Annotated in this window: 55 protein-coding genes, 1 tRNA gene and 1 riboswitch (1 of these 57 cut by a window edge); of the genes, 29 read left to right on the plus strand and 27 right to left on the minus strand. The window is 73.6% G+C overall.

Features of this window, described 5'->3' with window-relative positions:
• Positions 1-239 precede the first annotated feature (239 nt).
• A complete protein-coding gene (locus ACYVGT_RS21865) occupies positions 240-1295 on the plus strand; it encodes a 3-deoxy-7-phosphoheptulonate synthase (protein WP_460861556.1) in 1056 nt (351 codons plus the stop codon).
• A gap of 99 nt (positions 1296-1394) precedes the next feature.
• On the opposite strand, the gene ACYVGT_RS21870 is transcribed toward ACYVGT_RS21865, so the two are convergent.
• Together ACYVGT_RS21870 and ACYVGT_RS21875 are read right to left on the minus strand one after the other, a co-directional pair.
• The gene (locus ACYVGT_RS21870) at positions 1395-2816 is read right to left on the minus strand and encodes a sodium:solute symporter family protein (protein ID WP_460861558.1); all 1422 of its coding nucleotides are present in this window, start codon (positions 2814-2816) and stop codon (positions 1395-1397) included.
• Between the two features lie 157 nt (positions 2817-2973).
• Positions 2974-3807: a MurR/RpiR family transcriptional regulator gene (locus tag ACYVGT_RS21875; protein WP_460861559.1), complete on the minus strand. Its 834-nt coding sequence runs from the start codon at positions 3805-3807 to the stop codon at positions 2974-2976.
• Between the two features lie 151 nt (positions 3808-3958).
• Here ACYVGT_RS21875 and ACYVGT_RS21880 point away from each other — a divergent pair, with 151 nt between their 5' ends.
• The 5 genes from ACYVGT_RS21880 to ACYVGT_RS21900 all read left to right on the plus strand — a co-directional run bounded on the left by ACYVGT_RS21880 (position 3959) and on the right by ACYVGT_RS21900 (position 10129).
• On the plus strand, positions 3959-5209 hold the full coding sequence (locus ACYVGT_RS21880; protein ID WP_460861562.1) for a metal-dependent hydrolase family protein: 1251 nt from the start codon (positions 3959-3961) through the stop codon (positions 5207-5209).
• Positions 5210-5336: 127 nt separating this feature from the next.
• Positions 5337-5435, plus strand: a riboswitch (glycine riboswitch).
• Between the two features lie 144 nt (positions 5436-5579).
• The gene (gene gcvT, locus ACYVGT_RS21885) at positions 5580-6704 is read left to right on the plus strand and encodes a glycine cleavage system aminomethyltransferase GcvT (RefSeq protein ID WP_460861566.1); all 1125 of its coding nucleotides are present in this window, start codon (positions 5580-5582) and stop codon (positions 6702-6704) included.
• Between the two features lie 203 nt (positions 6705-6907).
• Complete coding sequence (gene gcvH / locus ACYVGT_RS21890) at positions 6908-7288, plus strand: glycine cleavage system protein GcvH (RefSeq protein ID WP_460861568.1); 381 nt, start codon at positions 6908-6910, stop codon at positions 7286-7288.
• A 2-nt stretch (positions 7289-7290) separates the two neighbouring features.
• Positions 7291-8562, plus strand: coding sequence for a serine hydroxymethyltransferase (gene glyA, locus ACYVGT_RS21895; RefSeq protein WP_460861571.1), 1272 nt, complete (start codon positions 7291-7293; stop codon positions 8560-8562).
• 163 nt (positions 8563-8725) lie between these two features.
• A complete protein-coding gene (locus ACYVGT_RS21900) occupies positions 8726-10129 on the plus strand; it encodes an L-serine ammonia-lyase (RefSeq protein ID WP_460861573.1) in 1404 nt (467 codons plus the stop codon).
• A 7-nt stretch (positions 10130-10136) separates the two neighbouring features.
• On the opposite strand, the gene ACYVGT_RS21905 is transcribed toward ACYVGT_RS21900, so the two are convergent.
• On the minus strand, positions 10137-10490 hold the full coding sequence (locus ACYVGT_RS21905) for a type II toxin-antitoxin system death-on-curing family toxin (protein WP_460861576.1): 354 nt from the start codon (positions 10488-10490) through the stop codon (positions 10137-10139).
• A 91-nt stretch (positions 10491-10581) separates the two neighbouring features.
• Entirely contained in the window at positions 10582-10983 is a 402-nt protein-coding gene (locus ACYVGT_RS21910; RefSeq protein WP_460861578.1) for a VOC family protein, read from the minus strand.
• Positions 10984-11480: 497 nt separating this feature from the next.
• Between ACYVGT_RS21910 and ACYVGT_RS21915 the strand changes: the two genes are divergently transcribed.
• Positions 11481-13628: a HelD family protein gene (locus tag ACYVGT_RS21915; RefSeq protein ID WP_460861581.1), complete on the plus strand. Its 2148-nt coding sequence runs from the start codon at positions 11481-11483 to the stop codon at positions 13626-13628.
• A gap of 21 nt (positions 13629-13649) precedes the next feature.
• On the opposite strand, the gene ACYVGT_RS21920 is transcribed toward ACYVGT_RS21915, so the two are convergent.
• The 8 genes from ACYVGT_RS21920 to purU all read right to left on the minus strand — a co-directional run bounded on the left by ACYVGT_RS21920 (position 13650) and on the right by purU (position 18133).
• Entirely contained in the window at positions 13650-14252 is a 603-nt protein-coding gene (locus ACYVGT_RS21920) for an alkaline shock response membrane anchor protein AmaP (RefSeq protein WP_460861583.1), read from the minus strand.
• 16 nt (positions 14253-14268) lie between these two features.
• The gene (locus tag ACYVGT_RS21925) at positions 14269-14874 is read right to left on the minus strand and encodes a DUF6286 domain-containing protein (RefSeq protein ID WP_460861585.1); all 606 of its coding nucleotides are present in this window, start codon (positions 14872-14874) and stop codon (positions 14269-14271) included.
• A 42-nt stretch (positions 14875-14916) separates the two neighbouring features.
• Entirely contained in the window at positions 14917-15387 is a 471-nt protein-coding gene (locus tag ACYVGT_RS21930) for an Asp23/Gls24 family envelope stress response protein (protein ID WP_460861588.1), read from the minus strand.
• Positions 15387-15572: a hypothetical protein gene (locus ACYVGT_RS21935; RefSeq protein ID WP_460861701.1), complete on the minus strand. Its 186-nt coding sequence runs from the start codon at positions 15570-15572 to the stop codon at positions 15387-15389. Before ACYVGT_RS21935 ends, ACYVGT_RS21930 begins: the two co-directional genes overlap by 1 nt.
• A 26-nt stretch (positions 15573-15598) precedes the next feature.
• The gene (locus ACYVGT_RS21940; protein WP_460861591.1) at positions 15599-15907 is read right to left on the minus strand and encodes an Asp23/Gls24 family envelope stress response protein; all 309 of its coding nucleotides are present in this window, start codon (positions 15905-15907) and stop codon (positions 15599-15601) included.
• A gap of 4 nt (positions 15908-15911) precedes the next feature.
• Positions 15912-16421 (minus strand): Asp23/Gls24 family envelope stress response protein, encoded by a 510-nt coding sequence (locus ACYVGT_RS21945; protein ID WP_460861596.1) that lies wholly within the window; start codon positions 16419-16421, stop codon positions 15912-15914.
• A gap of 168 nt (positions 16422-16589) precedes the next feature.
• Complete coding sequence (locus ACYVGT_RS21950) at positions 16590-16787, minus strand: CsbD family protein (RefSeq protein WP_460861600.1); 198 nt, start codon at positions 16785-16787, stop codon at positions 16590-16592.
• Between the two features lie 437 nt (positions 16788-17224).
• Positions 17225-18133, minus strand: coding sequence for a formyltetrahydrofolate deformylase (gene purU, locus ACYVGT_RS21955; RefSeq protein WP_460861602.1), 909 nt, complete (start codon positions 18131-18133; stop codon positions 17225-17227).
• A 221-nt stretch (positions 18134-18354) separates the two neighbouring features.
• On the opposite strand from purU, the gene ACYVGT_RS21960 reads away from it, so the two are divergent.
• Complete coding sequence (locus ACYVGT_RS21960) at positions 18355-19632, plus strand: alanine racemase (protein ID WP_460861606.1); 1278 nt, start codon at positions 18355-18357, stop codon at positions 19630-19632.
• Positions 19633-19959: 327 nt separating this feature from the next.
• On the opposite strand, the gene ACYVGT_RS21965 is transcribed toward ACYVGT_RS21960, so the two are convergent.
• Both ACYVGT_RS21965 and ACYVGT_RS21970 read right to left on the minus strand, forming a co-directional pair.
• Positions 19960-20361 (minus strand): DUF3618 domain-containing protein, encoded by a 402-nt coding sequence (locus tag ACYVGT_RS21965; protein ID WP_460861608.1) that lies wholly within the window; start codon positions 20359-20361, stop codon positions 19960-19962.
• Positions 20362-20377: 16 nt separating this feature from the next.
• Positions 20378-21484, minus strand: a complete 1107-nt coding sequence (locus ACYVGT_RS21970; RefSeq protein ID WP_460861612.1) for a CDP-alcohol phosphatidyltransferase family protein — start codon at positions 21482-21484, stop codon at positions 20378-20380.
• Between the two features lie 448 nt (positions 21485-21932).
• On the opposite strand from ACYVGT_RS21970, the gene bcp reads away from it, so the two are divergent.
• Both bcp and ACYVGT_RS21980 read left to right on the plus strand, forming a co-directional pair.
• Positions 21933-22418: a thioredoxin-dependent thiol peroxidase gene (gene bcp / locus ACYVGT_RS21975; RefSeq protein ID WP_460861616.1), complete on the plus strand. Its 486-nt coding sequence runs from the start codon at positions 21933-21935 to the stop codon at positions 22416-22418.
• 949 nt (positions 22419-23367) lie between these two features.
• Positions 23368-23442: transfer RNA gene (locus tag ACYVGT_RS21980), tRNA-Leu, on the plus strand.
• Between the two features lie 89 nt (positions 23443-23531).
• Here ACYVGT_RS21980 and ACYVGT_RS21985 read toward each other — a convergent pair.
• From ACYVGT_RS21985 to ACYVGT_RS22010, 6 genes are all read right to left on the minus strand, one after another.
• On the minus strand, positions 23532-25067 hold the full coding sequence (locus ACYVGT_RS21985; protein ID WP_460861619.1) for a serine/threonine-protein kinase: 1536 nt from the start codon (positions 25065-25067) through the stop codon (positions 23532-23534).
• Positions 25068-25483: 416 nt separating this feature from the next.
• Entirely contained in the window at positions 25484-26836 is a 1353-nt protein-coding gene (locus ACYVGT_RS21990; RefSeq protein WP_460861620.1) for a M16 family metallopeptidase, read from the minus strand.
• Between the two features lie 40 nt (positions 26837-26876).
• Positions 26877-28175, minus strand: coding sequence for a M16 family metallopeptidase (locus ACYVGT_RS21995; RefSeq protein WP_460861622.1), 1299 nt, complete (start codon positions 28173-28175; stop codon positions 26877-26879).
• Between the two features lie 167 nt (positions 28176-28342).
• The gene (locus tag ACYVGT_RS22000) at positions 28343-28957 is read right to left on the minus strand and encodes a class I SAM-dependent methyltransferase (protein WP_460861689.1); all 615 of its coding nucleotides are present in this window, start codon (positions 28955-28957) and stop codon (positions 28343-28345) included.
• Positions 28958-29157: 200 nt separating this feature from the next.
• Positions 29158-30312 (minus strand): pyridoxal phosphate-dependent aminotransferase, encoded by a 1155-nt coding sequence (locus ACYVGT_RS22005; protein ID WP_460861692.1) that lies wholly within the window; start codon positions 30310-30312, stop codon positions 29158-29160.
• An 8-nt stretch (positions 30313-30320) separates the two neighbouring features.
• Entirely contained in the window at positions 30321-30737 is a 417-nt protein-coding gene (locus tag ACYVGT_RS22010; protein WP_460861626.1) for a BlaI/MecI/CopY family transcriptional regulator, read from the minus strand.
• A gap of 316 nt (positions 30738-31053) precedes the next feature.
• Here ACYVGT_RS22010 and ACYVGT_RS22015 point away from each other — a divergent pair, with 316 nt between their 5' ends.
• The 7 genes from ACYVGT_RS22015 to ACYVGT_RS22045 all read left to right on the plus strand — a co-directional run bounded on the left by ACYVGT_RS22015 (position 31054) and on the right by ACYVGT_RS22045 (position 38531).
• Positions 31054-31530, plus strand: a complete 477-nt coding sequence (locus tag ACYVGT_RS22015) for a pyridoxamine 5'-phosphate oxidase family protein (protein WP_460861628.1) — start codon at positions 31054-31056, stop codon at positions 31528-31530.
• A gap of 387 nt (positions 31531-31917) precedes the next feature.
• Positions 31918-35583, plus strand: coding sequence for a multifunctional oxoglutarate decarboxylase/oxoglutarate dehydrogenase thiamine pyrophosphate-binding subunit/dihydrolipoyllysine-residue succinyltransferase subunit (locus tag ACYVGT_RS22020; RefSeq protein WP_460861631.1), 3666 nt, complete (start codon positions 31918-31920; stop codon positions 35581-35583).
• 6 nt (positions 35584-35589) lie between these two features.
• A complete protein-coding gene (locus ACYVGT_RS22025) occupies positions 35590-35796 on the plus strand; it encodes a DUF6104 family protein (protein ID WP_460861634.1) in 207 nt (68 codons plus the stop codon).
• A gap of 240 nt (positions 35797-36036) precedes the next feature.
• Positions 36037-36963, plus strand: a complete 927-nt coding sequence (locus ACYVGT_RS22030; RefSeq protein WP_460861639.1) for a DUF4097 family beta strand repeat-containing protein — start codon at positions 36037-36039, stop codon at positions 36961-36963.
• Complete coding sequence (locus ACYVGT_RS22035; protein ID WP_460861642.1) at positions 36960-38027, plus strand: PadR family transcriptional regulator; 1068 nt, start codon at positions 36960-36962, stop codon at positions 38025-38027. The genes ACYVGT_RS22030 and ACYVGT_RS22035 overlap by 4 nt, the downstream gene beginning before the upstream one ends.
• An 85-nt stretch (positions 38028-38112) precedes the next feature.
• The gene (locus ACYVGT_RS22040; protein WP_460861644.1) at positions 38113-38316 is read left to right on the plus strand and encodes a hypothetical protein; all 204 of its coding nucleotides are present in this window, start codon (positions 38113-38115) and stop codon (positions 38314-38316) included.
• Positions 38317-38381: 65 nt separating this feature from the next.
• Positions 38382-38531: a type II toxin-antitoxin system HicA family toxin gene (locus ACYVGT_RS22045; protein ID WP_460861646.1), complete on the plus strand. Its 150-nt coding sequence runs from the start codon at positions 38382-38384 to the stop codon at positions 38529-38531.
• 63 nt (positions 38532-38594) lie between these two features.
• On the opposite strand, the gene ACYVGT_RS22050 is transcribed toward ACYVGT_RS22045, so the two are convergent.
• Positions 38595-39563 (minus strand): zinc-binding dehydrogenase, encoded by a 969-nt coding sequence (locus ACYVGT_RS22050; RefSeq protein ID WP_460861648.1) that lies wholly within the window; start codon positions 39561-39563, stop codon positions 38595-38597.
• A gap of 110 nt (positions 39564-39673) precedes the next feature.
• Positions 39674-40165, minus strand: a complete 492-nt coding sequence (locus ACYVGT_RS22055; protein ID WP_460861650.1) for an ATP-binding protein — start codon at positions 40163-40165, stop codon at positions 39674-39676.
• Between the two features lie 234 nt (positions 40166-40399).
• Here ACYVGT_RS22055 and ACYVGT_RS22060 point away from each other — a divergent pair, with 234 nt between their 5' ends.
• Positions 40400-41287 (plus strand): helix-turn-helix domain-containing protein, encoded by an 888-nt coding sequence (locus ACYVGT_RS22060; protein ID WP_460861654.1) that lies wholly within the window; start codon positions 40400-40402, stop codon positions 41285-41287.
• A gap of 39 nt (positions 41288-41326) precedes the next feature.
• Positions 41327-41554, plus strand: coding sequence for a DUF397 domain-containing protein (locus ACYVGT_RS22065; protein ID WP_460861656.1), 228 nt, complete (start codon positions 41327-41329; stop codon positions 41552-41554).
• 231 nt (positions 41555-41785) lie between these two features.
• On the opposite strand, the gene ACYVGT_RS22070 is transcribed toward ACYVGT_RS22065, so the two are convergent.
• Positions 41786-42976 (minus strand): NAD(P)-dependent malic enzyme, encoded by a 1191-nt coding sequence (locus ACYVGT_RS22070; protein ID WP_460861658.1) that lies wholly within the window; start codon positions 42974-42976, stop codon positions 41786-41788.
• A gap of 479 nt (positions 42977-43455) precedes the next feature.
• On the opposite strand from ACYVGT_RS22070, the gene ACYVGT_RS22075 reads away from it, so the two are divergent.
• From ACYVGT_RS22075 to ACYVGT_RS22100, 6 genes are all read left to right on the plus strand, one after another.
• A complete protein-coding gene (locus ACYVGT_RS22075; protein ID WP_460861661.1) occupies positions 43456-44415 on the plus strand; it encodes an ABC transporter substrate-binding protein in 960 nt (319 codons plus the stop codon).
• 441 nt (positions 44416-44856) lie between these two features.
• On the plus strand, positions 44857-45822 hold the full coding sequence (locus ACYVGT_RS22080) for an amino acid ABC transporter permease (RefSeq protein WP_460861664.1): 966 nt from the start codon (positions 44857-44859) through the stop codon (positions 45820-45822).
• Positions 45823-45893: 71 nt separating this feature from the next.
• Positions 45894-46646: an amino acid ABC transporter ATP-binding protein gene (locus ACYVGT_RS22085; RefSeq protein ID WP_460861695.1), complete on the plus strand. Its 753-nt coding sequence runs from the start codon at positions 45894-45896 to the stop codon at positions 46644-46646.
• A 204-nt stretch (positions 46647-46850) separates the two neighbouring features.
• Positions 46851-47339, plus strand: coding sequence for a GNAT family N-acetyltransferase (locus ACYVGT_RS22090; protein WP_460861667.1), 489 nt, complete (start codon positions 46851-46853; stop codon positions 47337-47339).
• A 271-nt stretch (positions 47340-47610) separates the two neighbouring features.
• The gene (locus ACYVGT_RS22095; protein ID WP_460861668.1) at positions 47611-48036 is read left to right on the plus strand and encodes an ATP-binding protein; all 426 of its coding nucleotides are present in this window, start codon (positions 47611-47613) and stop codon (positions 48034-48036) included.
• A gap of 41 nt (positions 48037-48077) precedes the next feature.
• On the plus strand, positions 48078-48836 hold the full coding sequence (locus ACYVGT_RS22100; protein WP_460861697.1) for an RNA polymerase sigma factor SigF: 759 nt from the start codon (positions 48078-48080) through the stop codon (positions 48834-48836).
• 159 nt (positions 48837-48995) lie between these two features.
• Here ACYVGT_RS22100 and ACYVGT_RS22105 read toward each other — a convergent pair whose 3' ends face one another.
• Positions 48996-49469 carry a hypothetical protein gene (locus ACYVGT_RS22105; RefSeq protein WP_460861670.1) on the minus strand — a complete coding sequence of 158 codons (474 nt, stop codon included), beginning with the start codon at positions 49467-49469 and terminating at the stop codon, positions 48996-48998.
• Positions 49470-49607: 138 nt separating this feature from the next.
• Here ACYVGT_RS22105 and ACYVGT_RS22110 point away from each other — a divergent pair, with 138 nt between their 5' ends.
• Complete coding sequence (locus tag ACYVGT_RS22110; RefSeq protein ID WP_460861675.1) at positions 49608-50543, plus strand: diacylglycerol/lipid kinase family protein; 936 nt, start codon at positions 49608-49610, stop codon at positions 50541-50543.
• A gap of 376 nt (positions 50544-50919) precedes the next feature.
• A complete protein-coding gene (locus ACYVGT_RS22115) occupies positions 50920-51171 on the plus strand; it encodes a WhiB family transcriptional regulator (protein ID WP_460861678.1) in 252 nt (83 codons plus the stop codon).
• Positions 51172-51549: 378 nt separating this feature from the next.
• Here ACYVGT_RS22115 and ACYVGT_RS22120 read toward each other — a convergent pair whose 3' ends face one another.
• Entirely contained in the window at positions 51550-53109 is a 1560-nt protein-coding gene (locus ACYVGT_RS22120) for a sensor histidine kinase (RefSeq protein ID WP_460861681.1), read from the minus strand.
• 106 nt (positions 53110-53215) lie between these two features.
• Here ACYVGT_RS22120 and ACYVGT_RS22125 point away from each other — a divergent pair, with 106 nt between their 5' ends.
• On the plus strand, positions 53216-53959 hold the full coding sequence (locus ACYVGT_RS22125; RefSeq protein WP_460861684.1) for a GntR family transcriptional regulator: 744 nt from the start codon (positions 53216-53218) through the stop codon (positions 53957-53959).
• Between the two features lie 193 nt (positions 53960-54152).
• Positions 54153-55811 (plus strand): acetolactate synthase, encoded by a 1659-nt coding sequence (locus ACYVGT_RS22130; RefSeq protein WP_460861685.1) that lies wholly within the window; start codon positions 54153-54155, stop codon positions 55809-55811.
• Between the two features lie 115 nt (positions 55812-55926).
• Here ACYVGT_RS22130 and ACYVGT_RS22135 read toward each other — a convergent pair whose 3' ends face one another.
• Entirely contained in the window at positions 55927-56328 is a 402-nt protein-coding gene (locus ACYVGT_RS22135; protein ID WP_460861687.1) for a thioesterase family protein, read from the minus strand.
• A gap of 66 nt (positions 56329-56394) precedes the next feature.
• Positions 56395-56824, minus strand: partial view of an HD-GYP domain-containing protein gene (locus tag ACYVGT_RS22140; protein WP_460861699.1) — the final stretch only. The gene runs 857 nt beyond the window's last position; only the last 430 of its 1287 coding nucleotides appear in the window; its start codon lies beyond the right edge, outside the window; its stop codon occupies positions 56395-56397.

The following is a 56824-nucleotide window of genomic DNA, read 5'->3' on the forward strand; positions in this document are numbered from 1 at the left end:
TTCCGGGACCTGCGCCCCTGCCCCCGCCGGCGGCGCCGGGAGCCCGGGCCCCCGGGGGGCCCCGGGCGCGCCCGCCGCCCCGGCCCGGCCCGCGGTTCGCGCCGCCGCGAGCGCCCGGCCCGGCGGGCACGCTCCGCGGCCGCCCGATGACCCTCGCCACAATCGGCGTCCGGACCGGCCGCAGGGCACTAGTGTGCAGGTGGCGGTAGAGGTATACGCGGAGAGGACGCGGCGCAGGAATGACGAGCACCAACGACACCAGGATCGTCAGCTACAAGCCCCTGGTCGCTCCCCGGGACATCCTCACCGAGCTGCCGCTCGGTCCGGCGGCCGCCGGCGTGGTCGACTCGGCGCGCACCGAGGTCACCGACGTGCTGGAGGGCCGCGACGACCGGCTGCTCGTCATCGTCGGCCCGTGCTCGGTGCACGACACCGAGGCCGCCCTCGACTACGCGCGCCGGCTCAAGGAGCTCGCGCCGTCGCTCAACGCCGACCTCTGCATCGTGATGCGGGTCTACTTCGAGAAGCCGCGCACCACGCTGGGCTGGAAGGGCCTGATCAACGACCCGGGCCTGGACGAGAGCTACGACGTGCACCGCGGCCTGCGCACCGCGCGCCGCCTGCTGATCGACATCGCCGAACTGGGGATGCCCGCCGGTACCGAGTTCCTCGACCCCATCACGCCGCAGTACATCGCCGACGCCGTCGCCTGGGGGGCGATCGGCGCCCGCACCACCGAGAGCCAGGTGCACCGCCAGCTCAGCTCCGGCCTGAGCATGCCGGTCGGGTTCAAGAACGGGACCGACGGCGACGTCCAGGTGGCGGTCGACGCGTGCGGCGCGGCCGCGGCGTCGCACACCTTCTTCGGCGTCGACCCGGCCGGCGCGGGCTCGGTGGTGGTGACCTCCGGCAACCCCGACTGCCACGTGATCCTGCGCGGCGGCCGGACCGGCCCCAACCACGGCCCCGAGCAGGTCGGGGCGGCGCTGGACACCATCGCCTCCTCCGGACTGCCGCGCCGGCTGATGATCGACGCCAGCCACGCCAACTCCGGCAAGGACCACCGCCGCCAGCCCGGCGTCGCCGCCGAGATCGGCGCCCAGGTCGCAGCGGGCGAGCAGGGCATCTCCGGTGTGATGCTGGAGAGCTTCCTCGAGGAGGGCGCGCAGAAGCTGACCGACCCCGCGGCGCTCGACTACGGCCGGTCCATCACCGACAAGTGCATGGGCTGGGACTCCACCGTCGAGGTGCTGCACGGCCTCGCCGAGTCGGTGCGCGCCCGCCGCAAGGCCTGACACCCGAAGGCGCAGGCGGCGCACGCAGCGTGCGGGGCGGGGCGGCGGGCCGCGGTCCTGGACCGCTGCCGCCCCGTCCCGGAGCGGCAGCGGAGCGGATCAGCCCTCTGCGCCGTGCCCAGCTGCCCGTTCAAGGTCCTGCGGCGCAGGCGCGCGCGTGGCCAGGCTCGCGGCGACCAGGGCCACCACCGCCGCTGGGAGGGCCACGATAACGCCGTTGACGTCGCCCGGGGCGCCCGCCGCCTCCCAGCCGACCGTGGCTGCGGCGCCGACCACCAGCGCGGCGACCGCGCCGGCCGTGGTCGCCCGCTTCCAGAACAGCACCGCGAACACGGCCGGCGTGAGCGCGGCGCCGTAGATGGTGTAGGAGTACATCTGCAAGTCCAGGACGGTGGGGAAGAACAGTCCCAGCACCACCGCGACGACGGCGACACCGAGGACGGCGGCCCGCTGAAGAACGAGGGCCTGCCGGTCGGCCATCGGCGCGCGGCGGAACCGCGCCAGCAGGTCGTAGACGATGTTGGACGCCGAGGACAGCATGAACGAGGAACCGGTCGTGATGACGAACGCCACCGCGCCGGCCAGCAGCAGGCCGCCGATGAGGACCGGGACATACCCCTCCGAGGCCAGCCGCAGCACTGACTCGTCTCCGTTGATACCGGGCATGAGGACCGATGCGGCCGTCGCCAGCAGCACCACCGGGATGAACACGAAGAAGCTGGAGACCAGCATGCCGGCGGTGGATCTGCGGGCGCTGCGCTCATCTTTGGCCGCGGCGAGGCGCTGGTAGAGGTTCTGGTCGGCCAGCAGGAGCAGGAACAGCGGCAGGAAGTAGCCGAGCAGCTGGAGTCCGCTGAGCCCGCCGGTCAGCGTCGCCGACTGCTCCGGCAGCCCGTCCCAGTACGCGCCGGGGCCGTCCACCGCCGCGAAAACCAGCGGCACTGACACGAACAGCGCGAACAGGATGACGATCGCCGAAGCGAAGTCGGTGTAGGCGACCGAGAACAATCCGCCGGTCACCGTCAGCACGGTCACCACGGCCGCGATGAGCAGTGCTCCCTGGGTCGGGGAGAGCGGGGTGATCAGCGCGACGACGTACCCGCCGCCGACGAACTGCGACGCAACCAGGCCGACGTAGGCCAGTGTGGTGACCACTGCGGCGACCGTGCGCACCGAGGCGCCGAACCGGGCCTCAAGCAGCTCCGGGATGGTGTGCTTGGCGGCCCGGCGGATGCGGCGCGCGGCCAGCAGCAGCACGAGGATGCCGAGCGGTGTCCCGGCGAAGAACACCAGCCCGGCGGCCGGCCCGTAGGTGTAGGCGAAGTTCGCTCCACCGATGATCGTTCCCGATCCCACCCAGGTGACCAGGAGCGTGGCGATCATGACCGGGGTGGACAGCCTCCGCCCGGCGAAGAGGAAGTCGTCGCCGCCCGCGAGCTTGGACGAGCGGGCGCAGTAGAGGCCGATACCCACCATCACCAGGAGGTATACGGCGAGGATGATCAGATGTGTGGTCTGCATGTGCACCTTCGTGAGGGGCCGAACGGGGAATGCCGGGCCGATGGAGGTGATGCAAGCAGTCCGATCCAGTGAAACGCAACACTTATTGCATAAAATGTGGCGTCGATCACCGGGAAGTGCCACGGCCGGCCGGAAGCGGAGCCGGCCCCGGTCCGAATCAGAAGAGCTCTGCGCGCCGCCAGAGGCGCTCGGCCTCCCGGACGCTGGCCAGCGCGCGCTCCCCGCCCACCCGGGCGAGCTCGGCGAGCAGCGCGTGGACCACCGCCATGGCCGGGGTCAGCGACGGGAACATGCCCGCGCCCTCGCTCGGCACCACCACAACGTGCGCGGCCGTACCGGCCAGCGGCGAGTCCCTTCGGTCGGCGAGGAGGGCGAGGGGCACGGCCCGCTCCGCCGCGATGGCGGCCGCGGAGCGCAGCGCGACCGGCAGCATCCACAGGTCGCAGATGAAGAGCAGGTCCCGCGGGCCCATCCGGGACAGCAGATTGACCAGGGCAGTCCCGCCGACAGGGCACGTTTCCACGTCGTAGCCCATGATCCCGGCTGCATGGGAGAGCTGGAGTCCGGGCGCGGCGAAGGTGCCCGATCCCAGAACCAGTGTCCGGCGGGCCCCGTGGATGGCCGCCGCCATGGCGCGCACCTGGTCCGGGTCGACGGTCTGGTCCAGGACGCGCAGGCCCGCGCGGTCGGAGCGGATGGCTTCGCGCACCGGATCCCCGTCGGCGCCCGCGTGCTCGGCCAGTACCTCGCCGGCACTCAAGGACGCCAGGTAGCGCGCGCGGAGCTCGACGCGGAGCGAAGGCCATCCGCTGAAGCCCAGCTGCTGCGCCGCGCGGACCACCGTGGCGACGTTCACCTCCGCACGGCCGGCGAGCTCGGCCGTGCTGGCATACGACGCGAACCTCGGCTCGTCGCGGAGTACCCGGATCACCCGCTCGGCTGCCCTGCCCAGCCGCCCTCCCGCGAGCGCGGTCTCGATCCAGTCCGCCATGGCCCCTCCGTCATCGCCCCCTGCGCCGCCCGCATCCGCGCCGCCGCACTAGCGATACCACCACCCGGAGGGTCGCACCGACTCTCTGCAACATATATTGCACATCAGTGCCGTCTTCGGCGGCGCCCCATCCCTCGACCGGAGGTGTCCCATGACCACACGCACCCTCTACACCGATGCAGCACTCGTCGATCCGGAGACGGGGACCCGCAGCCCGGGATCGTGGCTGATCGTGGAGGGCGACCGCATCGCCGGCCGCGGCAGCGGCGCGGCACCGCTGCCCGAGCCGGGCGCGCCGGCTCCGGACACCGTCGACCTTGCCGGCGCCACCCTCATGCCGGGGCTCATCGACGCCCACGTGCATCCGACCGCGTTCAGCGCCGACCTCGGCGCCGCGATGGACCATGCGCCCTCCTACGTGGCGAGCTATGCGGCAAGCTCCCTCACGGCGATGCTGCGCCGCGGTTTCACCACGGTGCGCGATGTCGCGGGCGGCGACTGGGGGCTGGCACAGGCCGTGGAGGAAGGGCTGATCGACGGCCCGCGGCTGATGTTCGGGGGCAAGGCGCTCTCGCAGACGGGCGGACACGGCGACTTCCGCACCCGCGGCCGCCAGGGCGCCGACGCGCACGCGTGCTGCCCGGGCGCGGGTCTCGTCTGCGACGGGGCGGACGAGTTCCGCCGGGCGGCGCGCGAGCAGCTGCGGACCGGCGCCCACCACCTCAAGATCATGCTCTCCGGCGGTGTCGCCTCCCCGACCGACCGCATCGACTCCACCCAGTCCTCCGCGGACGAGATCCGCGCCGTCGTGGAGGAGGCCGAGGCCGCCAACCGCTACGTCACCGGGCACGCCTACACGGCGCGGGCGGTGAACCGGGGGCTGCGCCTGGGCGTGCGCTGCATCGAGCACGGCAACCTCATCGACGAGTCCACCATCGAACTGCTCCTGGAGAACGACGCCTTCCTGGTGCCGACCCTGGTCACCTACCGGGAACTGGCCGAGCAGGGCGCGCGCAACGGGCTTCCCGCGCAGAGCGCGGCCAAGGTCGACACCGTGCTGACCCGGGGACTGGACGCGCTGCGGATGGCGCACGAAGCGGGCGTCAACCTGGTCTACGGCAGCGACCTGCTCGGCGGCATGCAGTCGCACCAGAGCGGCGAGTTCGCGATCCGCGCCCAAGTGCAGCCGGCCGCGGATGTCCTGCGCGCCGCCACGACGACCGCGGCGCGGCTGCTGGGCTTGGAGGGCGAGGCCGGCACGCTCCGCGTCGGAGCCGCCGCCGACCTGCTCGTCGTCGACGGCGACCCCCTCGCCGACATCGCTCTCCTCGCCGACCCCGCAGCGTCGGTACGCACCGTCATCCGCGCCGGCCGGGTCCGGCACCGGCGTACGGACGCCTGACCCGGCCGGCCCGCGCCGGCCTCCGGCCCGCCAGCGGTATGCGGCAGGTGCCCGGTCGGCGCGGCGCTCCGCGCGAGCGGTCGGCCTGGAGGGGCGGAAGGGCCGCTGCTAGGGTGAGGGCGGTCGTCGACCCCGTGCGGGAGAGCGTCCGCGCAGCCGGTGCGGGCCGCCGAAGGAGCAATCCCTCCCCAGAGAACCTCTCAGGCACACGGACCGTCCGGGCGAGACCACTCTGGAAAGCAGGGGCGACGCCGCCCCCGCCGAAGGTGCAAGCCGCGCCCTGCGCGGCGAAGCTCTCAGGCACAGATGACAGAGGGGGAGGATGGCCCGAGCCCGGTTCCACCCGACGACCATCCTCTCAGGAGACCCCATGAACGCCGTCGGCGACTCCGCCGCGGAACTCCGCCGCACTCCGCTCCACGCCGTCCACGAAGAAGCCGGGGCAACGCTCGTCGACTTCGCCGGCTGGTCCATGCCGCTCCGCTACAGCAGCGAGAAGGCCGAGCACACTGCCGTCCGCGAGCGGGCCGGACTGTTCGACCTGTCGCACATGGGCGAGATCCACATCCTCGGCCCGCAGGCCGACGCGCTGCTCGACTACGCGCTGGTGGGCTTCCTCTCCAAGGTCAAGACCGGCCGCGCCCGGTACACGATGATCACCGACGCCGACGGCGGCGTCCTCGACGACCTCATCGTCTACCGGCTCGAAGAGGACCACTACCTGGTGGTCGCCAACGCGGCCAACGCCGCAGCGGTGCTGTCCGCGCTCACCGAGCGCGCCGACGGCTTCGACGCCCGCGTCGAGGACCGCTCCGACGGCACCGCCCTCATCGCGCTGCAGGGGCCGAAGGCGGTCGAGATCCTCGCGCCGCTGACCGACGCCGACCTCGGCGGGATCCGCTACTACGCCGGCTACCGGCACACCGTCGCCGGCTATCCGGTGCTGCTCGCCCGCACCGGCTACACCGGCGAGGACGGCTTCGAGCTCTTCATCGAGCCCGGCACCGACGCCCCCGCCGTGTGGCGGGCGCTGCTGGCGGAGGGGGCCGAGCACGGCCTGGTCCCGGCCGGCCTGTCGGCCCGCGACACGCTGCGCATGGAGGCCGGCATGCCGCTGTACGGCCAGGAGCTCAGCCGCGACCTCACCCCGTTCGACGCCGGCCAGGGCCGGGTCGTCAAGTTCGACAAGGAGGGCCCGTTCGTCGGCCGCGCGGCGCTGGAGCGCGCCGCCGAGCGCGGCGGCGGGCGCCGGCTGATCGGGCTGGCCGGCCGCGGCCGCCGCCCGCTGCGCTCCGGGATGCCGGTGCTGCGCGACGGCGAGCAGGTCGGCACCACCACCAGCGGCGCTCCCTCGCCCACCCTGGGCCGTCCGATCGCCATGGCCTACGTCGACGCGGAGCTGGACACTGCCGCCGGCACGTTCACCGTCGACGTCCGCGGACGCGGCGAGGAAGTGGACGTCGTCGACCTGCCCTTCTACAAGCGCGAGGGGTAGGCGGCGCTGCCGGCCCGCCCTCCCGCACGGTGCGGGCGGTGCGGGCGGTGCGGGCGGTGCATTCGGTCGCGGCGCGCGGACCGGTAGGCGGCCCGCGTGTGCACTGCGCACCGCCACCCGGCACAATCACAGGTGAGCAGGGGTGCGGCCGGATCCGCGCCCGGGCCGCCGGAGACCGGTACGAACCCTCCTGGAGAGTCGAATTGAGCGTTCCCGCTGAGCTGAAGTACACCAACGAGCACGAGTGGGTGTCGATCGACGGAGGCGTCGCCACCGTCGGCATCACCACCTTCGCCGCCGAGGCCCTGGGCGACATCGTCTTCGTCGAGCCGCCGGAGGCGGGCGCCGCGGTCACCGCCGGCGACACCTGCGGCGAGGTGGAGTCCACCAAGTCCGTCAGCGACCTCTACGCGCCGGTCAGCGGCTCGGTCGTCGAGGTCAACTCCGCCGCCGTCGACGACCCCGAGGTGATCGGCAGTGACCCCTACGGCCAGGGCTGGCTGTTCAAGGTGGAGCTATCCGGCGAGCCGGAGGGCCTGCTGACCGCCGACGAGTACACCCGGCTGACCGAAGGCGAGGGCTGAGTATGAGTGCATCCGCGAACCCGTTCGACAGCACCCTGGCGGAGTTCGACCCCGAGGTTGCCGTCGCGGTGGACAGCGAGCTCACCCGCCAGCGCGACACGCTGGAGATGATCGCGTCGGAGAACTTCGCGCCCCGCGCGGTCCTCGACGCGCAGGGCACCGTGCTCACCAACAAGTACGCCGAGGGCTACCCCGGCCGCCGCTACTACGGCGGCTGCGAGTACGTCGACGTGGTGGAGACCCTGGCGATCGAGCGCGCCAAGGAGCTGTTCGGGGCCGACCACGCCAACGTGCAGCCGCACTCCGGCGCCCAGGCCAACACCGCCGTCTACTTCGCGCTGCTCAAGCACGGGGACACCATCCTCGGGCTCGACCTGGCGCACGGCGGGCACCTGACGCACGGCATGAAGATCAACTACTCCGGCAAGATGCTCAACCCGGTGCCGTACCACGTGCGGGAGAGCGACGGCACGGTCGACTACGACGAGGTCGCCCGGCTCGCCGAGGAGCACCGCCCGGCGATGATCGTGGCCGGCTGGTCGGCCTACCCGCGCCAGCTCGACTTCGCCCGGTTCCGGGAGATCGCCGACTCGGTGGGCGCCCTGCTGATGGTCGACATGGCGCACTTCGCCGGCCTGGTGGCGGCGGGCCTGCACCCCAACCCGGTGCCCTATGCCGACGTCACCACCACCACCACGCACAAGACGCTGGGCGGCCCGCGCGGCGGCCTCATCCTGTGCCGCCAGGCCTTCGCCAAGAAGATCAACTCGGCGGTGTTCCCCGGCATGCAGGGGGGACCGCTGGAGCACGTCATCGCGGCCAAGGCGGTGGCGCTGAAGGCGGCGGCGAGCGAGGACTTCGCCGACCGCCAGCGGCGCACCGTGTCCGGCGCGCGCATCCTCGCCGAGCGGCTGTCGGCGCCGGACGCCCGCGAGGCCGGCGTGCAGGTCGCCAGTGGCGGCACCGACGTGCACCTGGTGCTGGTGGACCTGGTCGAGTCTCCGCTCAACGGCCAGGAGGCCGAGGACCGGCTGCACGAGGTGGGCATCACCGTGAACCGCAACGCGGTGCCGAACGACCCGCGCCCGCCGATGGTCACCTCCGGGCTGCGCATCGGCACGCCGGCGCTGGCCACCCGCGGGTTCGGCGACGGCGACTTCACCGAGGTCGCCGACGTGATCGCCGAGGCGCTCAAGCCGGATTACGGCGCCGCCGCGCTCCGCGGGCGGGTGGAGGCGCTGACGCGCAAGCACCCGCTCTACCCGGGCCTGTAGGCGCACACCCCCGGGGCGCGGTGCGCCCCGGGGCCGGCGCGGCGGCCGGGCCGGGCACGCATCCCGCGGCGGGTGCGGTGTCCGGCCCGGCCGCTTCCGTCTGCGCCGGACCACCGCCGCCGCATCCCACCAGCGTCCTGTGCTCAACGAGGAGGGCAGGCACATGGCCATCTCAGTCTTCGACCTGTTCACGATCGGTATCGGCCCGTCCAGCTCGCACACGGTCGGCCCGATGCGGGCGGCCCGCTCGTTCGCCGCGGCGCTCGCCGCGTCCGGCGATGCGGCGCGCACCGACCGGATCGTCTGCGCGCTGTACGGATCGCTGGCGCTGACCGGCAAGGGCCACGGCAGCGACCGCGCCGTGGTGCTCGGACTGCTCGGCGAGGCGCCGGAGACCGTCGATGCCGACGCGGTGCCCGGGCTGCTCGCGCGCACCGCCGAGCGCGGTGCGCTCGACCTGCCGGACGGCACCGAGGTCGCCTTCGCGCCAGGGCGCGATGTGGAGTTCCGCCGCAAGGAGAGCCTGCCCGGGCACCCGAACGGGATGCGGTTCACCGCGCTGGCGGCGGACGGCTCCACCGTGCGCTCCACCGTCTCCTACTCGGTGGGCGGCGGCTTCGTCGTGGACGAGGCAGCGGTCGGCGCCGACCGGATCACGCCGGACACGACGGTGCAGCCCTATCCGTTCGCGTCGGCGGCCGAACTGCTCCGGATCTGCCGGGAGACCGGCATGTCGATCAGCGCGGTGACGGCCGCCAACGAGCGCGCCTTCGGCCGGACCGACGCCGAGATCCGGGCCGGGCTGCTGGAGATCTGGGCGGCGATGCGGCAGTGCGTGCGGCGCGGCGTCCTGGCGGAAGGCACCCTGCCGGGCGGCCTTGCGGTGCCGCGCCGGGCGCACCGGCTCTACCGGCAGCTCGGCGGACGCTGCGACACCGGCGGCCTGCTCGCGCCGGCGGCCGCGTCCCCCGACCCGATGGTCGGCAGCGACTGGATCTCGCTGTACGCGCTGGCCGTCAACGAGGAGAACGCCGCGGGCGGGCGGGTGGTCACCGCCCCGACCAACGGCGCGGCGGGGATCGTGCCAGCCGTCCTCCACTACTTCCTGCACTTCTGCGGCGCCGACGACGACGGCATCGTCCGCTTCCTGCTGACGGCCGGCGCCATCGGCATCCTCTACAAGGAGAACGCCTCGATCTCCGGTGCCGAAGTCGGCTGCCAGGGCGAGGTGGGCTCGGCCTCCTCGATGGCCGCGGCCGGCCTCGCCGAGGCCCTCGGCGCGACCCCCGCCCAGGTGGAGAACGCCGCCGAGATCGCCATGGAGCACAACCTCGGCCTGACCTGCGACCCCATCGGCGGCCTCGTCCAGGTCCCGTGCATCGAACGCAACGCCCTGGCCTCCGTCAAGGCCGTCACCGCCGCCCGCATGGCCCTGCGCGGCGACGGCTCGCACTTCGTCAGCCTCGACAAGGTCATCCGCACCATGCGCGACACCGGCCGCGACATGCACGACAAGTACAAGGAGACCAGTCGCGGCGGCCTCGCGGTCAACGTGATCGAGTGCTGAGCGGTACTCAGCGGGACGAGTGGAACGTCCGCAGCTCCGCCGCGATCCCCGCGATCTCCTCAAGCTTTCCCGCGGCCGTGTCGAGCACGAAGCCTTCGGCCCTGTCCTCATCGATCGGCTCGACCAGCGGAGCTCCGTTCGCGTCCACGAACGTCGCCGAGCAGTTCCCGGCAGCCCTCTTGCTTTCCTCGATACCGACGCGGTTGCGAGCAAGGGACCGCATCAGCGCGGCGGCTATCTCAACCAGCCCCGGGTAGTGCTCCACACCGAACGAAACGGAGCCAGGCCGCTGCGCCGCACTCTCCAGCAGTCCATAGTCGCGAACCACAGCACTGCTCTGGCCGCTCTGGTGCAGCGCCACAGCGGTGCTCTGCACAATCAGCGGTGAACGAGGTCGATGACGCCATCTGGGCCGCGCCGCCGACACGACCCCTCTGCAGTCCCGGATGCGGTCAGGACATCTGGGAGAGGTCCATGTAGGCGACCTCCCAGAGGTGGCCGTCGGGGTCGAGGAAGCTGCGCTGGTACATGAAGCCCAGGTCCTCGGCGGGGCGGGCCCGGCCGGCGCCGGCGGCGAGCGCGGCGTCGGCGAGGGTGTCGACCTCGTCGCGCGAGGAGCAGGAGAGCGCGACGATGACCTCCCGCCCGGCCGCCGGGTCGGCCGCGGGGACGCCGGCGAAGCCGCGGAACTTCTCTTCGGTGAGGAGCATGGCGACGATCTCCTCGCTGATCACCACGGAGGCCGCGGTCTCGTCGCTGAAGTCCTCGTTGATGGTGAACCCGAGCGCGGTGAAGAACGCGCGCGAGCGGTCGAGGTCGGACACCGGCAGGTTCACGAACACCATTCTGTTCATGGACCGACGGTAGTCCCGGCCAGGGACATTCCGGGGCTGGCGCAGGTCATGGTTGCCCCACGTCCGACCGGACCGCTCTGCCGGGGCTGGTAACCTGACCCTTCGCCCGCATCCCCGGTGCAGGTCCGCTGCGGTCCTCCGGGGAATCCAGGACGCGCCGCCGCCGCAGGATGCGGCGCAGCGGCTCAGGACGACGATCGCGGGCGAACGGTGACGAAGGCGGCCGCCGCGCTGTTCCGCTGCGCCCCGCCGCCCTCCGCTCCCGCTCGGCGCCCGTGCCGTACCGGCCCGGGCTCGCACACTCCGCTGTCCCCGGTCCCGCCCGAGCGCAGACCGCCGGTTCCGCCGCGTCCCTCGCGCTGCCGGCGCACCGTCCTGCGCTCCTCTGCCGCCGCACCGCCCTGACCCGCACTGCCCTGCCCCGCACTGCGCTGCGCTGTGCTGGCCGCCCGCCGGGGACCGACCACGCTGAGCGACGATCCACCAGGAGTAGGAGCATGATCGCCGATTCCGCCGGCACCCCGGCGCCGCATCCCGGCGCGGGTTCCGCGCCCGCCGCTGCGGCGGACGCCGTCCACGCCGAAGAAGCCGCCCGCCTCGCCGCCGTCCTCGTCCGCCTCGAGCGCAAGATCGCCGGGCTGACCGCCATCGTGGAGTCGCACGAAGCCGACTTCCGCGGCGTGCAGGCCTACATGGCGGAGAACCACGGCTCCATCGACCCCGACGAGCTGTACCAGAACGAGCTCATGCTCATCGACGCGGACATGCAGGGCAGCAACGCCGTCCAGGCCCGGGCGCGGCTGGAGGCGGTGCGCTCCACCCCCTACTTCGGCCGCCTCGACTTCGCCGCGGACGGCGGCGGAGAAGAGGACGCCGCCCGCGGCGGCGCGACCGGGGGGCAGTACTACATCGGCCGCCAGTCCGTCCAGGACAGCGAGGGCGTCGCGGTGGTCGACTGGCGCTCACCGCTCGGCGGGCTGTACTACGAGTCCGAGCCGGGGCCCGCCTCCTACACCGCGCCCACCGGGCCGATCAGCGGCCGGATCACCCTCAAACGGCAGCTGAAAGTGGAGGGCGGCCGGCTAAGGTTCGCGGTCGACACCGCCGACGCGCTGCGCGACGAGATCCTGCTCGAGGAGATCGGCCGGACCACCGACGCGCACATGCGCTCGATCATCTCCTCGATCCAGCGCGAGCAGAACGCGATCATCCGCAACGAGTCCGATGCAACGCTGATCATCCAGGGCGTCGCCGGCTCCGGCAAGACCTCGATCGCCCTGCACCGGATCGCCTACCTGCTGTTCCGCCGCCGCGCGACGCTGAGCGCGGAGAACACCGCGATCATCTCGCCCAACGGCCTGTTCGCCGAGTACGTCTCCGACGTCCTGCCGGAGCTGGGCGAGGAGCCGGTCGAGGCGCTCGACCTGGAGGGCATCGCGCGCACCCGGCTCGCGCCGCTCCGGATGGGATTCACCCCGCCGGCGGACCCGGTGGAGCCGGACGGCGCGCCGCCCGCGGCCCGCGCGCGGGCCCGCGCGCTGTCCACCGCGCAGTTCCGCACGTGGCTGGAACACGCCGCCGCAGAGGCGGTGCGGGACTGCTTCGAGCCGCAGGACCTGCGGATCAAGTGGTTCCGGGTGGAGGCCGCGGAGCTGCGCGAGCGCTACGCCGCGATGCCGTCGATCCCGGTGACCAAGCGGCTGCGGGAGATCGCCGAGTACCTGTGCGGGCGGGCCCGGTTGGAGGACCCGTCGGCGGCCTTCCACCCGAAGCCGGGCCAGGTCGCCAAGGAGCTGAACCGGATGCTCACGGTGAAGAGCGCAAAGGCGCTGTACGCGTCGCTGTTCCGCCGGGACGACGCCCCCGAGGCGGTCCGCGGGCGGTGGAGGCCGCCGGCGGCGGCCACCCTGGAGTGGCCCGACGTCTACCCGTTCCTGCTGGTCGCGGACTACTACACCGGCCTGGAGCGGTACGGCCACATCCGCCACCTGGTGATCGACGAGATGCAGGACCACACCCCGGTCCAGTACGCGGTGCTGCAGCGGCTGTTCCGGTGCGACATGACGATCCTCGGCGACGTCGGCCAGGCGCTCGGCGCCACCGAGGGCTACACCGCGGAGCGCCTCGGCGGGCTGTTCCCGGGTGCGCGGGTGATGGAGCTCAACCGGAGCTACCGGTCCACGGCGGAGATCATGCGCTTCGCCGGGCAGGTCCGGGGTGCGGCGGTGGAGGCCGTGGACCGGCACGGTCCGGAGCCGGAGGTGCGCCCCTACCCCGATGCGGCGGCGGAGGTGCGCGGCATCGCCGCCGAGATCGGCCGGTTCCGCGCGCACCGCTCGGGCCGGCTCGCGGTGGTCGCCAAATCGCGCGCCCGCGCTGCGGCCCTGCACGCTCAGCTCGCGCAGCTGTGCGACGGCGTCGCCCTTGCCGAGGCCGACGCCCGCGGCGTGCTCTCCAACGACGCGGTGGTGGTGCCGGTGTCCCTGGCCAAGGGCCTGGAGTTCGACGAGGTCATCGCCGCCGAGGCCGCCGCCGACGTCTACTCCCCCGGCGACCGGGGCCTGCTCTACATCGCCTGCACCCGCGCCCTGCACCGGCTCACCGCCACCCACGCCGGCCCGCCCTCGCCCCTCCTGCCCGGCTAGCGGGCGGGCTGGCCGGCCAGCTCAGGCCACGCGGGGCTGGTCGGCGGGGGCTGCCATGGTCAGGCGGAGGACCGTGCGCAGGCGGTCCCGCTCCAGGGCCGTGCGCAGGTCGTTCAGCGGACCGGTGCGGAGGGTGCCGCAGACTGCTGCGATGTCGGCGTCGTCGTCGAGAGTGACGTCGACGCGCAGGCCGGGGGTGCGCGACGACTCGGTGATGCGGGCCCGGGCGCGGCGCACCCCCGGGCAGGCGGCGGCGGCCTGTTCGAGGGCCTCCTGGGCCGCGCCCGCGGTCAGGGTGGTGCGGCCGGTGCCGGGACCGGCGCCGCTGTCCGCTCCGCCCTCGGGCTCCAGCTGCACCGAGCCGACCGTGTCGGTGCGGCCCTGGGCGGCGATCCACCGCAGCGCCAGCAGCGCGATCAGAACGGCGGCCGCCGCCGCGGCCCACGGCAGCCAGCCGGGGGCGGTGCCGGCCAGCGCCCCCAACTCGGCACCGGCCGCCGATCCGCCGAGCAGCCCCGCCCCCGCGGCGGACGCCGCTGCGCCGCCCGCGAAGAGGACGGCCCCGACCACCGCCAGGCCCCACCGGTTTCCGCGCGCTGTCCGGCGCGCGCGCCGTGCTGCCATCGCTCCCAGCCTCCGCTCACACCGTCGAGAACCGCACGCGGGTGCGGGTCCGCATACCGCGCAGGGGCGCCAGCTCCTCGAGCCGGGCCGCAACCGCGCCGTCCACCTCGTCCCGCAGCGCCGCCGACTCCCGCAGGTCGGTGTCGACGCGGACCAGCACGCGGCGGCCGCGGACCGATACGCGCGCGCCCCGGACCCCGGCCACGTCGCGCGCAGCTGCGCCGAGCGCGCGCCGCAGCGCCGGCCGCGACAGCCCCACGACCAGGTCGGCGTCGCCGGTGCGCAGCGGCAGCCAGTGGCCGCGGCCGGGCAGCAGCGCCGATCCGATCAGCACGACCCCGATCACCGCCAGGACGACGGAGGCCACTCGCACCGACGGGTCGGACCAGCGGGCGCCGGCGACCTGCCCGGCGGCCGCGTTGAACAGCGGGATCCGCAGCGGCGCCCCGAGCAGGCCGGAGATGACCTCGGCCGCGGCGAGTGCGGCGACCGCGAAGAGCACCACCGCGGCGATGAGCGCCGGCCACGACCGCCGCGGGCGGAACGTATGCACGGCGATGCGCCGCGCCCGCCGCGCCGCCGCTGCGTCGGGGCGCCCGACCGCCTCCTCCACCGTCGTCAACGAGTCCTCCTCCCGCTCACCCGGCGGCGCCGGGTCAGATGGTCACCGCGCGCGGGCCTCCGGCACGAGCGCGGTCACCTCGATGTCGATCCGCGGGGCCGCGAGCCCCGTCGTCTGCTGCACGCGTTCGGCGACGCGGCGGCGCACCTCCGCTGCGGCGCGGCCCACCGGCCGGGGGTAGTCGACCGCCAGGACCAGCGTGAGGTGCACGCCGCCGCCGGTGGTCCGCGCGCTGGTCCGGTGGCCCGGGCGCACCGCGCTGAGCGGACCGAGGGGGCCGCTCGGCCCGTGCGGCGCGGCCGGGCGGACGCCGTCCACCTCGGATGCCGCCTGGTCGGCGATACGCGCCACCACCCGGTCCGGGATGGCGGTGCGCCCTCGCTCGGCTGCGTCCAGGGGCGGCTGCGGGCCCGCGGGGGTGCGCGGGACCGGGACGGTCTGCCCGGTGGCGGCGGTCCCCGCGGCGGTGCTCCCCGCCGCGCTGCTCTCGGCCGGCGCCGGCGATGCGCCCACTACGTGCGCCTCGTAAACAGGCCGGCCAGGTCAAGGTCGCCCTGCATCGCCCGCCCCACCAGGAACCCCGCCACCCCCAGCAGCAGGACCAGCAGGAAGGCCCCGAAGCCGCCGAACGCCCCGGCGACGCCGAGCAGCGACCCGAACGCCAGCCCGACGATGGGCCACACCTGAATGCGCTCCATCGCGCTCCTCCTCACTGCCGCGGCGCTCACGCGCCGTCGGCAACTCCGGCCACGACGTCCTCGACCGAGACGTGCACCGCGCCGGCGTCCGGACCGGCGGCTTCCGCTGCAGTCCGGCGCACGTCGCCGGCCACCTCGGGCAGCGGGCGGCCGTAGCGGACCACGACACCGACCTCGATGCCGGTGGTCCGCACGGCCACCCCCTTCACCCGGAGCCCGGCACCGAGTGTGGCGATGGTGCCGTAGGCGCCGGCGGACAGCTCGACCACGTCCGGCAGCGCGGACACGCGGCCCGCGACGCGCTGGGCGGTCTCGATCACGTCCGGTTCCGGCATCGGGTCAGCGCACCCGTCCCTGCGCGGCGTCGCCGCCGCTGTCCTCCGCGGCGCCGTCGTCGTCGCCGGGCAGGTGGATGTCGTCCACGCTGATGTTGACCTCGGTGGCCTCCAGGCCGGTCATCCGCTCCACCGAGCCGACGACGTTGCGCCGCACCGCGGCCGCCAGGTCGGGGATGGACACCCCGTACTCGACGACGACGTCGATGTCGACGGCGGCCTGGCGCTCGCCCACCTCGACGGCGACGCCGCGCGCCGCCGTCCCCGAGTCGGCACCGGAGGTGAGCGCGTCGCGCACCGCGCCGAACGCGCGCGCGGCGCCGCCGCCCATGGCGTACACACCGTTCACCTCGCGCGCAGCCATGCCCGCGATCTTCGCGACGACATGGTCGGCGATCTCGGTGCGGCCCTGCTCGGTGACGAGGTCGCGGCTGCGGCCGCGGCCGGTGTCCCCGTCGCTGCGGGCGCCGGGCACCGCCGACTGCCCCTTGCTCTCGCTCTTGGTCTCCGTCACTGCTCCCCCTGCCCTGTCCCCTGCCCGCCGCGCGGCCGGCCGGCCCCCGCGGCCCGGTCCGGCGCTGCGCGGTACGGCGCGGACGTGCGGCACTGCCGCACTACTCCGCGCCGGTCCGGGCGGACGCCGCTGATCAGCGCTTGTCCGCGATACTGGTCCGCACCGGGGTCAGCGCTTGAAGGCGTCCTTCACCGACTCGGCGGCCCCGCGCACCTTGTCCCCCGCCTCCTTGGCCTTCTTCTTGGCCTCGGCCTTGGCGTGGTCGGCCTTCCCCTCGTGCTCCAGCCCTTCGTCCCCCGTGACCTTGCCCGCGGCTTCCTTGGCCTTGCCCGCGGCCTCGTCGAAGCGGTCTCCGGTGTCCCCCATGGCTCTGCTCCGTGCTCCTCCGGGCTGCACCCGGGACTTCGGACGGGCCGCGGCACTGCACCGCGCCCGCCCTCGGGAATCGTGAACCACTCTCACCGTACTGTCACAGAGAGTCGCCACCAAGGATCCGGACGTAATTAATCGAGGAAAACCCCGTCGAGCCCTGGCAACAAACACGGCAAGGCCCGCCCGGAAGACTGGACGGACCTTGCTGCGTATGCATCCCTTGTCCCGGCCGCAAGCGCGTCAACCGGGAGCGGAGGGCCTCGAGTTCCGGATTTCGGCGGGGAGAATTCTGTGCACGGAGGGCGATTGCGGTGCGCCCGCTCGCCACGGCCCTGAGGCGTGTTCGGCGGGTGGCGTTCACCGCGGGCGGTGCCGGAGGTGCATCCGCCGCACGGCCGACGAGCGAGTCAGGGCGGGTTTTCCCGCACGCCCTAACGGAAGACGACGGTCTTGGAGCCGTTGAGCAGGATCCGGTGCTCGGCGTGCCAGTTGACGGCCCGCGCCAGCGCGACCGCCTCGAGGTCGCGGCCGAGCGCGGTGAGCTGGTCCGGGCGGTGCGTGTGGTCCACCCGGGCGACCTCCTGCTCGATGATCGGCCCCTCGTCCAGGTCGGCGGTGACGTAGTGCGCGGTGGCGCCGACCAGCTTCACTCCGCGCGCGTGCGCCTGGTGGTAGGGCCGGGCGCCCTTGAAGCTCGGCAGGAAGGAGTGGTGGATGTTGATGATGCGGCCGGACATCTTGGCGCACAGGTCCTCGGAGAGCACCTGCATGTACCGGGCGAGGACGACGAGGTCGACGTCCGCGGCGTCGACCAGCTCCAGCAGCCGCTGCTCCTGGTCGCGCTTGGTCTCCGGGGTGACCGGCAGGTGATGGAAGTCCAGCCCGTAAGAGCTGGCCAGGAATTCCAGGTCGGGGTGGTTGGAGACGATCCCGGCGATGTCCACGGCGAGGTGACCGCTGCGCCAGCGGTAGAGCAGGTCGTTGAGGCAGTGCCCGAACTTGGACACCATCACCAGCATCCGCGGCCGGCGGCCGAGGTCCCACAGCTGCCAGTCGAAGGCGGCACCGTCCCCGCCGGCGCCGAGGGTGGCGCCGAAGCCGGCGGCCATCTGCGCGAACGCGGCGCGCAAGGTGTCCGCGCCGACCGGCGGGCGGCCCCCGTCGGACTCGGCGGCGAACTGGGTGCGCAGGAAGAAGCGGCCCGCGCAGGAGTCCCCGTACTGCTGGCTCTCGGTGATCGTGCACCCGTGCCCGGCGAGCAGGTTCGCCACTGCGGCGACGATGCCGCGGCCGTCGGGGCAGGACAGCGTCAGCACGTACTCGGACTCGGGCTCGCTCATGGTCTGCAACGCTCCGGGATGGTTCGGGGCCGGATGCGCGGCCGCCACGGGCGGCGCGGCGCGGTGCCGGCCGGATGATCTCCCAGCGTATCGGGGGTGCGGCTGCTCCGCGGCCGGTCCCGGCCGATCCGGGCCGATGCCACATCCGGCCCGCGGCGGCCGCCGCCCCGCGAGCCCGGGCCGGACATGAATGAGATTCACGAATGTGCGATTATCCCGGTATGAGAAGCGCTCGGGAAAGCTACGACGCGGCGACCGCGGACCTGACCGCGCCGTTCGCCGCGGTCGATCTGGACGCGTTCCGCGCCAACGCCGCCGACCTGGCCCACCGCGCCGCGGGCACCCCCATCCGCGTGGCCAGCAAGTCGGTGCGCTGCGTCGCGCTGCTCCGCGAGGTCCTCGCCCTGCCGGGCTTCGCGGGCATCATGGCGTTCACCCTCCCCGAAGCGCTCTGGCTCGCCCGGCACCCGGACGGCCCGGTCTCCGACGACGTCCTCGTCGCCTACCCCACCGCCGACCGCGCCGCGGTCGCCGAACTCGCCGCCGACCCGGACGCCGCGTCCCGCATCACCCTGATGGCCGACTCGACCGCCCACCTCGACCTGATCGCGGAGGCCGCCGCCCTCCCCGGCGGAGCGACCGGGCCGGCCGGCGCCGCAGCGCAGCCGAACCCTCCGATCCGCATCTGCATCGACGTCGACACCAGCTGGCAGCCGCTGGGGCCGCGGTCCCGGATCGGCGCGCACCGCTCGCCGCTGCGCACACCGCAGCAGGCCGCCGCGGTGGCCCGCGCCGCTGCCCGCCGGCCCGGCCTCGCGGTGGACGGGCTGATGGCCTACGAGGCGCAGATCGCCGGCGTGGGCGACGCCCCGCCCGGCCGCCCGCTGTACGCGCGGGCGCTGCGCCTGGTCCAGGCCGGGTCGCGCGCCGAGCTCGCCCGCCGCCGCGCCGCCATCGCCGCGGCCGTGCGCGCCGAGGTCGCGGCGGTCCCCGGCGCTCCCGGCCTGCGCTTCGTCAACGGCGGCGGCACCGGTAGCCTGCACACCACCGCACGCGAAGCCGCGGTCACCGAGGTCGCGGCGGGCTCCGGCCTCTACCAGCCGGTGCTGTTCGACCACTACACCCGCACCGACCGCCGGCCGGCGGCGCTCTTCGCGCTGCCGGTGGTGCGCCGCCCCGCTCCGGGGATAGCGACCGCGCTCGGCGGCGGCTACATCGCCTCCGGCGCCCCCGGCGCCGACCGGCTGCCGCGCCCCTACCTCCCCGAGGGCCTGGAGTATTCGGCGGCCGAGGGCGCCGGCGAGGTGCAGACGCCGCTGGCCGGGCCTGCGGCGGACACCCTCGCCGTCGGCGACCGGGTCTGGATGCGCCACGCCAAGGCCGGCGAGCTCTGCGAGCGGTTCGCCGCCCTCCATCTGGTCGACGGCGTCACGACCGGCGCACCGCGCCTCGTCGACTCGGTGCCCACCTACCGCGGTGAAGGGCAGACGTTCCTCTAGGGGTGTTTGGTGGGCACTGTCCTGCGCGGCGCCCTGGCACGCCCCTCGCGGCGTTCTCCTCAATCGAGGAGGAAAACCCGCCCTGACTCATACGTCGGCCGTGCGACGGGGGTGCACCGCCGGCTCGCCGGAGTCGGCGCGGGCCCGCCCCTTCCACTCGGCTGTCCGCCGAGGAGGGCGCGGCAAGGGCGCCGGGGCGGGGAGCAGCAGGGCAGTGACCCGCCGAGGGCGGCCGAGAGCCGCCCGGGCGGAGCAGACGGCGGCGGGGCGGAGGCTCTCCCGCCTCCGCCCCGCCGCGCGCGCTGCCGGGTCCGTCCGGCGCCGCCGTCAGCGCCTCTTGGACCGGCGCCGCAGATAAGCGACCGTCCCGACCGCCAGGGCCAGGCCGACCCCGGCGCCGAACACGATCAGCTCGGGCGGGATCTGGCCGCGGGTGGAGTAGGTGGAGACCACCTCGTCCTCGCCCTTCAGCCGGACACTGCCCTGCGGCGGCTCCTCGGTGTGCCGGTCGACGCGGACCGCCGAACCGGTGGCCAGCGCCTTCGCCTCGTCGACGAGGCGCTCGCCGGCACCGCGCAGCCGCTGCGCACTGCGGCGGGCGACGTTGGCCGGGCGGGTCCGGTCGGTGAGCTCGTCCAGCACCGCGGCGAGGCGGCGCTGCGTCTGCTCGATCTCGGTCTGCACCCCGGCCGGATCCCGGCGCGCCCCCGCGGGGTCGCGTGCCTCCATAAAGCGCTTCCTTCCGCTATCTCGGGGCCGACGGCGCGTCCGATGCGGCCCCCGGGGCCGACGCGCCCTCCGGCGGCCCCGTGAATCCCAACGCGCCTTCGATGCCGTCCACCACGCGGAAGAAGTCCCGTGTGGACAACCACAGTTTATAGATGATCGCGATCTCGAACGCGAGGAGCAAAACCCCCGCAACAACGGGAATCCACACGATCGCGGCGCCCGCGGCGACCCCGGCGAGCGGGGCGAGCACGAAGACCGCCATCTGGAACTCGACGCCGCCGACGAGGTGGGTGCGGACCCGGCGGGCGCGCAGCGCGTCCCAGACCTTCTGGTACCAGGGGAAGCGGGAGCGGAACTCCTGGTGGAGGTCGACGCGCGGCAGGTCGGTGCGGAACGGGACGATCTCCGGCTCCTTGCCGGCGGCGGCCTCGCGGCGCGCCTCCCGGTCGAGGTGGCCCTGGAGGATCTGCTCCAGCACGGAGATGCCGTGCCGCAGCACCGCCTGCTCGCCCTGATCGCTCATCGCCCGGCCGGCGCCGGACGCCCCCACCGCGGCGCCGCTGCCGCCGGCGGCGTCGTCGGAGAGCATGGACAGCTCGGCGCGGGCCCGCTCCAGCACGCCCGCGATCCGCGAGCGCATCTCCCGGCGCATCTTGTGCACCTGGAGCGCGTCGAGGTAGCGCAGCATGTCGACGAAGACGACGAACAGCGCCATCCAGACGAAGGCGACCTGGCCGGTGAGCACGTACTGCCCGCCCATCAGCGCGATCGCGCAGACGAGCACCCGCAGCCGGTCGAACACGTAGTCCATCCACGAGCCGAACATCGACTCGCGGTCGGTGAGCCGGGCGAGCTTGCCGTCCATGCAGTCCAGCAGGAAGCACACGTAGTACAGCGCGGCACCGGCGATGAGGAACGCCGGCGACCCCATGGCGAAGCACGCGGCAGCGCCCAGGCCGAAGAAGAGCGCCGCGACGGTGAGCTGGTCGGGGGTGATGCGGGTGCGGTTCGCGGCGTGCCGGACCAGCCGCACGGCGAGCGGGTCGACCAGCGCCACCGTCCACCAGGAGTCCCGCGCTCGGCACGTGCGCTGCCGGACCTCGTCCACGGTGTATTCGGCCATTGTCGGTGCGCTCCCGGATCGGGGTTCCAGCGTCGGTCGCCGCACGGCTCGGGGCGGACCCGGAGTGCTGCGGCGTTGCTCGCGATGCCGCCCGCACACTCCGGCGGTGCTGCGGCAGCACCGGAGGCGTGCGGACAGCGGTGTCCTGCAGGGGGTGCCTGCGCCGTGTGCTGCGCAGGACGGCCGGGGCCGAGGGGCGCGCCCCTCGGCGCGCCGCCGCACGCGCGGCGGCACCCCGGGATTCGCACAACCCTACGCGATTCGCCCCGGTCCCAGGTAGGCCGCCCGGCACCCGGTCCGGCCGGCCGGACGGCGGACCTCTCCCGCGGGGCCGCCCGCGCCCGCCCTTATGCTCGGTCCGGGGGCGCACCCCGGCACCGGAGCGGGGCTCCTGCGCCGGCCGCGCCCGCCGCCCATCCGTAGCTGAGCGAGGGGACACCGACACCCGATGACCGAGACCAGCACCCGCCTCCAGCCCGGCGACGCAGCGCCCGACTTCACGCTCCGCGACGCCGACGGCAAGGAGGTGACGCTGAGCGAGCGCACCGCCGGCGGCCGCGCCGTGCTGTACTTCTACCCGAAGGCGATGACGCCCGGCTGCACCACCGAGGCGTGCGACTTCCGCGACAACCTGCGGCAGTTCGAGACCGCCGGGCTCACCGTGCTCGGGATCTCGCCGGACGCGCCGGAGCAGCTCGCAGCCTTCCGCGACCAGGAGGGCCTGACCTTCCCGCTGCTCTCCGACCCCGACCGCACCGCGCTGACCGCCTACGGCGCCTACGGGGAGAAGAAGAACTACGGCAAGGTCGTGCAGGGCGTCATCCGGTCGACGTTCATCATCGGCCCGGACATGACCGTGGAGAAGGCGTTCTACAACGTGAAGGCCACCGGCCACGTGGACCGGATCAAGCGCGAGCTCGGCCTCGACGGCTAGCAGGGCCCCTGCGGACGCCCTGAGCCAGCGTCCCTCCCGGGCCGGCGAGCCCGCCCGCGGCGCCGGCTGGAGCACCGCGGGTAGGGCGTGTTGGGTGGACACCTGTCCTACTGCGCGGAGCCCTGGCAGGAAAACCCGCCCTGACTCCCTCGTCGGCCTTGCGACGGGCGCACCAGGACACCGCTCGCGACAACCGGCACCCAACACGCCCCACCCAACATGCCCTGAGCCCACCCGAGCCGGCCCGCAAGCGGCAATACACCAACGCGCGGCCGACCGGCCCGGCCTCGCGCCGCGGATTCGGTGCACCGGCGGTGTGGCGCTGCGGTCCGCTCTCTGCTGGCCGGGGCCCTGTCCCGGCCGCGCGCCGACCACCCCCGGCCGCGACCGGGTGGCCCTGCGACCTCGCCGACGCCGACTGGGCGACCCGCCTGCCCGGCACCGGACCCTGCGAGGCGCTGGTCCGACCGGTCCGCGCCGGCGGATTCGAGCCCCGGACCGCCTTTGCACTCACCGGGATGCCCACCCAGCCGGCGGATCCGCCCATCGGCCCGCCGGACCGCGCCTCTGCACGGCACCGCCTCCCCCGCAGCCGTGCCCCGACAGGCTGACCGGCCGGGACCGGCTCCGCGGGCACCGGGCACGGCGGGCGACGCGGCGGCCCGCCGGCGATGCGGCACCCGGCCGCCGCCCGGTACCGGATGGCGGCAACTCCCCGTGCCCCGGCGCTGGCGGCTCGGCGCGACACCGGCCGGCCACCGGCCGACCAGTGGTTTCGGCGCCCTTCCCCGCCCAGGCGCCCTGGCCGGAGCAGCCGCGAGTGAGCACGAGAGACACCCCGGGCCGGCGGATCCGCACCTGTTCTGCCTGCGCGGCGCGCCGCAGCAAAGCGCATTCGAGTTGCGGGGGGTCGGCGCGAGGTGCCATTCTCGGACGGTCATATCACCCCGGGGCCGTAGCCCAATCGGCCAGAGGCGCCGCGTTTAGGTCGCGGTTGTTGCGGGTTCGAATCCCGCCGGCCCTACCCCGCCCCTCCTCCGCCGCCGGCGCGCTGCGCCCCCGCGGAGCAGGGGCTTCACCCGCTCGGCTCCGGCGCCCGGGGCGCCGGAGCAGTCAGCGGCCGAGCAGCGCCCAGAGGATCACGCCGAGCAGCGCGAGGATTCCGGCGGCCACAGCGAGCACGACGGTGATCCGGCTGCCGCCGCGGTGCCGGCCAGAGCTGGTGAGCCCCAGCGTGTCGGTGGACTCGCGGATCGAGGTGAGCAGCTGGCCGACGGCTTCGGGCCGGTGCCGCTGGATGCGCTCCTGCAAGTGGTTGACCGACTCCGAGACCGAGTCCTGCAGGTCGGAGACGGACTCCTGGAAGGAGTGGCGCAGCGCGTGCGCGCCCTGCCGGAAGTGCTCGCGCGCCTCGCGTGCGGAGTCGGAGGCGTCGGGGTCGGCCGCATCGGGGGCGTCCTCCGCCGCGACCGAGTCGGCCGCGCCGTCCGGGAATGCGGTGTCCGCTGCTGCGGAACCGCCCGGCGCGTCCTCGTCCTGCACGGCCGTTGCGGCGCCGCCGGAGGAGTGCCGGCCGCCGCTGGACGCCGCCCTCGGCCCGCTCGGGGCAGCGGAGCTGCCCGGCCCGCCGGATGCCGGGCCGCCCTGGTGCGGCACGACCGGTTCGGCGGCTTCGGCCGCGCTGGCCGCCGCCGTCTCCGGGCTGGTCTCCGGCGCCCACGGCGCGAGCGCCGCAATCCGCAGCATCTTGGTGGCCTGCTCGGTGGTGAGCCGGTCGCGCGGCTGCACTCGCAGCAGCCCGGCCAGCACGGGGGCCAGCGGCCCGGCGTGCTCAGCGGCCGGCGGCTCCTCGAGGTCGACTCCTTTGAGGATGCGGATGTAGCCCTTGCGGTCGTAGGGCGGGTGGCCTTCGGCCGCGGTGTACAGGGTGGCGCCGAGCGACCACAGGTCGGACTCGGGGCCGACGGGTCCGGCTTTGGCCCGCTCCGGCGGGATGTAGGACGGCGACCCGATGATGCGGCCCGACGTCGTCAGCGCCGACTCGCCGGCCCAGGCGGCCAGCCCGAAGTCGGTGAGGACCACCCGGCCCTGCTCGCTGATCATCACGTTGTCCGGCTTGACGTCGCGGTGCACGATGCCCTCGTCGTGCGCCGCCTTGAGCGCGTCGATGAGCTGCAGCCCGATCTCGGCGACCCGCTGGTACGGGAGCGGCCCGGCCAGCCGGAGGATCTCGGTGAGGGTGCTCGCGACGACGAGCTCCATGACGATCCACGGCCGGTCGTCCTCGTCCACGACGTCGAGCACGGTGACGACGCCGGGGTGGTTGAGCCGCGCGGCGACCCGCGCCTCGCGCTTGGTCCGCCGCAGCAGCTGCTCGCGCTCCTCGTCGGCGAGGTCGAGCGGGAGCCGCAGCTCCTTGATCGCGACCTCGCGGTCGAGCACGGTGTCGGTGGCGCGCCAGACCGTCCCGACGCCGCCGCGCGCGATCTCCTCGTGCAGCTGGTAGCGCTCAGCGAGCATCGGATCGGCGCCTCCTGCTCCGGCACCGCCGGCGGCAGCGGTCCCGGTGGCGGTACTGCCGGCTGCGGGGTGCGCCGGATCGGGCGAGGGCTCGGGCCGCTCTGTCTCGGGGTTCTCGATGGAGGACACGGTTGATCAGCGGGTCTGGTCGAGGGCCATCGCGGCCTCCTGCGGGCGGTTCGCGGTCGCGGCGGCTGCGGCGCCGACGCTGCTCGGATCACTCGTTATATCAGCTGGTACGGGGGGCAGAACCGGCGGTCATCAGATCACCGCCACTTAGGTTCGGTTCTGTTATGTCCGGTCAGGAGCAGGTCATGCACGGCCCCCTGCCGCCGCTGCCGCATCGTGATGCACGCCTCTGCACGCGCCCCCCGGCTGCCGCGCGGATCCCCCGTGCCCGCAAGCACATCGGCCGCAACCGTGCTGTCCTTCTCCCCCGGATGCGGTGGGACGCTCCGCTGCCGGAGCGGGCCACCGCATCCGGTGGGACGCCGCGGGGCCGCGATCGGTTCCGGCCGATTGCCGCCGGCGGGGCGCTCGGCGTGCTAGCCCCAGAGCTTCTCCGGGTCGCGGACCTCGACCGGGCCGAAGCCGGTCGCGGCCAGCGGGTCGCGCAGGCTCTCGGCATCGCCGACGACGACCACCGCCATCTGCTCGGGGTCGACGTAGCTGCGGGCCGCCTCGTGCAGGTCGTCCAGCGTCAGCGCGTCGTAGCCGGCGCGCAGCCGGTCCACGTGGTCGGCCGGCAGGTCGTGCACGACCATCTCGACGAGGGCGTGCGCGAGGCTGCGGGCCGTCGAGTAGGCGACCGGCAGCCCGACCGTGTTGGCCTGGCGGACCGCCTCCAGCTCCTCTGCGGTGGCGCCGTCGCGCTGCAGGAGCCGGATCTGCTCCAGTGTCGCGGTGAGCGAGGGGCCGGTCGTCGGACCCTCCACCTGGGTGCTGATGAGGAAGACGCCGCTGTCCCGGCGCAGGTCGAACCGGCTGCCGGCGCCGTAGGTGTAGCCGAGGCGCTCGCGCAGCTCCAGGTTGAGGCGGGAGGTGAACATGCCGCCGAGGACCTCGCTCATCCCCTCGGCCTTCGGCAGGTCGATGGCCGAGCGGGACGGTGCCCGCTGGGCGAGCACCAGAGCCGACTGGACCGAGCCGGGCCGGTCCAGCAGGAGCACCCGGGGCAGGCCGTGGGCGGCCGGCTCCGGTGCGCCCGGCGCGGGTGCCTGGGCGGGCGCCGCGTCGCCGAACACGGTGCGGCCGAGCGCCTCCAGGTCGGTACCGCGCAGGTCGCCGACGACGACGAGGGTGCCGGCGGTCGCCGCGATCTTCTCGGCGTGGAAGGCGCGCACCATCTCCGGGGTGACGTTCTGCAGGGCGACCGGGGCACCGCTGACCGGGGTGGCGTAGCGGCCGCTGAACAGCTGGCTGCCGATCGCGCGCATGGCCAGCCGGGACGGGCGCGAGGCCTCCAGCCAGAACCCTTCCAGGACCTGCTCGCGGCGGCGCAGCACGTCGGCGTCGCGCAGTGCGGGCCGGCGCAGCGCCTCGGCGAACAGCGCGGTCGCGTCCGCGATCCGGGTGGTGGGTGCGTCGACACCGGAGACGAAGCTGTCCCAGGTGGTGTAGCAGACCCAGTCGGCGCCGTGCCGCTCCAGCGCCGGGCCGAGCGAGTTGTCGCCGTGCACGCCGTCCTCGAGGGCCTCGCCGGTCAGCAGCGCCACCCCCATGCGGTCGGCGGGCTCGCTCAGCCCGCCGAAGGGCTGGACCAGGCGGAGCGAGGCGTACTTCTGGCCGGGGACGTCGATGGCGACGACCTCACCGCCGCCGACGGCGATGCGGCGGTGCTCGGGGAACGTGTAGGGCTGGGGGGCGCCGAGGACGGGGCGGGGCTGCAGCTGGCTCACAACGGCTCTCTCTCGGGTCGCGGGTGCGGTGGCGGTCGGCTCAGGCGGCGGGCGCGGCTTCGGTCTCCGGGTCGAACCGGACCGTGAGCCGGTTCTGCCCGGTGAGCAGCGTCCGGGCCGCCTCGGCGACCTCCTCCGGCGTGATGTCGCGCCACCGGTCGGGCCAGGTGTAGGCGAGCGACGGGTCGCCGAACAGCTGGGTGCAGGAGCCGAGCTCGTCGGCGAGGCCGGCGGGGGTGGAGATGCCCTGCAGGTGGTCGCGCTCCAGGATCGCGCGGGCCCGGTCCAGCTCCGCTTCGCTGATGCCGGTGCCGAGCGCGGCCACCTCCTCCAGCAGCGCCTCTTCCAGGGTGTCCCCGGAGACGCCCTCGCGGGCGACCATGTTCACCAGCAGCAGGCTCGGGGTGTAGCGGAACGGCAGGATGTCGGCCGCGTCGCCGGGCGCGGCGAGCTCGCGCTCGATCACCAGGCGCCGGTAGAGGCGGCTGCCCTGGCCCTGGCCGAGGACGGCCGCGGCGAGGTGGGCGGCGTCGAAGTCCCGGGTGCCGTACGGCGCGACCCGGTAGCCGAGGAAGACGCCGGGCGCCGGCACCGCCTCGGTCACCTCGTCCCGGACCGGGCCGCCGATCGGGCCCTCGAGCGCGGCGTCCGGGGCCTGCGGGACCTCGGTGCGGGCGGGGATGCCGCCGAAGTAGCGCTCGACGCGCTGGCGGACGTCCTCGGGGTCGAGGTCGCTGACGACGGTGAGCACCAGGTTGTCCGGGCCGTAGTGCCGCCGGTGGAAGTCGAGGACGTAGTCCAGGTCGGCGGCGTTGAGGTCGTCCATCGAGCCGATGGTCGGGTGGTGGTACGGGTGGCCCTCGGGGTAGCCCAGCCGCAGGATTCGCTCCAGCGCGGTGCCGTAGGGGGCGTTGTCGTAGCGCTGGCGCCGCTCGTTCTTGACGACGTCGCGCTGGTTGTCGAGGACCTCCTGGCCCATTCCGTCGCGCAGCGTGGCGAGCCGGTCGGCCTCCAGCCATAGGGCGAGGTCGAGCGCGTGCTCGGGCACCGTCTCGTAGTAGTTGGTGCGGTCGGTGGAGGTCGAGGCGTTCATCTCGCCGCCCAGCCGCTCCACGGCGTCGAAGTGCTCGCCCTTGTCCACGTTGCCGCTGCCCTGGAACATCAGGTGTTCGAAGAGGTGCGCGAACCCGGTCTTGCCCGGCACCTCGTGGCGGGAGCCGACCCCGTACCAGAGGTTGACCGACGCCACCTGGCCGGTGGACGCCGGCGCAGTCACCAGGCGCAGCCCGTTGCCGAGCGTGTGCTGAACGATGCGGTCGGCGTCGCCGTTGTTCGCCACTTGAGCATGCACCCCTTGTCCGGCCCGCAAGGCCGTCGTGTCCGGCTTCGGTGTCTGGTCCGCAGCCTATTGGTTCCGGGCGCCGGGCGCGCACCCAAACGGAGACCGTGCTCCGCCGGCTTTCCGCACTCCTGCCCCGCCCGTCCCGGGGCTCCCGGCGCGCCGGGTCAGATACCGCTGCCGGTGCGGCGCAGGAGGCGCAGCGACCCCTCGGCGCCGATCTCGGTGAAGGCGCCGGACTCCAGCGCGCGGACGTAGACGTTGTACGGCGGACGGCCGCCGTCGGCGGGGTCGGGGAAGACGTCGTGGATGGCGAGCGCGCCGCCGGGCGCGACGTGCGGCGCCCACCCCTCGTAGTCGGCCTGCGCGGCCTCCTCGGTGTGGCCGCCGTCGATGAAGGCCATCCCGAGCGGAACGCCCCACAGCCGGGCGACGTCGGTGGAGCGGCCGACGACGGCGATGACCTCGTCCTCGACCCCGGCCGCAGCCATCGTGGCGCGGAACGCGCCCACGGTGTCCAGCCGTCCGGTCTCCGGATCGGCCAGCGCCGGGTCGTGGTACTCCCAGCCGACCTGGTGCTCTTCGGAGCCGCGGTGGTGGTCGACGGTGACGATCGCGGCGCCGGCGCCCTGCCCGGAGCCGCCGGCCGCGCGCACCGCGCGCGCGGCCGCCGCGAGGTAGACGGTGGACTTGCCGCAGTAGGTGCCGATCTCCAGAACCGGGCCGAGCGGCAGGTTGTCGACTGCCGCGGCGAAGAGGGCCTCGCCTTCGGCCGGCGGCATGAACCCTGCGGCGGCTTCGGCGGCGGCGCGGAGTTCGGCGGGCAGAGTGGTCACAGGGGCGCTCCGGAGTCTGCTCGAAGGTGCGGGCGGTGCGGTGCTTCTCGGGAGGGGCTTCGCCGGCGGAGCCGGGGCGGATCCGACCCGGCCGGAGGCGGACCCGGCGCGGAACCGGGCGCCGGCGGCCAGCCGCCGGGCCGCGGTCAGGCGCGGCCGGCGAAGGCCGCGGTGAGCTGCTCGACGGCGCGGTCCAGCACGTCGTCGCGCTTGCAGTAGGCGAACCGGACCAGGTGGCGGCCGGCGTCGGCGTTGTCGTAGAGCACCTGGGCGGGCACGCAGGCCACGCCCGCGGTCCCGGGCAGCGCGCGGGCGAGCTCGACGCCGTCGGAGAAGCCGAGCGGCCGCACGTCGGCCATCACGAAATAGGTGCCCTGCGGGCGCAGCACACCGAAGCCCGCGGCGGCCAGACCGCCGGCGAGCCGGTCCCGCTTGGCCTGCAGCGCGTCCCGCTGGGCGCCGATCCACGCCTGCTCGGTGCGGATCGCCTCGGCGACGGCGAGCTGCAGCGCGCCGTTGGCGCTGAAGGTGAGGAACTGGTTGACGGTCTGCACGGCGCGCACCAGCGGCTGCGGCCCGGTGACCCAGCCGGTCTTCCACCCGGTCACCGAGAAGGTCTTGCCGACCGAGGAGATCGCGAGCGTGCGCTCGGCCATGCCCGGCAGGGTGGCCAGCGGCACGTGCTCGGCGCCGTCGTAGACGAGGTGCTCGTAGACCTCGTCGGTGACGGCGGTCAGGTCGTGCTCGCGGCAGACCGCGGCGATCTCGGCCAGCTCGGCGCGGGTGAACACGGTGCCGGTCGGGTTGTGCGGCGTGTTGACGATGACCAGCCGGGTCCGCGGCCCGACTGCGGCGCGCAGCTCGGCCGGGTCGAAGGTGAACCGGCCGTCCGCACCGGGGCGGAGCGGCACGGTCCGGCGCACGCCGCCGGCCAGCGACACCACGGCGGCGTAGGAGTCATACATCGGCTCGAACAGCACGACCTCGTCGCCGGGCTCGACCAGCGCGAGCACCGAGGCGGCGATGCCGGCGGTCGCCCCAACGGTGATGTAGACCTCGGTGTCGGGGTCGAGGGCGGTGCCGTAGCGGGCCTGGCGGTCCTCGGCGACGGCGGCCCGCAGCTCGGGCCGGCCGGGTCCGGGCGGGTACTGGTTGGCGCCGCCGCGGATGTGGCCGGCCGCGGCGTCCAGCAGCGCGCGGGGCCCGTCGGTGTCGGGGAAGCCCTGCCCGAGGTTGATCGCTCCGGTCTGGGCGGCCAGCCGGCTCATCTCCGCAAAGATGGTCTCGCCGTAGGCGCGCATGCGTTCGACTAGGGGTTCGTGCACACACCGCAGGATAGACGCGCCGGTCGGGGCCGGTACCGGCCGGGGGCTGCCGCCGGGTCGCCGAGCAGCCGCGCCAGGCGCTCGCGGTCGTCGGCCCCGAGCGCCTCCACGAACCGCAGCAGCACCGCGGAGCGGTCCCGCCCGGCGCCGAGGACTTCGCGCATGAGCCGCGCCGAATGCGCCGCGCGGTCCTCCACCGCGCGGTAGATCCATGCGCGCCCGTTCTTCTCCCGGTCCAGCAGGCCCTTGTGGAACAGGATGGTGGTGACGGTCATGACGGTGGTGTAGGCGACCTCGCGGCCGTAGTCGAGGCCGGCGCGGATGTCGCGCACCGCGAGCGGCGCCTCGGCGTCCCACAGCACATCCATGATCGCGGCCTCGAGTGCCCCGAACTCCTTCACGGCGGGCTCCCTCCCCGAGCTGCCCCCCACAGTAGGAGCGGAGCGCCCGGCGCGCGGGGCTTCGCACGGCGAGACACCGATCCGCCGGTCGGGGCGCGGACCCGCCGCCGAATCCCCGCCTCCGGGGCGGGGCGGCGCAGGCAATGCAGCGCCCGGTACCGGGGCGCGGCCCCGGCGCCCCGGCACCCGCGGCCGGAATCGGGCGCCCGGGCGCGGACCCGGACGCCGGCCCGCGAGTGGCGCACGCCACAATGGGCGCTGCGGCCGCGGAGCCGGGCCGCCGGCACGCGGCCGAGCCGCGGACAAGGGAGGCCCCGTGAGCAACCGCCGAGCAGCCGTACGGATGTCCGACGACGAGGTCGGCGCCTTCCTCGCGGAGCACCGGAAGGTCCAGGTCGCCACGAACGGGCCGGGCGGCTTCCCGCACCTGTCGACGCTCTTCTACGGGCTGCTCGGCGGCACCCTCGTGTTCTGGACCTACGCCGCCTCGCAGAAGGCGGTCAACCTCGGCCGGGACCCGCGGATGAGCTGCCTGGTCGAGGACGGTGAGGAGTACTCCGAGCTGCGCGGTGCCACCCTGTACGGCCGGGCCGAAGTGCACCGCGACCCCGCCGAGGTGCTCCGCGCCGGCGCGGTGGTCGGCGCGGCGATGTCCGGCCTGGGCGCCGGGTACGCGATGGTGCCGCCGCCGGGCACCGGCGCCCGCGAGGCGCTGGAGCGGGCCGCGCGCAAGCGCGTCGCGGTCCACCTCACCCCGGAGCGGACGGTCAGCTGGGACCACAGCAAGCTCTGAGCGGGCGCGGTCGCGGCCGGCTACAGCAGCACGCGGTGGCGCGGGCCACGGAGGAACGGCCCCGGAAGGGGATTGCGCGGCCGGCCGCGCGGGCATGGTGGGGACCGCCGCCGGTGCCGTGCGGCCCCGCCGCATACCCGCCAGCACCGCCGTGGCCTCGGCTTTGTGAATGATTGTTAGGTATCTCCCAGTCCGCACTCGGTCTGGGGGGAGCATCTTCATGCCTGGACAGCTAGCCTGTTACCGGGAAGGCCCTTCTGGGCGTCGCGAGCGCGCCGCCCCGGTGCCCCTGCCGGCGCCCGCACACCCGCGGGCGCGGCCGTGCGGCGCAGCGGTCCCCACATCCATACATTCACAAGCGAGCTGCGGAAGAGGGCGATCTCCGCCGTGTCGTCTGAGGCGTCTCAACCCCTGACAGATTTCGGCCCGAACGAGTGGCTGGTCGAGGAGCTTTATCAGAAGTACCTGAACGACCCGAACTCCGTTGACAAGGCGTGGTGGAACTTCTTCGCCGACTACAAGTCCGGAACGGCTCCGGCGAAGGATGCGCCGTCGGCCACGGGCGCCTCCGGCGCCGCCGCGCCCGCACCGGCGAAGAAGGCCGCTGACGGGGCCGAGTCCAAGGGCGCGGCGAAGAAGCCCGCCGCCTCGGCCGCGGAACCGGAGAAGAAGGCTCCGGCCGACGACGCCCTGCAGGTCAGCGAGGAGCGGCTGCGCGGCGCGCCGGCCCGCACCGCGACCAACATGGAGTCCAGCCTCACCCTGCCGACCGCCACCAGCGTGCGCGCGGTCCCGGTCAAGCTGCTCTTCGACAACCGCATCGTGATCAACAACCACCTCCGCCGCGCGCGCGGCGGGAAGGTGTCGTTCACCCACCTCATCGGCTACGCCATGGTCAAGGCCCTGGAGTCGATGCCGGAGATGAACCACTCCTACACCGAGGTCGGCGGCAAGCCCGGGGTGGCCAAGCCCGAGCACGTCAACTTCGGCCTGGCGATCGACCTGCAGAAGCCGGACGGCACCCGCCAGCTGGTGGTCCCCTCCATCAAGAAGTCCGACTCCATGGACTTCAAGGAGTTCTGGAGCGGCTACGAGGACCTGGTCCGCAAGGCCCGCAACAACAAGCTGGGCGTTCCGGACTTCCAGGGCACCACGATCAGCCTGACCAACCCCGGCGGCATCGGCACCGTGCACTCGGTGCCGCGGCTCATGCCGGGCCAGGGCACCATCGTCGGCGTCGGCTCGATGGAGTACCCGGCCGAGTTCCAGGGCGCCTCCCCCGAGACCCTGAACAACCTGGCCATCAGCAAGGTCATGACGCTGACCTCGACCTACGACCACCGCATCATCCAGGGTGCGCAGTCGGGCGAGTTCCTCAAGCGCATCCACCAGCTGCTGCTCGGCGAGAACGGCTTCTACGACGAGATCTTCCGCTCGCTGCGGATCCCGTACGAGCCGATCCGCTGGACGCAGGACATCTCGGTGGACGCGGCCAACCAGCTGGACAAGACCAGCCGGGTGCAGGAGCTGATCCACGCCTACCGGGTGCGCGGCCACCTCATGGCCGACACCGACCCGCTCGGCTACGAGCAGCGGCGCCACCCGGACCTGGACGTCCTCCAGCACGGCCTCACCCTGTGGGACCTCGAGCGCGACTTCCCCACCGGCGGCTTCGGCGGCAAGTCCGTGATGAAGCTGCGGGACATCCTGGGCGTCCTGCGGGACACCTACTGCCGCACCGTCGGCATCGAGTACATGCACATGCAGTCTCCCGAAGAGCGGGAGTGGATCCAGTCGCACGTCGAGCGCGAGCACGAGAAGCTCGACCACGACGCGCAGCTGCACATCCTGCGCCGGCTGAACAGCGCCGAGGCGTTCGAGACGTTCCTGCAGACCAAGTACGTCGGGCAGAAGCGCTTCTCGCTGGAGGGCGGCGAGTCCCTCATCCCGCTGCTGGACGGCGTGATCTCCGAGGCGGCGCGCGCGTCGCTGGACGAGGTCGTCATCGGGATGGCGCACCGCGGCCGGCTCAACGTGCTGGCCAACATCGCCGGCAAGTCGTACGCGCAGATCTTCGGCGAGTTCGAGGGCAACCTGGACCCGCGCTCGGCGCACGGCTCCGGCGACGTGAAGTACCACCTGGGCACCGAGGGCGTCTTCGAGAGCCGCACCGGTGAGAAGATCGCGATCTCGCTGGCCGCCAACCCGAGCCACCTGGAGACGGTCGACCCGGTCGCCGAGGGCATCGTCCGCGCCAAGCAGGACGTGCTCGACAAGGGCCCGCACGGGTTCACCGTGGTACCGCTGCTCATCCACGGCGACGCGGCCTTCGCCGGCCAGGGCGTCGTGGCCGAGACGCTCAACCTGTCGCAGCTGCGCGGCTACCGCACCGGCGGCACGGTGCACGTCATCGTGAACAACCAGGTCGGCTTCACCACGTCGCCGGCCGACAGCCGGTCCAGCGTGTACGCCACCGACGTGGCGCGCATGGTGCAGGCGCCGATCTTCCACGTCAACGGGGACGACCCCGAGGCCGTGGTCCGGGTCGCGCACCTCGCCTTCGCCTACCGCCAGGCGTTCAACAAGGACGTCGTGGTCGACCTGGTCTGCTACCGGCGGCGCGGGCACAACGAGGGCGACAACCCCGCGTTCACCCAGCCGCTGATGTACGAGGTCATCGACAACAAGCGGTCCACCCGCAAGCTGTTCACCGAGGCCCTGATCGGCCGCGGGGACATCACGGTGGAAGAGGCCGAGCAGACCCTGCGGGAGTACCAGCAGGAGCTGGAGCGGGTGTTCGCCGAGACCCGCGAGGCCGACAAGAAGCCGGTCGAGCCGGGCTCGGTCGTGCGGCCCGAGGTGTTCGACGAGGGCCGCCTCGACCACACCGCGGTGACCAGCGCGATCTCCCCGGAGCAGGTCAAGGAGATCATCGATACCCAGGTGAGCCTGCCCGAGGGCTTCACGCCGCACCCGCGACTGCAGCCGCAGCTGCAGCGCCGCGCGCAGGCCGTCGAAGAGGGCAGGATCGACTGGGCCACCGGTGAACTGCTCGCGCTCGGTTCGCTGCTGCAGGAGGGCCACCCGGTCCGCCTCGTCGGCCAGGACACCCGCCGGGGCACCTTCGGCCAGCGGCACGCGGCGCTGGTCGACAAGAAGACCGGCGAGGTGCACACCCCGCTCAAGCGGTTCGACAAGGGCACCTCGAAGTTCTACGTGCACGACTCGCTGCTGAGCGAGTACGCCGCGCTGGGCTTCGAGTACGGCTACTCCGTGGAGCGGCCGGACGCGCTGGTCGCCTGGGAGGCGCAGTTCGGCGACTTCATCAACGGCGCCCAGACCGTGGTCGACGAGTACATCAGCTCCAGCGAGCAGAAGTGGGGCCAGCGCTCCGGCGTCACCCTGCTGCTGCCGCACGGCTACGAGGGCCAGGGCCCGGACCACTCCTCCGCGCGCATCGAGCGGTTCCTGCAGCTGTGCGCCCAGGAGAACATGACGGTCTCCATGCCCACGACCCCGGCGAACTACTTCCACCTGCTGCGCTGGCAGGCGAAGTCGCCGGTGCACCGGCCGCTGATCGTCTTCACCCCGAAGTGGATGCTGCGGGCCAAGCAGGCCACCTCGGCCGCGGCCGACTTCACCTCGGGCGCGTACCAGCCGCTGATCCTGGACGAGTCGGTCAAGGCCGACGAGGTCCGGCGGGTGGTCCTCTGCTCCGGCAAGGTCTACTACGACCTGGACGCCGCGCGGAAGAAGACCGGCGACACCTCCACCGCGATCATCCGGGTGGAGCGGCTCTACCCGCTCCCGGTCGAGGAGATCCGCGCCCAGCTGGCCGCGTTCCCCAACGCCGGGGAGGTGCTGTGGGTGCAGGAGGAGCCGGCGAACATGGGCCCGTGGCCGTTCGTCTCGCTGGTCTTCTCCGAGCAGCTGGACCGCCCGTTCACCCGGGTCTCCCGCGCGGCGAGCTCCTCGCCGGCGGTCGGCTCGGCCAAGCGGCACGAGGTCGAGCAGCAGGCCGTGGTCAACACCGTCTTCCCGCCGGTGGAGTAGGCGGCCGTGTACGAGAGCGACCGGGGCATCGACGAGCTCGAGGAGCGGCGCGGCGGCGAGCAGGCCGATCTGGCCTGGCTCGCCGACCGGATGCGCACGTTCACCGACCTCCATCCGGAGTTCGCCACGGCCGTCGACCGGCTGGCCACCTGGCTGGCCCGGCTCGACGATGATGACGATGACGGTGCGGACGGCGCGCTGGAGCACGGCTGAGCAGTGCTGAGCCGCCGGCCGCCGTCAGCTGGCAGCGCAGGGCCCCCGCGATGTTCCGCGGGGGCCCTCTGCTGTATCCGGCCCGCCGGGGCGGGGGCGGCGGGCGCAGGCCGCCCCTGAGCCGGAGCCGGGGCCGACCCCGGCCCGCCCCCGATATTCGCGACATATCTTGAATCCGCGGGAGACGCGACATATCGTGAGACCAGTAGCAGCAGCCCGTTCCACGCGAAAGGTTCCACGATGGCGCGCTGGACCATCGACCAGCCGACGACGCGGGTCCTCGACGGAATCGTCGCCCTCCGGGTGCGCACCGTCGGGGGCCACGTCAACATCCTGCCCACCGACGACCCCGCCTCCTTCGAGGTCTCCGACATCGCCGGCGCGGCGGTCTCGGCGGTCCACGAGGCGGGCATCCTCACCCTGACCTACGACGACCTCACCGGCAGCGGCTTCCTGGACCGCCTGAAGCCGGTGCAGCTGTCCGGATACAAGAACGTGCGGCAGCGTTCGGCCGCCATCGGCGTGCGCGTACCGCGGGACTGCCCGGTGGAGGTCACCACCGCCTCGGCGTCGATCGTGGCGGCCGGCCTCACCGGGCGGGTACAGCTGCGCACCGCCTCCGGCGACATCACCGCCGACGACCTCGGCGGCGACGTCGAGGTCGCCACGGTCAGCGGCAACCTCGCGGCCCGCAACGTGCACGGGACCCTGTCCTTCGGCACGGTGAGCGGCCAGGTTGCGGTCGCGGGCGGGCGGCTCGCGTCGTTCAGCGGCAAGTCCGGCTCGGGCGCCGTGCTCGCCGACATCGACCTGGCCGCGGCGGCCCGCGCCAAGGTCGCCACCGTCGCCGGCGAGGTCGTGCTGCGGGTGCCGGCCGGCACCGCGGCCTCGGTCGACCTGCGCTCGGTGACCGGAGCGCTGGACTCCCAGTTCAGCCTGGAGCGGGACAGCGTGCACGGCCGCAGCCGGATGTCCGGCAGCACCGGCAGCGGGATCGACCCGGCCAGCGTCAGCGTCAGCACCGTGTCCGGCGCGGTGTCGCTGCAGCGCAGGGCCGCCGATGCACCCGCCGCGATCCCCGAGGGCTCCGCCCCCGGCGGCACCGGCGGCGAACCCGGCGGAACGGGCTCCGGCGGAAGCGAGGAAGGCGAGGAGAACACGTCATGACCACCGTCTTCGGGCACGGCCGCCTCCGGCTGTACCTGCTCAAGCTGCTCGACGAGAGCCCGCGGCACGGCTACGAGATCATCAGCCTGCTCCGCGACCGCTTCCTCGGCGTCTACTCGCCCTCGCCGGGCACGATCTATCCGCGGCTGGCCCGACTCGAGGAGGAGGGGCTGGTCACCCACGAGGAGGTGGACGGCCGCAAAGTCTACCGCCTCACCGACAAGGGCCGCGAGGAGCTGCACGCCCGCAGTTCCGACCTCGACGACCTGGAGCGCGAGATCACCGACTCGGTCCGCGACATCGCCGCCGCGGTGAAGCAGGACGTCCGCGACACGATCAGCACGCTGCGCGAGGAGCTCACCTCGGCGGCGGGCGGCCGCCGCCGCGACCAGGGCGGAGGTGCCGCCGGCGGCGCGGCGGGGGCCGCGGCGGGCAGCAGCGCAGCGGGTTCCGCGTCCGGCGGCGGCTCCGGCGACTCCGGCGGTGCCGGCGGCGGCGCAGAGGGCGGCGACTCCGGCGACCGCTCATGGTGGCACCGGGACTGGGAGAGGTTCGCGGCCGGCTGGGGCGCCTGGGGCGGCCCCTGGCCGCGCAGCAGCGGCAGCAGCGCTGACGACAGCGCCCGCGGAAAGGGCGAACCGGGCGAGGGGCGGCGCGCCGAGTTCGACCGCGCGCTGCACGACTTCTCCGACCGCGTCCGCGACGTCGTGCGCGACGCGGGCAGCGCCAGCGAGGGCGCAGTCCGCGACCTCCGCCGCATCCTGGACGACACCATCGAGGTCATCCGCCGTGATGCGGCCGGCTGGGGCCCGCCGGAGAAGGACAGCGGCGCCGGGCCCGGCAGCGGACCCGGCGGCGCCGGCCCGGAGGGCAGCAGCGGCCAGGGGTCCGGCGCACCGGCCTCCGACCCGTCCGGCACCTCCGAACAGAAGGAACCCGGCGGCCACGGCCCGTTCGCACAGCCGCCCGCCGACTCCGACGGCGGCTCGGACCCCTGGTCCACCGCGATCCGCGAAGACCAGCCCGGCCCCGGCGGCAAGGACGGCGGGGAATCCTCCCCGTAGGTTCGGACCTGCAGCGATCGCCCCCTTCATTCGGGGGCGATCGCTTACTCTTGTCGTGTCACTCTGGATGAAGAGGAGTCGGGGAATGTCACGTACCGTTCATGTTCCCTACGACCTGGAACAAGATGAGGACGGCGTCTGGTGCGCCCACGCGCTGCTCCGCCCTGGCGTCAGCGCTCACGGCGATGGGGCAGACCCGGAATCCGCCATTGCTGACCTCCGCATCGCGCTTGAAGGGCTGATCGAAGAGTTCGGAGTGCCTAACGAACTCACCCTTGAAGTTGCCTGATGCTGCCTGTACCGAGCATGCGCGGCGCGCACGTCGTCAAGGCTCTGGAGTAGAACGGGTTCTACGTGACCCGGATTAAGGGTAGCCACCACATCATGCGACACCCTGATGGACGCGGTACGACGGTCCCCGTGCACTCATCACGGGACGTGAGCAAGGGCGTCCTCCGCCATATTCTCGCTGACACCGGCCTCTCCGTCAGCGATCTCGGCTGACGTCCCCGTTTCGCCGACCCGCCCGCCCTTCAGGGAGGCGGGCCGGCGGTATGCGCACGGCGGTCAGACGGTGAAGACGATCTTGCCGAACTGGTCGCCGTCGAGCATCGCGCGGAAGCCGGCTGCGGCGTCGGTGAGCGGCAGGACGCGGTCGACGACCGGGCGCAGGCCGGTGCGGGCGCACATCTCGGCGAGGCCGGCGAGCTGGTCGCGGGTGCCCATCGTGGAGCCGATCACCCGCAGCTGCTGGAAGAAGACCCGGGTCAGCTCGGCTGACGGGGCGTCGCCGCTGGTGGCGCCGCAGGTGATGATCGCGCCGCCGGGGCGCAGCGAGCGCACCGAGTGCTTCCAGGTGGCCTGGCCGACGTTGTCGAACACCACGTGGGCCTTCTCCGGGAGCCGCTCGCCCGGCGCGACCGCGGCGTGCGCGCCGAGCTGCACCGCGCGGTCCCGCTTGGCCTCGCTCCGGCTCGTCGCATACACCCGGTGGCCGACGTGCGCGGCCAGCGCGATCAGCGCGCCCGCAACGCCGCCGCCGGCGCCCTGGACCAGCACGGTGGAGCCCGGCCGGAGGTCGGCCTTGCCGAACAGCATGCTGTAGGCGGTGAGCCACGCGGTGGGCAGGCAGGCCGCCTCCTCGAAGGAGAGCTCCGCCGGCTTCGGCACGAGGTTGCGCACCGGTACGGCCACCTTCTGCGCGAACGTGCCGTCGTGCAGCTCGGAGAGCAGGGTGCGCCGCGGGTCGAGCGTCTCGTCACCACCGCCGGCGTCGACGTCGCCGACCACGGAGTGCACGATGACGGGGTTGCCGTCCGGGTCGGTGCCGGCGGCGTCGCAGCCGAGGACCATGGGCAGCCGGTCGGCCGGCAGCCCGACGCCGCGCAGCGACCACACGTCGTGGTGGTTGAGTGCGGCGGCCTGCACGTCGACGACGGTCCAGCCGTCGCGCGGGGTCGGTTCGGGGCGCTCGCCGGCGGCGAGGCCGGCCAGCGGGTCGTCGGGGTCGGTGCCGGTAGCGGTGATCGCGAACATGCCCCGACGATAGCGACCCGGATCACACCGGCTCCGCCGCGGGGCAGCCGAGCCGGCCGCGTCGCGGCCGCGCGCCGCAGCAGGGTCCGGCCGCCGCCGCGGGGAGCGCTTCAAGCGAACGGGCCGCCCGCACCGCCCGGGGCGACGCTGAAGACGACGGCGCGGCCGCCGGCGGCGCTGTAGGTGCTCCATTCCTGGGCGATGGCCTCGACCAGGGCGAGGCCGCGGCCGCCCTCCGCAGCTGCATCGGCGCTCAGCGGATGGACCCGCGGACGGGTGCGGGCTCCCGTCTCGCGAGGCCCTTCGTCGTGCACGGCGACGGTGGCCCGGCCGTCGCGCAGCCACACCTCGACACCGAACCGGCCGCCGTCCTCACCGCTGCGGGTGTGCCGGACGGCGTTCGAGGCGATCTCGCTGACCAGGAGCTCTGCGGCATCGAGGAGGTCGGCGCCGAGCGCGGGGCAGAGCCCCAGCGTGGACCGGACGAAGATGCGCGCCTCGGCGACGCTGCCGGGCTCGCCGGGGTAGCCGCAGCGCGCCATCACCACCGCGCCGGCCCCGCGTGCGGCACCGGGCCTGTGCCCGGAGAACGTCGCACTCATCGATCCCCCTTTTAGGGCAGCCCGCGCACGCCCGCGGGACCCGGCCTCCGCCGGCGGACGGGCCGCAGTTCCGGCCGCGTCCGCGACCCGGCGGGACGACGGTCCCATACTCCTCGCCTGCGGCCTCTTGTGCAATTGCTTCGCGGAATTCTCATCCGACGCCTTGCGCCCTCCTCATCTCAAGTAGCCTTCTTTCGTTCTCCATTCGGACCTCTCCCCTCCTTGGAGGCCCAGATGCCTGCAGCCAACAACCCGACCGCCCGAAGGCGCCGCCTCGGTGTTGAATTGCGCCGTCTGCGGGAAAACGTCGGAATGACCGGCGAGGAAGCGGCAGAGCGGATGGCGTGGTCCGGCTCGAAACTGTCCCGGATTGAGCGCGGGCAGGTTGCCACCAACTCCGACGACGTGCGCGACCTGCTCGAGCTCTACAGTGTCGCCGACGGCGTGCTGCGCACCACCCTGGTGACCCTGGCCCGGGAGTCCCGGCGCCGGGGCTGGTGGCACGTCTACGGCGATGTGATGCCGGAGCGGTTCGAGGTCTATCTCGGCCTGGAGCCGGAGGCCGCGGCACTGCGCTTCTACCAAGCGCAGATCGTGCCCGGGCTCTTCCAGACCGAGGACTACGCGCGCGCCCTCCTCCAGGCGCACCCGGCACCGGTGGACCCCGAGGAGATCGACCGGCGCGCGGAGCTGCGGATCCGCCGCCGCGACATGATCTTCTCCGGGCAGTCACCGCACGTCTGGGTGGTCCTGGACGAGGCGGTGCTGCACCGCCCGGTGGGCGGACCCACGGTGATGGCCGACCAGATCGGACATCTGCTGGAAGCAGGGCAGAGAACAGAGGTCACCCTGCAGATCGCACCTTTCGGAGTCGGGGCGCATTCCGGACTCGACGGGTCATTCGACATCCTCGAGTTCCCCGAGTCGGATATCCACACCCCGAAGCTCGTCCATTTGGAGAACCTGACGAGCAGCCTCTATATAGAAAAGGCCAAGGAGGTGCGCTTCTACACGGTGGCCTTCGAGCACCTGCGCACCTCCGCACTGCACCCGGACCGCACCCGGGAGGTCCTCGCCGACCTCCAGCAGCGCATGCGGAAGCAGGTCGACGATGACAACTGAAAACAGCCACCGAAATTCCCGACACCAAGGAGGCGCGGCATGCCCGCGAACACGATGCACCACCGCGGTGCCGCCCGGTCCGGCCTGCAGCCGGAATGGCGCACCAGCTCCTACAGCGGCACTGGCGGCGGCCAGTGCGTGGAGGTCTCCGACCGGCCGGCCGCCACGCGCGTCCGCGACTCGGTCACCCCCGACGGGGCGGTCCTCGCCTTCGACCGGACCGCCTGGGCGGCCTTCGTCGAGGCCGCGGCCCAGGGCCGGCTGTAGCGGGGTTCCGCCCGGTAAGGCGGGCGGCACACCCCGCGACCGCTGACCGCAGCGGTACCACCGCGCGCCCGGCAGCCACCGCACACACGTGACCCGGGCCCGGCCAGCACCGCCGGGCGGAACCGATCCGGGGCGGGACACCCCCGCCCCGGATCAGTCACTCTCGATCACGGAACCGCTTCGGTCCGGATTGACTGCAGGTGGCGCACTCTTTCCGCGGCGGCCCCCGCCCTAGAAGCGGGCCACGCCTTCGGCGCGGGCCTGGGCGGCCACGGCCGCCGCCACAGCGGGGACCACGCGCTCATCGAAGGTGCTCGGGATGACGTAGTCGGCGGTGAGGTCATCGCCGACCAGGTCGGCCAGTGCGTCGGCCGCCGCCAGCTTCATCCCCTCGGTGACATCGGTGGCGCCGGCGTCCAGCGCGCCCCGGAACACACCGGGGAAGGCGAGGACGTTGTTGATCTGGTTGGGGAAGTCGCTCCGCCCGGTGGCCACCACCGAGGCGTACTTGCGCGCCGTGTCGGGGTGGATCTCCGGGGTGGGGTTGGCCATTGCGAACACCACGGCCTCCGGCGCCATCGATGCCACGACCTGCTCGCTGACCTCGCCGGCGCTCACCCCGATGAAGACGTCGGCTCCAGCCAGCGCGGACTCGATGGAGCCCTGCAGGCCGGACCGGTTGGTGGTGCGGGCGAGCTCCTGCTTGACCGGGGTGAGACCCTCCCGGTCGGCGTGCACGATGCCCTTGCTGTCAGCGACGGCGATGTCGCCGATTCCGCCGTCGAGCAGCATCTTGGTGACCGCGACGCCGGCCGCGCCGGCGCCGGACACCACAGCCCGGAGGTCGGCGAGCGTGCGCCCGGTGAGCCGGGCGGCGTTGCGCAGTGCGGCGACGGTGACGATGGCCGTGCCGTGCTGGTCGTCATGGAAGACCGGGATGTCCAGGCGCGCGCGCAGCCGCGCCTCCACCTCGAAGCAGCGCGGCGCCGAGATGTCCTCGAGGTTGATCCCGCCGAAGCCGGGGGCCATCCGGGCCACCGTCTCCACGAGGTCGTCGGGGTCGGTGCAGTCGAGGGCGATCGGCACGGCATCGACGCCGCCGAACTGCTTGAACAGCAGCGCCTTGCCCTCCATCACCGGCAGCGACGCCTCGGGGCCGATGTCGCCGAGGCCGAGCACCGCGGAACCGTCGGTGACGACGGCGACGGTGTTGCTCTTGCCGGTGTAGGCCGAGACGAGGGCGGGCTCGTCAGCGATGGCGCTGCACACGCGGGCAACGCCGGGGGTGTAGGCGAGCGAGAGGCCCTCATGGTCGGTGACGTCGACCGACGACCGGACCTCCAGCTTTCCGCCGCGGTGCAGGGCGAACGCGGGATCGGCGTCGAGTTCGGAGAGCCGCTCCTGCGGCACATTGGTGGTCAACTCTGTAAACCCCTCATCAGTGGTCCCGCCGGGCCGGCCACGGCGCCGGTCGGGGCAAGTGATCTCTGGCAGCGGGCGGAGGCAGGGATGCTAGGGGAGCCGTCCTGCCCGGTCGGCCATGACCGGGGGCATCAGGAGGGCGCCTCCGCGGGCCCTGTTGCGGGCCGGGCGCTGCCGCGTTCACGGGGGTAACCCGTTACCCAATCATCTCATAACGGTGACCGGACCAAAATGCCGCCTGGGCAGGATGGTATGTCCGGACAGTTCTCTTTTCTGCCCGTATGTGCCGATCGCTCGATCCGACCGAACCGCTCTCCTGCCCACCGCCTCCGCGCTGCCGGCGGCCGCTCCCGCGGCCACCGCGGACGGTGCGGGAACCACTCGGGACCGGCACCTGCCGGACCCGGACAGCCCTAGGACCGCACGCTTCGGCGCGACCCAGTATGACTCCGGGCGCTCCCGTCCGCCCTCGGAACCGAATGGAGACCCACGTGGCCTCGAACCCCAGTCCCAGGCCGCAGTTCGCCCGCCGGGGCGCGCTCGCCGCCGCCGGTACCGCACTGGTACTGGCCGCCACCGCCTGCGGCGGAGGAGGCGGCGGCACTGACGACGGCGCCTCGGCGGCCCCCGACGTCGAGGTCGACGAAGAGGTCGCCGCGCTGGTGCCCGAGGAGTACAAGGACGCGACCCTCACCGTCGGCACCGACTCCAGCTACGCGCCGGCCGAGTTCCTGGACACCGACGGCCAGACCGTCATCGGGTTCGACGTCGAGCTGTTCGACGCGGTCGCCGCCACCATGGGCCTGGAGACGTCCTGGGAGAGCTCCTCCTTCGGCACCATCGTGGAGGGCGTGGACACCGGCAAGTACGACGTCGGCATCTCCTCGTTCACCATCAACGCCGAGCGGCTCGAGCAGGCGACCATGGTGAGCTACTACGACGTGGGCACCCAGTGGTTCACCGCGTCGGGCAACCCCGCCGAGGTGGACCCGGAGAACGCCTGCGGGAAGACGGTCGCCGTGCAGGCCGACACCGTGCAGGTGCCCGACATCGAAGCGCGCAGCGAAGCCTGCGAGGAGGCCGGGGATCCGGCCATCAAGATCGACCAGTACGAGGGCCAGGACCAGGCGACGGAGTCGCTGACCTCCGGCAAGAGCGACGCCAGCCTGGCGGACATGCCGGTCGCGATGTATGCGATCGAGCAGACCGGCGGCAAGCTCGAGGCCCTGGGCGAGCAGTACGAGGCGGCGCCCTACGGCGCGGTCCTCAGCCAGGAGGACGAGGAGCTCGCCGAGGCGGTCCGCGCGGGCTACCAGTCGATCATCGACAGCGGAACCTACGAGGAGATCCTCGACGGCTGGGGCCTGGCCGAGCAGGGCCTGATCACCGAGTCCGAGGTCAACCCCGAGGTCGCCGGGGAAGAGGACGCCGAGTCCTGACGAGCCGCCGTCCGCACCCTCACCGGCGGGGGTGCGGGCGGCGCCGCTGCGGGCCGGCGCGGCGACAGCGGCGGCCGGGCCTGGACGGAACGGTGCTGCCGAGCCTGCACACTAGGGCGTGTTTGGTGGATGGCGTTTGCCGCAAGGCCGACGACGGAGTCAGGGCGGGTTCTCCTCCTCGATTGAGGAGAACGCCGCGAGGGGCGTGCCCGGGCGACGCGCAGCAGGGCAGTTGTCCACCCGGCCCGCCCTAGGGCGGGCCCGCCGTTCCTCCCCGCCTCCTCGACCGGGGAGCGCAGCGAGGAGCGCGCCCAGGCGGCGCGCAGCAGGGCGGCCGCCCGCCGGGCATGACCGGGGACGGTCGCCGAGCCTGCGTGCCGGGCCCGGCGCACAGGCCGGACACCGCAGAACCACAGCCGAGACAAGGGCGAGCGAGACCGCGTGAACACGACGACCGAAGCATCCGGCCCGGATCCCCGGGCAGGCGGGGACACCCCGCCGGAGGCGATCAAGGCGGTGCCGGTGCGGCACCCGGGACGCTGGGTGGCCTCCGCGGTCCTCCTGGTACTCGCCGGCATGTTCGTCAACATGCTGGTGACGAACGAGAAGTTCAACTGGCCCTACATGGCCGAGAACATGTTCTCCGAACCGGTCCTCAACGGCGTGTGGACCACCGTCCGGCTGACCGTCGTCGCGATGATCGTGGGCATCTCGCTCGGCATCGCGGTCGCGGTGATGCGGCTGTCGGGCAATCCGGTACTCGCCGGCCTGGCCTGGATCTACACCTGGTTCTTCCGCGCCGTGCCGCGCCTGGTGCTGTGCGTGCTCTTCGGCAACCTCGGCATCCTCTACCAGGAGCTCGAGTTCGGCCTGCCGTTCGACAACTACTGGATGCCGTGGCTGGGCCTGGAGGGGGACGCGCGCTTCTTCAGCGTCCCGATGAACGAGGTCCTCACCCCCTTCATGGCCGCGCTGTTCGCGCTGGCCCTGTCGCAGGGCGCCTACATGGCCGAGATCGTTCGGGCCGGCCTGCTCTCGGTGGACAAGGGCCAGACCGAGGCGGCCCAGGCGCTCGGGATGAGCCGCGGCAAGACGCTGCGCCGCGTCACCCTGCCCCAGGCGCTGCGGGTCATCGTGCCGCCGACGGGCAACGAGGTCACCGCGATGCTCAAGGACACCTCGCTGGTGTCGGCGATCCCGCTCACCACCGAGCTGTTCTTCCAGCTGCAGGCGGTGGGCGCGCGCACCTTCGACCTCTTCCCGATGCTGGTGGCGGCGTGCCTGTGGTACCTCGCGATCACCAGCGTGCTGATGGTGGGGCAGTTCTTCCTGGAGCGCAGCTTCTCCAAGGGGGACCGCACAGTGCAGGCGGACATGGCGATGATGCAGAGCAAGGCGGGACATTGAGTCGCACGGATGAGACGGGCGCCGCGGCCGGTTCGGCCGGGGAGAGCGCGCAGAGCAAGCCGGACGCGCCGATGGTGGTGGCCGAGGGCGTGCACAAGAGCTTCGGCCGGCTGCACGTGCTGCGGGGCATCGACCTCACCGTGCACCGCGGCGAGGTGACGTGCGTCGTCGGCCCGTCCGGATCGGGCAAGTCGACGTTCCTGCGGTGCATCAACCACCTGGAGAAGATCACCGCGGGCCGGCTGTGGGTGAACGGCCGCCTGATGGGCTACCGGCAGAGCGGCGGCAAGCTCTACGAGCTGCACGACCGCCAGGTCGCCGAGCAGCGCCGGGACATCGGCATGGTGTTCCAGAACTTCAACCTGTTCCCGCACATGACGGCGCTGGGCAACGTCATCGAGGCGCCGGTCCAGGTCAAGCGCGAGGGCAAGGCCGAGGCGCGGGAGCGCGGCCTGCAGCTGCTGGACCGGGTGGGCCTGGCCGCGAAGGCCGACTCCTACCCGCGCCAGCTCTCCGGCGGCCAGCAGCAGCGGGTGGCCATCGCCCGCGCGCTCGCGATGCGCCCCGAGCTGATGCTGTTCGACGAGCCCACCAGCGCGCTCGACCCGGAGCTGGTCGGCGAGGTCCTGGAGACGATGAAGGGCCTGGCGCAGGAGGGCATGACCATGGTCGTGGTGACCCACGAGATGGGGTTCGCCCGCGAGGTCGGCGACAACCTGGTGTTCATGGACGGCGGCGCCGTGGTGGAGTCCGGTGCGCCGCGCGACGTACTGGCCGCCCCCCGGGAGGAGCGCACCCGCGCGTTCCTGTCCAAGGTGCTCTGAGCCGCCCCGGCGGTTCCCTCGCCCCGGCCGCGCACACGCGGGCCGGGGCGCACTGCTGCCGCGGCGCAGCGGCCGCGCGGGCAGTGCATAGGCTTGCCCCGCCCCCCTACTGCGCCGCGGGCGGGGCCGGGCAGCCGCGTGCCGCCCGGCCGCCCCGCCGGCCGCGGCGCGCCCGTTTTCCGCCCGGAGCCCCTGAGGAGCACGATGATCCGCCCCGCCCGCCCCGACGACGTCCCCGCGATCCTGGCGATGATCCACGCGCTGGCCGAGTACGAGCGCGAGCCCGACGCGGTGGAGGCCACTGCGGCCGATGTCGAGCGGGCCCTGTTCGGCGAGCACCCGGCCGCCTTCTGCCACCTGGCCTGCGACGCGGAGGGCACCGCGGTCGGGTTCGCACTGTGGTTCCTCAACTTCTCCACCTGGACCGGGCAGCACGGCATCTACCTGGAGGACCTCTACGTCGACCCCGCCTCCCGCGGCGAAGGCCACGGCCGGGCGCTGCTCGCCGAGCTCGCCCGGCTGTGCACCGAGCGCGGGTACCGCCGCCTGGAGTGGTCGGTCCTCAACTGGAACACGCCCTCGATCGCGTTCTACCGCTCGCTGGGCGCAGTGCCCATGGACGAGTGGACGGTCTTCCGGCTGTCCGGGGGCGCGCTGGCCGAGCTCGGCGGCCGGGCGGCGGCCCGGGCGTGACCGGCGTGGCGCGCGGGACCGGTGGCGGCGGCGGGCGCACTGCGCCCGACGGGGACGCGCCCGGCGGGCCGGGCTGCGGGCCCGCCGTTCTGCGCCGCGCAGGAGCGCGCCGCCGAATCCGCCGAGCAGGCGCCCACCAGGCGAACCGACCGGTACGGAGGGCCTTTCCAGCCCGGCGGGGGCGGACACGGGGCGCCGCGTGTGCAGCGGCGGTGCCGGGAAACACGGTAGATTGCTTGCAAGCGGCAAACTCGCTTCCCGGAGGAGGGACGTGACCGAAGAAACCGCCGCGCCGGTCTCGGGCGCCATGGACGTACGCGACGCTGTCACCGTCAAGATGCCGGCGGACAGCGCCTACCTCTCCGTGCTGCGCACCGCGACGGCCGGCCTGGCTGCCCGCCTGGACTTCACCCTCGACGAGATCGAGGACTTGCGCATCGGCGTCGATGAGGCGTGCGCGATGCTGCTGGCCCAGGCCCTGCCCGGCACGGACCTCACCACGGAGTTCGAGCTGACCGGGGACGGCATGAAGATCACCGTCTCGGTGCTCACCGCGGACGGGCGGCCGCCAGCCCGCGACACCTTCGCATGGACGGTGCTGTCCGCGCTGGCCGGCGATGTCGACACCCTCGCCGGACCCGACGACCGCGTCTCCATCGTCCTGCACAAACGACGCGGCACGGTGGAGACGGCGTGAGCGAGAGGGGGCCCGCTCTGACGGCGAAGACGGAACACGCGGTGCCGGACCGGGCCCGTGCACGGGAGTTGTTCGAGCGCCTGAGCGAGCTTCCCGAGGACTCCTCCGAGCGCCAGCGGATCCGCGACGAGCTGGTCGAGATCCATCTGCCCCTGGTCGAGTACCTCGCGCGGCGCTTCCGCAACCGGGGCGAGTGGCTCGACGACCTCACCCAGGTCGCCACGATCGGGCTGATCAAGTCGATCGACCGGTTCGACCTGGAGCGCGGCGTCGAGTTCTCCACCTACGCGACGCCGACGATCGTCGGCGAGATCAAGCGGCACTTCCGGGACAAGGGCTGGGCGGTGCGGGTTCCGCGCCGGCTGCAGGAGCTCAAGCTCTCGCTCACCAAGGCGGTCAGCGACCTGTCCCAGCGGGAGGGCCGGGCGCCGACGGTGCACGAGCTCGCCGAGCACCTGCAGATGACCGAGGAAGAGGTCCTGGAGGGGCTGGAGTCGGCGAACGCCTACTCCACCGTCTCCCTGGACGCCCCGGACAGCGGCGACGAGGACGCTCCGGCGGTCGCCGACTCGCTCGGCATCGTGGACGACTCGCTGGAGGGCGTGGAGTACCGCGAGTCGCTCAAGCCGCTGCTGGAGCAGCTGCCGCCGCGGGAGAAGCGGATCCTGCTGCTGCGGTTCTTCGGCAACATGACGCAGTCGCAGATCGCCCAGGAACTGGGCATCTCGCAGATGCACGTGTCGCGGCTGCTGGCCCGCACACTGGCGCAGCTGCGCCAAGCGCTGACCACCGACGACTGACCTCTGACCGGGCCCGGCACCGCCGGACCCGGTACGCCGGCGCCGCGGCGGCCCCAGGGCCCCGCGGCGCTCTGCGTGCCCGACGGCGCCCCGCCCGGCAGCGCGCAGCGCCGGCGGCTGCGGAGCTTCCGGCCCTGCAGGCTCGGCGGACTCGGCCGGTCAGTCCCGGCCCGGCGCCTCGTGCTCGGTGGGCAGCCGGCCGCCGGGGAAGAGCGCCGCGGTCACCGACGACGACAGCACCAGCCCGAGCGAGGCGACCGCCGCGGCGACCATCGCGACGCTGATGCCCATCTGGTCGCTGGTGTACATCGAGTAGGCGATGATCAGCATGAAGATCTGGGTCAGCACGATCGGGCCGCGTGCCCAGCCGCGCAGCATGAACAGGCCCCACGCGACGTAGAGCACCGCGGCCGCCGCACCGAGGGCCAGCGCGGCGAGCGGGAGCGCAAAGGACTGCCCGGCACCGCCGCCGGAGAGCGCGGTGGCGAGGATGCGCACCCCCTCCACTGCGATGACCGCACCGATGAGGCCCTGGAGTACTGCGCCGATCACGGCGTTGAGCGGTCGCGCACCGGGGCCTGCGGGCGTCGCGGCACTGCTGCGGGGCGCGTCTGCGGATTCATCTGGGGACACGTTCCAGCCTATCCGCCGCCCTCCGCGGCCGGGACCGGCCCGCCGGCCGGCGCGGACTCCCCGCAGCCCTGGCCGCGCGGGGCGCGCAGGCCGCAGGGCGGGCGCTGGGGCGGGCCTGCGGCGCCCTAGACTGGCGGGGTGCGCGCGCTCTTCATCGTCAACCCCAACGCGACCACCACCACTCCGCGGGCGCGCGACGTGATCCTCGGCGCCGTCGCGCGCGACGTCGAGCTGCACGTCGCCCAGACGGAGTACCGCGGCCACGCCGGCGAGATGGCGGCCGACGCGGCCGGCGAAGGCTTCGAGCTGGTGGTCAGCCTCGGCGGGGACGGCACCGTCAACGAGGTCGTCAACGGACTGCTGCGCACACCGGAGGGCCTGCAGCGGCCGAGCTACGCCGCGATCCCGGGGGGCAGCGCGAACGTCTTCGTGCGCGCACTCGGCCTGCCGGCCGACCCCGTGGAGGCCACCGGGGCGGTGCTCGAGGCGCTGCGCTCCGGGTCCGGCCGCACCGTCGGCCTGGGGCAGATCCTGAGCGGCGAGGACAACCGCTACTTCACCTTCTGCGCCGGTTTCGGCTGGGACGCCGAAGTCGTCGGCGAGGTCGACCGGCTGCGCGGCGAGGGCCACCGCGCGACGCCGGTGCTGTACGGCAGGGTCGCCCTGGAGCGGTTCCTCGGCGGCGCGGCCAGCACCGGATCGCTGCGGGTGGAGGTGCCCGGCTGCGACCCGGTCTCCGACCTGCACATCGCCCTGGTCACCAACACGACGCCGTGGACCTACGCCGGCTCGCTCCCCGTGCAGCCCACGCCGCGGGCCCGCTTCTCGCTGGGGCTGGACGTGTTCGCCACCACCACCGAGAACGCGGCGACCACCGCCATGCTGCTGCGCCAGATGGTGGCGCGCAGCGGCGTTCCGCCCGAGGGCCGCGGCTATATCTCGCTGCACGACCTGGACCGGGTCACGGTCTCCTGCGATGAACCGCGGGCCTTCCAGGTGGACGGGGAGTATCTCGGCGTCCGGGATCGGATCGATTTCCGTTCTCTCCCGAATGCATTACGAATCATCGTCTGACGCCCGGGGCGCCCGACTTGTGACACACACGACACCGCGGCCCCGCCGACGGCCTCCGCCCGCTCTTGCGTGCGCCTGCCAACCCTGAGAGTCTCGTCATGACGCCGCACGTTACGCGCGAGTAAAACGGATGATTCCGAGGTGGGAACGGCTGCGGTCCTCCCGCTGGCAGCAGATCACACCGTTGGCCGCTCCGCGGATGCGCGGGCGGCGCCCGGCGCGCCGGGGGGACAAGGGTGTCGCCCGCGCTGCAGTGCACTGCTGCCCGGGTGCGCGAATGCACTCCGAAGACAACACTACCCTGCCCCCGCACAGTTCGTGAACGAGTTCACAATGCGCACGCCCCCGAATGCCTCGCTGTGAGGAGTTGATCCGCATGGACTGGCGCCACCACGCCGCCTGCCGTGACGAAGACCCCGAGCTGTTCTTCCCCATCGGCGATTCCGGCCCCGCACTGCTCCAGATCGACGAGGCCAAAGAGGTCTGTGCCGCCTGCCCCGTGTCGAGCGCGTGCCTGCAGTGGGCGCTGGACACCCGGCAGGACGGCGGCGTCTGGGGCGGCATGAGCGAGGCGGAGCGGCGCACGCTCCGCCGCGGTGCACGCTCCACCGTTCGCGCCGCAGTCTAGGATCCGCACCGGCCTACCACCGGGCCGGCTCGCACCGCCCCGGTGCAGCCGCCGGCCCGCGGATGCGCCCCGCACTCCGCCTCCGCCGCGCAGCCCGCTGGGCGGGCGGCGCACTGCTAGCCGCCCTGGGCACCACTGCTCCGCGTCCGCCACGCCCACCTCCAACCAGAGGCACTGTCTATCAGGGGCGCCCGCACCGCCGGCACCGGCCCCCGCTCCCAGCGCCGGAGCGGCCGCCGGTGGCCGCTGCGAATAGCGCCTGCGGCCGCCCCTCCCCGTATTCCGCGCTCCGCCGGGCCTACCGGGCGGATGCGGAGAGCACCGCGAGGGGGTCCCAGGGGACGGCGCCCAGCAGGGCAGTCGCCCTCCCCTCCGGCCCTAGACCTCTTCCGGAGCGTGGTGGTCGATCGGGAGCTCGATGGCGACCGCGGTGCCGCCCGCATCGCGCGGTTTGATCTCCAGCTGGCCGCCGAGCTCGCCCACCACCAGCGTCCGCACGATCTGCAGACCGAGGCTGGTGGCCCCGTCGAAGTCGAAATCGTGCGGCAGGCCGCCGCCGTCGTCGGTCACCTCGATCTCCAGCGTGCCGCCGGAGGCGTCGTCGCCGGGCGGCGCGTCCCGGCGCACCACGGCCACCTCGATCGCCCCCGGCCCGTGGCCGAGGCCGTGCTCCACCGCGTTCTGCACCAGTTCGGTGAGGACCATCGACAGCGGCGTCGCCACCAGGGCCGAGAGCAGGCCGAAATGGCCCACCCGGCGGGGCGTGACCGGCACGCCGGTGGAGGAGACCTCGGCGGCCATCTCTATGACGCGGTCGGCGATGTCGTCGAAGTCGACGATCTCGTCCGGGGTGTGCGAGAGCATCTCGTGCACGATCGCGATCGACCCGACCCGGCGCACGGCCTCGTCCAGCGCGGCGCGCCCCTCGCTGTTGTCCAGCCGGCGCGCCTGCAGCCGCAGCAGCGCCGCCACCGTCTGCAGGTTGTTCTTCACCCGGTGGTGGATCTCCCGGATGGTGGCGTCCTTGGTCATCAGCTCGCGCTCGCGGCGGCGCAGCTCGGTCACGTCGCGGACCATCACCAGCGCACCGATCCGGACCCCGTCGGTGACCAGCGGGATCGCCCGCAGCTGGACCGTTGAACCGCGCGCCTCCACCTCGGCTTCGCGCGGGGCGCGGCCGCCCGCGGTCCAGGTGAGCGACTCGTCCCGCGGATCGCCGGCGGCGGCCAGGTCGAGCGTGGTGCGGGCGAGGCTGGTGCCGTACAGATCGGCGGTGAGGCCGAGGCGGCGGTAGGCGGAGAGGGCGTTCGGGCTGGCGTAGACCACCTCGCCGTCCCGGTCGAGGCGGAGCAGCCCGTCGCCGACCCGCGGCGAGCGGACCATCAGCGGACCCTGGTCGGAGAAGGGGAACTGGCCCTCGGCAATCATCTGCGCGAGGTCGCTCGCGCTCTGCAGGTAGGTGAGCTCCAGGCGGCTGGGCGTCCGGGCCGAGCTCAGGTTGGTGCTGCGCTGGATGACCGCGATCAGCTTGCCGTTCCGGCGGACCGGGATGGCCTCCTCGCGCACCGGGACCCCGCCGGACCAGTCCGGGTCGCCCTCGCGGCGGATCCGCGACTCGGCCCAGGCGCCGTCCAGCAGCTCCAGGCGGGCGCGCAGCCGGGCCCCCTCCGGCCCCTCCGCCGTTTCGGCGGCCGCGGCGGACTCCGGTGAGAGCACCGTCTCGACCATGTCGTCCAGGAACGCGGTGGGCCCGGTGGTGGGCCGCATCTGCGAGACGGCCACCCAGCCGGCGGTGTCGCGCAGCCGCACCCACAGGACGAGGTCGGCGAAGGAGAGGTCGGCCAGCAGCTGCCAGTCGGAGACCAGGGAGTGCAGCCATTCGAGGTCGGCGGTCTTGAGCGCCGTGTACCGCCGGATGAGGTCGCTGAGGTGAGGCACTCACAGATCATCCCACGAGTGCGGGCATACTCGGAGGACGGACAAGACCAGTGGTCCACACCTGTGGGCCCGGGCGCACCGCGACCGCAGGTGGAGGAAGGCGAACGTGACCGCAGACCGAACGGTCCGGGAGGATCCCCGGGTCCCGAAGTACTACCAGGTCAAAAAGCAGCTCCTGGAGCTGATCGAGACCATGCCGGCCGGCAACCCGGTGCCGCCCGAGCGGGCGCTCGCCGCGCAGTTCCAGACGTCGCGGACCACCGTCCGCCAGGCGCTCACCGAGATGGTCGTCGAGGGGCGGCTGCTGCGCATCCAGGGCAAGGGCACCTTCGTCGCCAAGCCCAAGGTGGCCCAGGTCCTCCAGCTGCAGAGCTACACCCAGGAGATGCGCGCGCACGGCCTGCACCCGGCCACCCGCATCCTCGACGTGAGCTACATCAACGCCGACGACCAGCTCGCCGAGCTCCTCGCCATCCGCTCCGGCGGGCGGGTCCTGCGCATCGAGCGGCTGCGGCTGGCCAACGGCGAGCCGATGGCGGTGGAGACGGCCCACCTCGCCGCACGCCGCTTCCCCGGCCTGCGCCGCCAACTGGACCGGTACGCCTCGCTGTACGAGGCGCTCGCCAGCGCCTACGACGTCCGGCTCAACGAGGCCGAGGCCACGATCGAGACGGTGCTCGCCACCCCCGACGAGGCGCGGCTGCTCGGTGTCGACGTCGGCCTCCCGCTGGTCCTGCACTGCCAGCACAGCTTCGACGCCGACGGCCACCCCGTCGAATGGGTCCGCTCGCTCTACCGCGGCGACCGGTACAAGTTCGTCACCCGGCTGCGTCCGCCGGACCTCGACTGACCTGCGCCCTCCCCGGCGCCGCCAAGCCGGCGGCGGCACCCCCTTGTCCCGGTGCGGTGGATGTCACTACGGTGCTCTCCAGTGCTATTTAACTGACGAGTAAACAAGAAGCGGTCGGCGGCCAGCGGCCCGGCTCTTCCGCGGGCAGCACCGGCGCCGACCGCCACCGGACCACCGAGACAGCGAGGCACCGATGGAGACGGCCCCCTACTCCGGCCAGATCGAAGGGCACGGCGGCGTGCACGCCGTATCCGTGGCCCGCCACCACGGCGCGGACACGATGTTCACCCTCAGCGGGGGGCACGTGTTCCCGCTCTACGACGCCGCGGTCAAGCCCGAGCCGACGATGCGGCTGCTCGACGTCCGCCACGAGCAGACCGCGGTGTTCGCCGCGGAGGCGGTCGGCAAGCTCACCCGGCGCGCCGGCCTGGCCGCGGTCACCGCGGGTCCCGGTGTGACCAACGCGGTCTCGGCGATCACCGGAGCCCAGTTCAGCGGCGCGCCGCTGGTCCTGCTCGGCGGCCGGGCGCCCGAGGCGCGCTGGGGCCAGGGGCTGCTGCAGGAGCTCGACCAGCCGCCGATGCTGTCCACGGTCACCAAACACGCCGCCACCGCGCGCAGCACCGACTCGATCGCCGGCGCCGTGGACTCGGCGTTCCGCACGGCCAACGCCGCGCACCGCGGCCCGGTCTTCCTCGACGTGCCGATGGACACCCTCTACGACCAGGCGGCGGTCGCGCTGTCGGGCCGGGCGCCGGAGCGCCCGGCCCCCGACCCGGCGGGCATCGCGGCCGTCGCGGCGCTGCTCTCCGACGCCGAGCGCCCGGTCCTGGTCTTCGGCTCCGACGTGTGGCTGGACGGCGCCGCCGAAGCCGCGCTGGCCGCCGCCGAGGAGATCGGTGCGCCGGTGATCACCAACGGACAGGGCCGCGGCATCCTGCCGAAGGGCCACCCGCTGCTCGCCAACCGGGCCCGCGGTGCGGCGTTCGGCCGCGCCGACGCCGTCGTGGTGGTCGGCACGCCGCTGGACTTCCGCCTCGGCCACGGGCTGTTCGGCGGGGCCGACGGCGCTCCGCCCGCCCGGGTCGCGCACGTCGCCGACTCCCCCGGCCAACTGGTGCAGCACACGGCGCCGGCGGCCGCCGCTGCCGGTGACCTCTCGGTGGTCCTCACCGCGATCGCCGAGCAGACCCGCCCCAAGCCCGGCGTACGCGCATGGGCCGAGGAGGTCGCGGCAGCGCAGAAGGCGGCAGCCGGCGCCGACGCCGACGCGCTGGCCAGCGACGCCAGCCCCATCCACCCGGCGCGGATCTACGGGGAGCTGAACAAGGTCCTCGCCGACGACGCCGTGGTGATCGGCGACGGCGGCGACTTCGTCTCCTACGCCGGCAAGTACATCGAGCCCGCCCGCCCGGGCAACTGGCTCGACCCGGGCCCGTTCGGCTGCCTGGGCACGGCCATGGGCTACGGCATCGCCGCCCGGCTGACCCGCCCGTCCGCGCAGGTGGTCGCGCTCCTCGGCGACGGCGCCGCCGGCTTCTCGCTGATGGACGTGGACACCCTGGTGCGGCACAAGCTGCCGCTGGTCATGGTCTGCGGCAACAACGGCGTGTGGGGCCTGGAGAAGGCGCCGATGCAGATGCTCTACGGCTACGACGTCGTCGCCGAGCTCACCCCGCAGACCCGGTACGACCAGGTGGTCCGCGCCCTGGGCGGCGATGGCGAGCTGGTGACCGACCCCGATGGGATCGGCCCGGCCCTGCGCCGCGCCTTCGACTCGCCGGTCCCCTACATGGTCAACATCGCCACCGACCCGGACAACGTCTACCCGCGCAAGACGATGGGCGTCTGAGGCGCCGCCGCCCCGGCCGGCGGCGCGGCGCTTCCCGCCGCCGGCCGGAACGGGCAGCGCGTTCGCGTCCGAGCAGCGCGCCTCCGGCCGCGGCCCCGGTGCCCTTTCCCGAGTGCTATCCCGCGACGGCGGCCAAGAAGCGCTCCCGATCGACGACGACGCGTTCCACCTCGCCGTCGGCGAGGAGCCGCTCCGGGTCGGCGCCGTCGGCGACCGCGACGTGGAAGACCAGCCGGCGGCCGTCGCTCTCGCGCAGCTCCGCGGTTGCCGTGACGGACGCGCCCACCGGGCTGGCGGCCCGGTGGCGCAGCCGGATGCCGGTGCCGACACTGGTCGTTCCGGGCTCCAGGCGGCCGTCGAGCGCGGCGACGGTGGCCTGCTCGGCGAGCGCCAGGACCCGCGGCGTGCCGAGGACTGCCATGTCGCCGCTGCCCAGCGCCGCCGCAGTGTCCCCGGTACCGACGCGCAGCGCCGCCGTGCCCTTGTCGCCCGCCCGGGGCCGTTCGATGTCACTCATGGGCCGCAACCTACTCGATGCGCGCCCCGCCGCCTGCCGCCCGGGCCGGGGGTGCCGGAGGCGGGGTCAGCGGCGGGGCAGGCCGCGGGCGAGGACGCGGGCCGCGGCTTCCACGACCTCGGGGTCGTACTCGCCCCCGGCGTCCATCCGCAGGCGCTCCAGCACCGCCTCGCCGCGATCGGGGTCGGCCGACTCGCCCACCAGGTCGTCGTAGGCGTTGGCCACCTTGATGATGCGGCTGCCGAGCGGCGGCGGGCCCGCGCCGCCGTCGCCGGCGCAGTCCTCGCACTGGCGGCGGACCAGCTCGGCGACCGCGTCGAGCACGCCGGTCTCGCGGATGACAGCCGAGCCGAGCTCGGCGATGCGGCGCTGCTCCCGCGGCGACGCCAGCACGGTGGCGCCGCTCGCGATCGGGTCGCGCAGCGACAGCTGCCCGATGTCGTGCATGAGCGCCGCGTACTCCAGCTCGCGCAGGTCCGACTCGCGCAGGCCGAGC

The organism is Nocardiopsis coralliicola (assembly GCF_054779695.1).

Bases quoted from the DNA above. Each gene is read 5' to 3' on its own strand.
- ACYVGT_RS22085 (WP_460861695.1), top strand. From the start codon at position 45,894: ATGGTGGTGGCCGAGGGCGTGCACAAGAGCTTCGGCCGGCTGCACGTG.
- ACYVGT_RS22115 (WP_460861678.1), top strand. From the start codon at position 50,920: ATGGACTGGCGCCACCACGCCGCCTGCCGTGACGAAGACCCCGAGCTG.
- ACYVGT_RS22050 (WP_460861648.1), bottom strand. From the start codon at position 39,563: ATGTTCGCGATCACCGCTACCGGCACCGACCCCGACGACCCGCTGGCC.
- ACYVGT_RS21865 (WP_460861556.1), top strand. From the start codon at position 240: ATGACGAGCACCAACGACACCAGGATCGTCAGCTACAAGCCCCTGGTC.
- purU (WP_460861602.1), bottom strand. From the start codon at position 18,133: ATGAGCGAGCCCGAGTCCGAGTACGTGCTGACGCTGTCCTGCCCCGAC.
- ACYVGT_RS21965 (WP_460861608.1), bottom strand. From the start codon at position 20,361: ATGGAGGCACGCGACCCCGCGGGGGCGCGCCGGGATCCGGCCGGGGTG.
- ACYVGT_RS22055 (WP_460861650.1), bottom strand. From the start codon at position 40,165: ATGAGTGCGACGTTCTCCGGGCACAGGCCCGGTGCCGCACGCGGGGCC.
- bcp (WP_460861616.1), top strand. From the start codon at position 21,933: ATGACCGAGACCAGCACCCGCCTCCAGCCCGGCGACGCAGCGCCCGAC.
- ACYVGT_RS22090 (WP_460861667.1), top strand. From the start codon at position 46,851: ATGATCCGCCCCGCCCGCCCCGACGACGTCCCCGCGATCCTGGCGATG.
- ACYVGT_RS22135 (WP_460861687.1), bottom strand. From the start codon at position 56,328: ATGAGTGACATCGAACGGCCCCGGGCGGGCGACAAGGGCACGGCGGCG.
- ACYVGT_RS22005 (WP_460861692.1), bottom strand. From the start codon at position 30,312: ATGCGCGCCTACGGCGAGACCATCTTTGCGGAGATGAGCCGGCTGGCC.
- ACYVGT_RS22065 (WP_460861656.1), top strand. From the start codon at position 41,327: ATGCCCGCGAACACGATGCACCACCGCGGTGCCGCCCGGTCCGGCCTG.
- ACYVGT_RS21960 (WP_460861606.1), top strand. From the start codon at position 18,355: ATGAGAAGCGCTCGGGAAAGCTACGACGCGGCGACCGCGGACCTGACC.
- ACYVGT_RS21910 (WP_460861578.1), bottom strand. From the start codon at position 10,983: ATGAACAGAATGGTGTTCGTGAACCTGCCGGTGTCCGACCTCGACCGC.
- ACYVGT_RS21940 (WP_460861591.1), bottom strand. From the start codon at position 15,907: ATGCCGGAACCGGACGTGATCGAGACCGCCCAGCGCGTCGCGGGCCGC.
- ACYVGT_RS21915 (WP_460861581.1), top strand. From the start codon at position 11,481: ATGATCGCCGATTCCGCCGGCACCCCGGCGCCGCATCCCGGCGCGGGT.
- ACYVGT_RS21970 (WP_460861612.1), bottom strand. From the start codon at position 21,484: ATGGCCGAATACACCGTGGACGAGGTCCGGCAGCGCACGTGCCGAGCG.
- gcvT (WP_460861566.1), top strand. From the start codon at position 5,580: ATGAACGCCGTCGGCGACTCCGCCGCGGAACTCCGCCGCACTCCGCTC.
- ACYVGT_RS21870 (WP_460861558.1), bottom strand. From the start codon at position 2,816: ATGCAGACCACACATCTGATCATCCTCGCCGTATACCTCCTGGTGATG.
- ACYVGT_RS22075 (WP_460861661.1), top strand. From the start codon at position 43,456: ATGGAGACCCACGTGGCCTCGAACCCCAGTCCCAGGCCGCAGTTCGCC.
- glyA (WP_460861571.1), top strand. From the start codon at position 7,291: ATGAGTGCATCCGCGAACCCGTTCGACAGCACCCTGGCGGAGTTCGAC.
- ACYVGT_RS21920 (WP_460861583.1), bottom strand. From the start codon at position 14,252: ATGGCAGCACGGCGCGCGCGCCGGACAGCGCGCGGAAACCGGTGGGGC.
- ACYVGT_RS22030 (WP_460861639.1), top strand. From the start codon at position 36,037: ATGGCGCGCTGGACCATCGACCAGCCGACGACGCGGGTCCTCGACGGA.
- ACYVGT_RS22035 (WP_460861642.1), top strand. From the start codon at position 36,960: ATGACCACCGTCTTCGGGCACGGCCGCCTCCGGCTGTACCTGCTCAAG.
- ACYVGT_RS22040 (WP_460861644.1), top strand. From the start codon at position 38,113: ATGTCACGTACCGTTCATGTTCCCTACGACCTGGAACAAGATGAGGAC.
- ACYVGT_RS21935 (WP_460861701.1), bottom strand. From the start codon at position 15,572: ATGGAGCGCATTCAGGTGTGGCCCATCGTCGGGCTGGCGTTCGGGTCG.
- ACYVGT_RS21875 (WP_460861559.1), bottom strand. From the start codon at position 3,807: ATGGCGGACTGGATCGAGACCGCGCTCGCGGGAGGGCGGCTGGGCAGG.
- ACYVGT_RS21900 (WP_460861573.1), top strand. From the start codon at position 8,726: ATGGCCATCTCAGTCTTCGACCTGTTCACGATCGGTATCGGCCCGTCC.
- ACYVGT_RS22130 (WP_460861685.1), top strand. From the start codon at position 54,153: ATGGAGACGGCCCCCTACTCCGGCCAGATCGAAGGGCACGGCGGCGTG.
- ACYVGT_RS21950 (WP_460861600.1), bottom strand. From the start codon at position 16,787: ATGGGGGACACCGGAGACCGCTTCGACGAGGCCGCGGGCAAGGCCAAG.
- ACYVGT_RS22060 (WP_460861654.1), top strand. From the start codon at position 40,400: ATGCCTGCAGCCAACAACCCGACCGCCCGAAGGCGCCGCCTCGGTGTT.
- ACYVGT_RS22000 (WP_460861689.1), bottom strand. From the start codon at position 28,957: ATGCCGCCGGCCGAAGGCGAGGCCCTCTTCGCCGCGGCAGTCGACAAC.
- ACYVGT_RS21880 (WP_460861562.1), top strand. From the start codon at position 3,959: ATGACCACACGCACCCTCTACACCGATGCAGCACTCGTCGATCCGGAG.